At 38.5% G+C, this 57,671-nt stretch carries 48 protein-coding genes and 1 riboswitch (1 of these 49 running past the window's edge); of the genes, 33 read left to right on the top strand and 15 right to left on the bottom strand.

What is annotated here, in order from left to right:
* Positions 1 to 892, top strand: partial view of an FAD-dependent oxidoreductase gene (locus FC81_RS09150; RefSeq protein ID WP_057746047.1) — the 3' portion only. Its footprint begins 617 nt before the window's first position; the window shows 892 of its 1,509 coding nt (coding positions 618-1,509); its start codon lies beyond the left edge, outside the window; its stop codon occupies positions 890 to 892.
* A gap of 371 nt (positions 893 to 1,263) precedes the next feature.
* Positions 1,264 to 1,890, top strand: coding sequence for a pyridoxamine 5'-phosphate oxidase family protein (locus FC81_RS09145; RefSeq protein ID WP_057746044.1), 627 nt, complete (start codon positions 1,264 to 1,266; stop codon positions 1,888 to 1,890).
* Between the two features lie 429 nt (positions 1,891 to 2,319).
* Here the strand turns inward: FC81_RS09145 and celB are convergent, their stop codons facing one another.
* From celB to FC81_RS09130, 3 genes are read right to left on the bottom strand one after another with little or no spacing between them, the layout of a single operon-like run.
* Complete coding sequence (gene celB, locus FC81_RS09140) at positions 2,320 to 3,666, bottom strand: PTS cellobiose transporter subunit IIC (protein WP_057746041.1); 1,347 nt, start codon at positions 3,664 to 3,666, stop codon at positions 2,320 to 2,322.
* Between the two features lie 26 nt (positions 3,667 to 3,692).
* On the bottom strand, positions 3,693 to 4,031 hold the full coding sequence (locus FC81_RS09135; RefSeq protein WP_057746039.1) for a PTS lactose/cellobiose transporter subunit IIA: 339 nt from the start codon (positions 4,029 to 4,031) through the stop codon (positions 3,693 to 3,695).
* A gap of 27 nt (positions 4,032 to 4,058) precedes the next feature.
* A complete protein-coding gene (locus tag FC81_RS09130; RefSeq protein ID WP_057746036.1) occupies positions 4,059 to 4,382 on the bottom strand; it encodes a PTS sugar transporter subunit IIB in 324 nt (107 codons plus the stop codon).
* A gap of 242 nt (positions 4,383 to 4,624) precedes the next feature.
* On the opposite strand from FC81_RS09130, the gene FC81_RS09125 reads away from it, so the two are divergent.
* Complete coding sequence (locus FC81_RS09125; RefSeq protein ID WP_083478806.1) at positions 4,625 to 5,359, top strand: MurR/RpiR family transcriptional regulator; 735 nt, start codon at positions 4,625 to 4,627, stop codon at positions 5,357 to 5,359.
* A gap of 51 nt (positions 5,360 to 5,410) precedes the next feature.
* Here FC81_RS09125 and FC81_RS09120 read toward each other — a convergent pair whose 3' ends face one another.
* Positions 5,411 to 6,850 carry a 6-phospho-beta-glucosidase gene (locus FC81_RS09120; RefSeq protein WP_057746033.1) on the bottom strand — a complete coding sequence of 480 codons (1,440 nt, stop codon included), beginning with the start codon at positions 6,848 to 6,850 and terminating at the stop codon, positions 5,411 to 5,413.
* Positions 6,851 to 7,096: 246 nt separating this feature from the next.
* Here FC81_RS09120 and FC81_RS09115 point away from each other — a divergent pair, with 246 nt between their 5' ends.
* Positions 7,097 to 7,705, top strand: a complete 609-nt coding sequence (locus tag FC81_RS09115; protein WP_057746030.1) for a hypothetical protein — start codon at positions 7,097 to 7,099, stop codon at positions 7,703 to 7,705.
* Between the two features lie 81 nt (positions 7,706 to 7,786).
* Here FC81_RS09115 and FC81_RS09110 read toward each other — a convergent pair whose 3' ends face one another.
* On the bottom strand, positions 7,787 to 9,148 hold the full coding sequence (locus FC81_RS09110; RefSeq protein WP_057746027.1) for an MFS transporter: 1,362 nt from the start codon (positions 9,146 to 9,148) through the stop codon (positions 7,787 to 7,789).
* Positions 9,149 to 9,437: 289 nt separating this feature from the next.
* Here FC81_RS09110 and FC81_RS09105 point away from each other — a divergent pair, with 289 nt between their 5' ends.
* From FC81_RS09105 to FC81_RS09085, 5 genes are all read left to right on the top strand, one after another.
* Positions 9,438 to 12,644: a glycoside hydrolase family 70 protein gene (locus FC81_RS09105; protein ID WP_057746024.1), complete on the top strand. Its 3,207-nt coding sequence runs from the start codon at positions 9,438 to 9,440 to the stop codon at positions 12,642 to 12,644.
* A gap of 267 nt (positions 12,645 to 12,911) precedes the next feature.
* Complete coding sequence (locus tag FC81_RS09100) at positions 12,912 to 13,523, top strand: GTP pyrophosphokinase (protein WP_057746190.1); 612 nt, start codon at positions 12,912 to 12,914, stop codon at positions 13,521 to 13,523.
* 13 nt (positions 13,524 to 13,536) lie between these two features.
* Positions 13,537 to 14,241, top strand: a complete 705-nt coding sequence (locus tag FC81_RS09095; protein ID WP_057746021.1) for a response regulator transcription factor — start codon at positions 13,537 to 13,539, stop codon at positions 14,239 to 14,241.
* Complete coding sequence (locus FC81_RS09090; protein ID WP_057746018.1) at positions 14,219 to 15,466, top strand: sensor histidine kinase; 1,248 nt, start codon at positions 14,219 to 14,221, stop codon at positions 15,464 to 15,466. The genes FC81_RS09095 and FC81_RS09090 overlap by 23 nt, the downstream gene beginning before the upstream one ends.
* A 207-nt stretch (positions 15,467 to 15,673) precedes the next feature.
* A complete protein-coding gene (locus tag FC81_RS09085) occupies positions 15,674 to 16,156 on the top strand; it encodes a dihydrofolate reductase family protein (RefSeq protein ID WP_057746016.1) in 483 nt (160 codons plus the stop codon).
* Between the two features lie 133 nt (positions 16,157 to 16,289).
* Here the strand turns inward: FC81_RS09085 and FC81_RS09080 are convergent, their stop codons facing one another.
* The gene (locus FC81_RS09080; RefSeq protein WP_057746013.1) at positions 16,290 to 17,048 is read right to left on the bottom strand and encodes a YibE/F family protein; all 759 of its coding nucleotides are present in this window, start codon (positions 17,046 to 17,048) and stop codon (positions 16,290 to 16,292) included.
* Between the two features lie 2 nt (positions 17,049 to 17,050).
* Positions 17,051 to 18,175: a YibE/F family protein gene (locus FC81_RS09075; RefSeq protein ID WP_157054781.1), complete on the bottom strand. Its 1,125-nt coding sequence runs from the start codon at positions 18,173 to 18,175 to the stop codon at positions 17,051 to 17,053.
* Between the two features lie 158 nt (positions 18,176 to 18,333).
* On the opposite strand from FC81_RS09075, the gene FC81_RS09070 reads away from it, so the two are divergent.
* The gene (locus FC81_RS09070) at positions 18,334 to 20,430 is read left to right on the top strand and encodes an LTA synthase family protein (RefSeq protein ID WP_235804674.1); all 2,097 of its coding nucleotides are present in this window, start codon (positions 18,334 to 18,336) and stop codon (positions 20,428 to 20,430) included.
* A gap of 217 nt (positions 20,431 to 20,647) precedes the next feature.
* On the opposite strand, the gene FC81_RS09065 is transcribed toward FC81_RS09070, so the two are convergent.
* Positions 20,648 to 21,622, bottom strand: coding sequence for a DUF1307 domain-containing protein (locus tag FC81_RS09065; protein ID WP_057746007.1), 975 nt, complete (start codon positions 21,620 to 21,622; stop codon positions 20,648 to 20,650).
* Positions 21,623 to 21,919: 297 nt separating this feature from the next.
* Between FC81_RS09065 and FC81_RS09060 the strand changes: the two genes are divergently transcribed.
* Positions 21,920 to 24,454 carry a M1 family metallopeptidase gene (locus tag FC81_RS09060; protein ID WP_057746004.1) on the top strand — a complete coding sequence of 845 codons (2,535 nt, stop codon included), beginning with the start codon at positions 21,920 to 21,922 and terminating at the stop codon, positions 24,452 to 24,454.
* A gap of 278 nt (positions 24,455 to 24,732) precedes the next feature.
* Here FC81_RS09060 and FC81_RS09055 read toward each other — a convergent pair whose 3' ends face one another.
* Positions 24,733 to 25,941: an NAD(P)/FAD-dependent oxidoreductase gene (locus FC81_RS09055; protein WP_057746000.1), complete on the bottom strand. Its 1,209-nt coding sequence runs from the start codon at positions 25,939 to 25,941 to the stop codon at positions 24,733 to 24,735.
* 246 nt (positions 25,942 to 26,187) lie between these two features.
* Between FC81_RS09055 and FC81_RS09050 the strand changes: the two genes are divergently transcribed.
* From FC81_RS09050 to FC81_RS09030, 5 genes are all read left to right on the top strand, one after another.
* Entirely contained in the window at positions 26,188 to 28,110 is a 1,923-nt protein-coding gene (locus FC81_RS09050) for a peptidoglycan amidohydrolase family protein (protein WP_057745997.1), read from the top strand.
* A 359-nt stretch (positions 28,111 to 28,469) separates the two neighbouring features.
* Entirely contained in the window at positions 28,470 to 29,987 is a 1,518-nt protein-coding gene (gene glpK / locus FC81_RS09045) for a glycerol kinase GlpK (RefSeq protein ID WP_057745994.1), read from the top strand.
* Positions 29,988 to 30,004: 17 nt separating this feature from the next.
* A complete protein-coding gene (gene glpO / locus FC81_RS09040; protein WP_057745992.1) occupies positions 30,005 to 31,867 on the top strand; it encodes a type 1 glycerol-3-phosphate oxidase in 1,863 nt (620 codons plus the stop codon).
* A 9-nt stretch (positions 31,868 to 31,876) separates the two neighbouring features.
* Positions 31,877 to 32,593 (top strand): MIP/aquaporin family protein, encoded by a 717-nt coding sequence (locus tag FC81_RS09035; protein ID WP_057745989.1) that lies wholly within the window; start codon positions 31,877 to 31,879, stop codon positions 32,591 to 32,593.
* Between the two features lie 313 nt (positions 32,594 to 32,906).
* The gene (locus FC81_RS09030; protein ID WP_057745986.1) at positions 32,907 to 34,124 is read left to right on the top strand and encodes an acetate/propionate family kinase; all 1,218 of its coding nucleotides are present in this window, start codon (positions 32,907 to 32,909) and stop codon (positions 34,122 to 34,124) included.
* Positions 34,125 to 34,223: 99 nt separating this feature from the next.
* Here the strand turns inward: FC81_RS09030 and FC81_RS09025 are convergent, their stop codons facing one another.
* Entirely contained in the window at positions 34,224 to 35,642 is a 1,419-nt protein-coding gene (locus tag FC81_RS09025; protein WP_083478805.1) for an anion permease, read from the bottom strand.
* A gap of 15 nt (positions 35,643 to 35,657) precedes the next feature.
* Positions 35,658 to 37,277, bottom strand: coding sequence for a malolactic enzyme (locus FC81_RS09020; RefSeq protein ID WP_057745983.1), 1,620 nt, complete (start codon positions 37,275 to 37,277; stop codon positions 35,658 to 35,660).
* 136 nt (positions 37,278 to 37,413) lie between these two features.
* On the opposite strand from FC81_RS09020, the gene FC81_RS09015 reads away from it, so the two are divergent.
* The 11 genes from FC81_RS09015 to FC81_RS08965 all read left to right on the top strand — a co-directional run bounded on the left by FC81_RS09015 (position 37,414) and on the right by FC81_RS08965 (position 47,235).
* Positions 37,414 to 38,313: a LysR family transcriptional regulator gene (locus tag FC81_RS09015; protein WP_057745980.1), complete on the top strand. Its 900-nt coding sequence runs from the start codon at positions 37,414 to 37,416 to the stop codon at positions 38,311 to 38,313.
* A gap of 92 nt (positions 38,314 to 38,405) precedes the next feature.
* On the top strand, positions 38,406 to 39,299 hold the full coding sequence (locus FC81_RS09010; protein WP_057745977.1) for an ABC transporter ATP-binding protein: 894 nt from the start codon (positions 38,406 to 38,408) through the stop codon (positions 39,297 to 39,299).
* Positions 39,296 to 40,513 (top strand): ABC transporter permease, encoded by a 1,218-nt coding sequence (locus FC81_RS09005; protein ID WP_057745974.1) that lies wholly within the window; start codon positions 39,296 to 39,298, stop codon positions 40,511 to 40,513. The genes FC81_RS09010 and FC81_RS09005 overlap by 4 nt, the downstream gene beginning before the upstream one ends.
* A gap of 437 nt (positions 40,514 to 40,950) precedes the next feature.
* Positions 40,951 to 41,313, top strand: coding sequence for a GntR family transcriptional regulator (locus FC81_RS09000; protein WP_057745971.1), 363 nt, complete (start codon positions 40,951 to 40,953; stop codon positions 41,311 to 41,313).
* 2 nt (positions 41,314 to 41,315) lie between these two features.
* On the top strand, positions 41,316 to 42,185 hold the full coding sequence (locus tag FC81_RS08995; RefSeq protein ID WP_057745968.1) for an ATP-binding cassette domain-containing protein: 870 nt from the start codon (positions 41,316 to 41,318) through the stop codon (positions 42,183 to 42,185).
* Positions 42,182 to 42,964, top strand: coding sequence for a hypothetical protein (locus FC81_RS08990; protein ID WP_057745965.1), 783 nt, complete (start codon positions 42,182 to 42,184; stop codon positions 42,962 to 42,964). Before FC81_RS08995 ends, FC81_RS08990 begins: the two co-directional genes overlap by 4 nt.
* A gap of 86 nt (positions 42,965 to 43,050) precedes the next feature.
* The gene (locus tag FC81_RS08985) at positions 43,051 to 43,926 is read left to right on the top strand and encodes a hypothetical protein (RefSeq protein ID WP_057745962.1); all 876 of its coding nucleotides are present in this window, start codon (positions 43,051 to 43,053) and stop codon (positions 43,924 to 43,926) included.
* Between the two features lie 18 nt (positions 43,927 to 43,944).
* Positions 43,945 to 44,847 carry an RluA family pseudouridine synthase gene (locus tag FC81_RS08980; RefSeq protein WP_057745960.1) on the top strand — a complete coding sequence of 301 codons (903 nt, stop codon included), beginning with the start codon at positions 43,945 to 43,947 and terminating at the stop codon, positions 44,845 to 44,847.
* Between the two features lie 124 nt (positions 44,848 to 44,971).
* Positions 44,972 to 45,619 (top strand): metal-dependent transcriptional regulator, encoded by a 648-nt coding sequence (locus FC81_RS08975; RefSeq protein WP_057745957.1) that lies wholly within the window; start codon positions 44,972 to 44,974, stop codon positions 45,617 to 45,619.
* A gap of 160 nt (positions 45,620 to 45,779) precedes the next feature.
* On the top strand, positions 45,780 to 45,980 hold the full coding sequence (locus tag FC81_RS08970) for a cold-shock protein (protein WP_057738235.1): 201 nt from the start codon (positions 45,780 to 45,782) through the stop codon (positions 45,978 to 45,980).
* 70 nt (positions 45,981 to 46,050) lie between these two features.
* The gene (locus tag FC81_RS08965; RefSeq protein WP_057745955.1) at positions 46,051 to 47,235 is read left to right on the top strand and encodes an MDR family MFS transporter; all 1,185 of its coding nucleotides are present in this window, start codon (positions 46,051 to 46,053) and stop codon (positions 47,233 to 47,235) included.
* Between the two features lie 264 nt (positions 47,236 to 47,499).
* Here the strand turns inward: FC81_RS08965 and FC81_RS08960 are convergent, their stop codons facing one another.
* From FC81_RS08960 to FC81_RS08945, 4 genes are all read right to left on the bottom strand, one after another.
* Complete coding sequence (locus FC81_RS08960; protein WP_057745952.1) at positions 47,500 to 47,772, bottom strand: hypothetical protein; 273 nt, start codon at positions 47,770 to 47,772, stop codon at positions 47,500 to 47,502.
* A 223-nt stretch (positions 47,773 to 47,995) separates the two neighbouring features.
* Positions 47,996 to 49,057: an LCP family glycopolymer transferase gene (locus FC81_RS08955; protein WP_420806354.1), complete on the bottom strand. Its 1,062-nt coding sequence runs from the start codon at positions 49,055 to 49,057 to the stop codon at positions 47,996 to 47,998.
* Between the two features lie 58 nt (positions 49,058 to 49,115).
* Entirely contained in the window at positions 49,116 to 49,490 is a 375-nt protein-coding gene (locus FC81_RS08950; protein WP_057745949.1) for a DUF1634 domain-containing protein, read from the bottom strand.
* Positions 49,490 to 50,335 carry a sulfite exporter TauE/SafE family protein gene (locus tag FC81_RS08945; protein ID WP_057745946.1) on the bottom strand — a complete coding sequence of 282 codons (846 nt, stop codon included), beginning with the start codon at positions 50,333 to 50,335 and terminating at the stop codon, positions 49,490 to 49,492. Before FC81_RS08945 ends, FC81_RS08950 begins: the two co-directional genes overlap by 1 nt.
* Positions 50,336 to 50,666: 331 nt before the next feature.
* On the opposite strand from FC81_RS08945, the gene FC81_RS08940 reads away from it, so the two are divergent.
* From FC81_RS08940 to serS, 6 genes are all read left to right on the top strand, one after another.
* Entirely contained in the window at positions 50,667 to 51,182 is a 516-nt protein-coding gene (locus FC81_RS08940) for a GNAT family N-acetyltransferase (RefSeq protein WP_057745943.1), read from the top strand.
* Between the two features lie 29 nt (positions 51,183 to 51,211).
* Positions 51,212 to 51,709, top strand: coding sequence for an RrF2 family transcriptional regulator (locus FC81_RS08935; protein ID WP_057745940.1), 498 nt, complete (start codon positions 51,212 to 51,214; stop codon positions 51,707 to 51,709).
* A gap of 358 nt (positions 51,710 to 52,067) precedes the next feature.
* Entirely contained in the window at positions 52,068 to 53,750 is a 1,683-nt protein-coding gene (gene alsS, locus FC81_RS08930) for an acetolactate synthase AlsS (protein WP_057745939.1), read from the top strand.
* Between the two features lie 53 nt (positions 53,751 to 53,803).
* A riboswitch (Lysine riboswitch) is annotated at positions 53,804 to 53,978 on the top strand.
* A 136-nt stretch (positions 53,979 to 54,114) separates the two neighbouring features.
* Complete coding sequence (locus FC81_RS08925) at positions 54,115 to 55,578, top strand: amino acid permease (protein WP_057745936.1); 1,464 nt, start codon at positions 54,115 to 54,117, stop codon at positions 55,576 to 55,578.
* Positions 55,579 to 55,694: 116 nt separating this feature from the next.
* Positions 55,695 to 55,856, top strand: a complete 162-nt coding sequence (locus FC81_RS10940; protein WP_157054779.1) for a hypothetical protein — start codon at positions 55,695 to 55,697, stop codon at positions 55,854 to 55,856.
* A 12-nt stretch (positions 55,857 to 55,868) separates the two neighbouring features.
* Positions 55,869 to 57,137 carry a serine--tRNA ligase gene (serS, locus tag FC81_RS08920; protein WP_057745932.1) on the top strand — a complete coding sequence of 423 codons (1,269 nt, stop codon included), beginning with the start codon at positions 55,869 to 55,871 and terminating at the stop codon, positions 57,135 to 57,137.
* The last annotated feature ends 534 nt before the right edge of the window (positions 57,138 to 57,671 follow it).

Raw genomic sequence — 57,671 nt, 5'->3', positions numbered from 1 at the left:
TCTTGCTCTGATGCAAAAGTGGAACCCGATGGGACTTAAAACGAATGTTTATAGTGATAGTATGCGTGATGATGGGTCAGGTATTGTAGCCGGTCTAAAGGCTGGGGCTGCCAAAGATGAAGAAGCAGCTTCTATCGTTTTTAACCGTGCTGCTGTTCCGGTTGGTGCAAATGCTCGAGATATGTATGAAATTGATATGACTCCGCCGGATGATCCTGCCTATCTCTGGTTTGGTAGTTACCCATTCTTACGTGTAAACCTTGAAGGGGAACGCTTTTATAATGAAAGTTCACCATATCAGTTTGCGATGCATGCAGCTGCTCGTCAAACTGGTTATATGCAGGCAATGATCTGGAATGAAGATGTTATGGATGATGAACATTTGAAGGCTGTGCACACCTTGGGGTGTTCTCGTCTTGGATTCCCAGGCATCTGGACTGCGGAAGAAGGACGTGAACAAATTGCTGGACTGATTAAAGAAAATTTAGTTCAGAAGGCAGACAGTATTGAAGAATTAGCTGATAAGTTGAACTTACCAGTTGCAACTTTGATAAAAACAGTTAGCCGTTATAACGATCTTTGCCACAAGGGTAAGGACGAGGATTTTGGCAAAGAAGCTTATCGTATGCTCGCAATCGATCAAGGACCTTACTATGGGGCCTTCATGAGTGGCCGACTCTTAGCAACTCTCGATGGACTCAGAATTAATACTAAGATGCAGGTTTTACGTGAAAATGGTGAGGTAATTCCGGGACTATATGCAGCTGGTAACTGTTCAGGCGGTTTCTTCTGGGGAGCATATCCAGACCATGTTCCAGGATTAACGGCTAGTCATGCGCAAACATTTGGACGTTTAGCAGGTAAGTTCGCAGCAACAGCTAGTCAAGATTAATTTTAACAAAGGAATAATGTGATAACACTCTTAAAAAATTTCTCTACGATTGGATATCAAATCTAATCGTAGGGGTTTTTCTATATTAATATTGAAGAATCTAAACTTAGTAAGGGTTGCTTATAAAGAATGATTGAAGTTGTATATAATTTGGAGAGGAACGTGTACGTCTCTCTGTAGAAATGTTATTTTCAAACTAAAATTTTTAAGTTGCAACTTTAAAAATACCTGTCTGTTCAGTATTTTTTTTATGAAAAGCAATCAACTATTTGCTACAATTAATTTTGTAAATTAATTAGTAGTGAGGCAGCAAAGCTTTCTAATTTTTAGTGGCTAGTAGGATTGGGTGGATTTAAAAAGAAGGTAATAGTATGTATGTAAAAAGGTTCGTACAGCTGTTTTTAATATTTTTACTGACAATTTTTATGTCAATGCTGTTTATTTCCCTCTTTGGAATTAGGGGATATTTTATGCAGTCAGTTGTTCTAACTTTAGTGGGTTATATTATTTTGGTGATACCGTTGACCATCCTGACTATTCTTAAACAGCGTAAGAAATTTAACGTTGAAGGAACTAATGAGAATAATAGTGAGTTTAAAAATGTTTTAAGCAAACTTGATAATATCATAATTTTATCGACGCTTTCCTCAAATAATGTTATAAGTTCAAGTATTATTACTTTTAAGCAGTCTAGAGCTAAAGAGAATGTTTTTTATATTATGTCTGATAGTAAAGCAAATCGTGTTAGAAATATTGAGCAAAATGGAACGGCATCGTTAGCTACCTGGTTTGATGAAAAAAAGGGAATAAGAATTAGTTCAAATAAGATCAATGCAGAAATCGTTGAGGATGCTAAAAAGTCTGCTGAAATTGCGGCACACCCAGAGATAAAAGAATTGTCAGATGATTTAAAAAACAATACTCTTATTAGATTAACTATCAAATCAGTTTTGATCGAATCCTTTCAAACTAAGCCCTTAGTAATAACTTTTTTATAGTTAATACGGGTCTATTTAATGATAATAGTTGTTTTAGCTACCTTTTTTGTACAAAGGTCAGTAATGATAGGCCAAGTGATCATAAAAAATTGTATGGCTAAACTTTCAGACAACTCGTTGAGCTTTTTTCATCTATCGGGATGATTTATTGTAGGAATAATTAGTTAAGAATATTTTATACTCTCAAATGATGTTATTTAAATACACACTATGAGTAAATTTTGATATGTTTTATTTGAAAAAAGGGGGACGGAGCCTAGTAAAAAGCAACTGTCAACTATCAGTTGATATTTCAAAAGATGAAAATAAAGCTATTTTACCGTTAAGTCTTTTTAGATTTGAGTTAGTTTAATTACTTAAAAGAGTGGTTATCAACTATTAGTTGATAACCACTCTAATTAGAATATATGAAAATGATTGCTACAATACTTATTCCTTAGCTGCTGCTTCTTGTTCTTGTTTTAGTAAACTACGATCGTAGTATCTAATGAATGGATACCAGACTACAAAAGCAGCTGCTGCACAGATAAATGCGAGGATAGCACCTTGCCAACTAGTGGTAGCAGTGAAACCACCCAACCCAATAGGTGTTGGCCATGGCTGTTGAATAATAATTTTGTGAACAAAATTAGAACTGATCGCAAAGTAACCAATACCACCTGAAACTAGCGGTGCAAAAACAAAAGGAATGAAAAGTTTGACGTTATACACGATTGGCAAGCCAAAGATCAAAGGTTCATTGATGTTAAAAATAGCTGGAACGATCTCTGCTTTGCCGATTTCACGTAACTGAACTGACTGAGATCTAGTAACTAACCAAATAGCTACGCCTAGAGTAGCGCCTGAACCACCGAGAAGAACGAAAGCATTCAATGGATCACCAGCGAAGAAATGGTTTGCTCCTTTAACATTGGCAGCCATATTTGCCAGCACGATAGGTGTGTAGAAGGAACTAACGATCGTTGCACCATGAATGCCAAACCACCAGAGAAAATGAATCAAGAAAATAATAATTAGGAATCCCCACCAAGAGTCAGCAATGTTGCTGACGAATGAAAATGGAATATAGAGAACCTTAAAGATATCAGTTTTAACAAAGACTAGAAGGAGATTAAGTATTGCGATTACAAATGCGACACAAAAACCTGGAATCAAAGCACTAAATGAATTAGAGACACCTGCAGGCACTGAAGCAGGCATTTTAATCGACCAATTATGTTTAATAGTGAAGCGGTAGATCTGAACTGTCAGCCACCCGACAACGAGACCAGTAAAAATTCCAACTGCTCCAATACGTGTAACACCTGAGGCCGAAACAGCGTAACCGCCACCGATAATGTTAGCTTTATCCAATGTTTGGACAAACTGGACAGTACTATTTTGCCAAACTAGCTGTGGAACTGTGATAAACATGGCCATTAAAAACATCAATAAGCCGTTTAGTGGATTTAAGTTAAGGTGTTCTTCTTCTTGGTAAATCTTAGTATAGCTATAAGTGAAAGTTCCTGCAAAAATTAATGCTAAGATTCCCATTGTTGAATTATAAACTACTTGGAATAAGCCGTTAAAACGGCCTAGCGTATCTGCATACAGGCCTGAAAAACCAGGAATTGGAAAAGCTTGGGGTAAAACTTGCAAAATTAAAAAGATAGCTCCGATAATAGAAAAAGCAATAACACTGTACCCAGCTTCCATAATCGCGCGAACAAAACGCGACCCGGAAAATTTGCCGACCATATTGGTCATTTTCTCTTTGAATGTATCAGAATTATTCATCAGACTAACGCCTCTTTCCGCAAGATTTAGATTTTCTTAGTTGCAACCAACTTTTTATAAACACTAATTAACTCTTGAGCTAGATCAATAAACGTAATAGCTGTCATTAAATGATCTTGAGAATGCACGGTCAACAAGGTTAGCTGTGTATGGTGCCCATTCGCTTCTGCCGTTAACATTTTTGTTTGCATATTGTGAGCCTCAACCAATGCATGATTGGCTTCGTCAATTTTTGCTTGTGCAGCGTCAAAGTTATCACTGTGAGCAGCATGAATTGCCTCCATTGCTAATGATTTAGCATTACCAGCATTAGTAATGAGACCCATCGCCTGCATTAATTGTTGTTCTTCGTTGTTGTCAGCCATCGAACCATCCTTCCTAAACTATGTCATTTAGTCAATCAATTTCAAACCTTGTTCTAAAACTTTAGCACCGTTCATCATGCCATAAGCTTGCATATCAATGACATCGACCTTGATGGACGTATCCGCAACTTTTTTCTTAATATTATCCAGCAAGTAACGAACCTGAGGTCCTAATAAGATACTATCAACCTTTTCCTGTTTTAACTTCTCATCAACTTCGGCAGCTGGACAAGCAAAGATTTTTACATCGATATTCTTTTCACTAGCAGTATCCTGCATCCGTTTGACTAACATGCTTGTACTCATCCCAGCAGCACAGCATAACATAATGGTTTTTGTTTCTTCGCTCATAATTATCTCCTCCTAGCTAATTTTAAAATCTGTATATATAGAACGATAAAATTTTATTTCTTAGCACACATGCCTTTGTTTAACTAAGATTATTATAGCAATTATTGTAAGCGCTAACTAGAGTTACTGGCTAAACGGTTACATTTTTCGGAAAATGTAACAAATTGTAACTTTGTATTTTTTAAGTTATTATTTTATAATTTAAGCACTATGCACTTTAAGAAAGGGTTTGGATAAAATAAATGATTGATTTGAAAACCTTTACACCAACGGAAATTATAATTTATAATTATTTGATCGCACATCCTGATGAAACGATCAAATTAAGTATTCGGCAGTTAGCGGTTACGATACACGTTTCTTCGGCATCTATTATTAGGTGTATCAAGAAAATGGGGTATGATAGTTTTTATGAATTTAAGTTTGATCTGAAACAAAAGAAAGTAATAATGCGAACAAATAAATTAGCGGCAAACTATGATACAGAAATTATTGATTTAGCGCGTGAATTTTTTAATCGTTCCTTATTACAGCAATATTCTAATGAATTAGTTGCCTTTAAGAAGCTTATTACTAATACGAATAATGTCTTCTTTTTTGGTATTGGAACTTCAGGTATTTTAGCGCAATATGGTGCACGCCAATTTGCTAATTTTGGTGTTAATTCGGTTTACAATGTAGATCCATTTTACCCACTGCCGCAAGAAGTTCAGCACGACACTGATCAAATTGCTATTATGTTATCTGTTAGTGGGGAGACTGCTGAAATCGTTAATCGAGCGATTAGTTTAAAAGGAGAGAGCTTTCATATTATTAGTATTACAGATAATAATTACAGTACTTTGGCGAAGATCTCTGAGATTAATTTTTCGTATAATGTTAAACCAGAGGTTATCAAGCAGACTTTGAATATCACGACGCAAGCCCCAGTCGTCTTTGTTTTAGAGCTTTTAGCCCGTAATATTGGGCGACGGTAACATCAAAAAGACGACCTAAAGTGTTTACCACAGTTGGTCGTCTTGTAATACTTAACCTAAATTTTTACCATTTGTTGCAATAACTTTTTGATACCAATAAAAGGAATCTTTTTTTAGACGTTTATTACTCCCATTACCCTTATCATCACGATCAACGTAGATAAAACCATAACGTTTAGACATTTGGCCAGTTCCAGCTGAAACAAGGTCGATACAACCCCAAGGGGTGTAGCCGATTACTGGGACACCGTCTTTTTCGATCGCGTCTATCATTGCTTGGACATGTGCTTTCAAATAGGCGATACGGTAATCATCATGAATTTTGCCTTCAGCTGTAACTTCATCTTTAGCACCTAAACCGTTCTCAACGATCATTAGTGGTTTATGGTAATGGTCAGCTAACCAATTCAAGGAGTAGCGTAACCCTAAAGGATCGATTGGCCAGCCCCAGTCACTTGCTTGGAGATAAGGATTTTCTTGTGCTGCTTCAGGCCCGACAAAATGAAATTCAGGATTATTTTCTTGGGCAGCAACAGTTGCTGAATTGTAGTAGCTGAAACCGATGTAATCAACTGTTCCTTCTTTGAGGACGACCCGATCTTCTGCAGTAATATCCGGACGAAAACCATTAGTCTGGAAGAAAGCTTCCATGTGTCTTGGATAACACCCGAGTGCATGAACGTCAGCAAACCAATAACGACGCTGCATGGCTTTTAAAGCTTGAAAATTATCCTCTGGTTTGCACGTTGCTGGGTACAGCGGTGAAACATTCAGCATGCAGCCAATTTCAAAGTCTGGATTAATCTCATGGCCAATCTTGACTGCAAGGGCGCTAGCAACCAGCTCGTAATGGGCGGCTTGATACATCAACGCTTCACTTTTAGGGTCATCTGGTTCGAGGACTAACCCAGAGTCAGTAGCCATTAGAAATTGTTCCGTGTAAGTGGTTTGGTTATTGATCTCGTTAAAGGTCATCCAATATTTAACTTGGTTCTTGTAACGTTTAAAAACAGTGGTGGCAAAGCGGATAAAGAAGTCGATTACACGTCGGTCACGCCAACCACCATATTTCTGGACTAAATGATAAGGAATCTCAAAGTGTGCTAATGTGATAACAGGTTCGATACCGTACTTATGGCACTCTGCAAATATATCGTCGTAGAATTGCAAACCGGCTTCATTGGGATGGTCTTCATCACCTTGGGGGAAAATCCGTGCCCAAGCAATCGATGTTCGGAAACTCTTAAAGCCCATTTCCGAGAATAGCTTAATGTCTTCTTTATAGTGATGGTAAAAATCGATTGCTTCATGGTTGGGGTAGAAGCGGTCAGGCTGAACACCATCAGTAATCTGACGGGGAACACCATTTGCTCCTGCCGTCATTACATCAGCAATACTTGGCCCCTTTCCATCTGTTTGCCATGCGCCTTCTAATTGGTGAGCTGCAACTGCTCCACCCCATAAAAAATCTTTGGGTATTGAATATGTCATCTAAGTCGTCTCCTTCTTATTGGATTTTCTATAAGTATAACGTATTTTTGGATGCGCTAACATTAATGGAGACAGAATAGTTACAGTAACTACACTAAAGTAATATGTTACAATTCTGAAACAAGACCTTTCTTAGGGCAGGTTAGCTGATTTATGACACATAAGATTTGACATTTTTTAGAAATAAATTTAACCTAAAAAGAGTAATTATTATCAGAATCCAATAATTAGTAGGAGATGTCTTTTTTGAAAAAGGGTTTATTAGCAGTTACAGCAATATTATTAAGTTTCTCATTGGCAGCATGTTCCAGTTCTAATAACAAAGACTCAGCTTCTTCAAGTAGTAAAGCTAAATCTACTAGTGTAAAGAAAACTGTGGCACATAAGGCAACTAGCAAAAAGCATTCTGAGTTAAAGACCAGTTCGTCAAGTGCCTCAAGTGCCTCAAGTGCCTCAAGTGCCTCAAGTGCCTCAAGTGCCTCAAGTGCAAGTTCTTCGGTTGCTAGTACTGCTAGCAGCAGTTCGTCTTCTTCCAGTGTTTCAAGTTCATCATCATCAGCTGTTAAACCGATCGATTTTCAAGAAGCATCAAGCTTAATTCAAAAGGGCGGTTTTACAGACTTTCAAGCTGAAAATGCAGAGAGCTTTTCTGAAGGCAGCCATCAATTATCTAATGGTGGTTTTGAGATGGATACCTACCCAGGTGCAAAGGGGAAGGATATTTTTACCTTAACCCCGCAATCAGATGGAAGTGTTAAGATCACTGCAGCGTATGGTAGCGTTGAGACAGGAACATTTGTGCCATTTAATGACCAGACAACTTATGGGCCCTCATCAGCAGTTGTGCAGCGTTAAACCTAGAGACTGATTAGTAAAGGGCCAAGTCAACCTTTTGACTTGGCCCTTTATGTTGTCTTAACTAATACAGATGAGCTGTTAGTGGTTATTATCTAGTGCGATTTTTTCAAAAAAGTAGCCTGTAATTAAAGCAAATATTAATATGGCTAGGATGACTGCAAGCCAAGTAAAGTGCTGGAGGCCGTTAACGACACCGCTTTTAGCTTGTAAAAGTGCACCCACGGTTGTTCCTAATGCGCCCATAAACATTTGAAGAGTTTGAACGATCGCTGTTGCATCAGCTTTCTCAAGCTCATCTTCATCAGCAATTGCGGCGGTTTGTGCACTTGTATAAGCCATATTTCGACCGATGATGAAGATGATATATAACCCAATAATTGGTATTAAGGATAAGTGACGCGACCAGATAGCAATCCCCAGGACTACTAATGTAAAGATTGTGTTGCCCAAGTATAATGGCAGTTTAGGACCTTTAAAGTCATAGAATCTTCCAAATAAAGGTGTTAAGAATGCACCTAAGAGGGTGCCTGGCAGCAAAGAAAAGCCGGCCCAAAAACTTGAAGTATGCAAAAAAGTTTGTAAATACGTTGGAATAATCAGATTTAACCCTAGCATAATAAACATATAAAGTGCGATGGGAATCAGTAATGAAACGAATTTTACCTTGGTGAATAATCTTAGATTTAAAAAGGATTGTACAGAAGTTAGTCCTCGCCAAATAAATGCAATCAAAGTTATAAGTGCGACGGATAACCAAGTCCAATTAACCGCACCATTTTCTAGTTGATTGACCAGTAGCAAGGACGCTGTCAGACAAATTGCTAATAAAACAAAGGCTAGCAGGTCAAACGACTTATTTAATGAAGGCCGTTTTATTTCGCCAACTGTTTTCCAGCCTACTAATAATGATGTTAGTGGTGCAAGCAATAAGATAAAGAAGATTGAGCGCCAGCCTAATGTGTCAACTAGAGCTCCGCCGTACGTTGGTCCAAAGGATGGCGCTAAACTGATTACCATCGCGGCTAAACCCATCCATGTTCCAACTTTAGTGTAAGGGACGGTTGCGACAACGATATTAAAGATAAGCGGCATGGCGATTCCGGCAGCGATCCCTTCAAGGATGCGGCCTAAAAGTAAGAATGCCACATTAGGTGCTAGACCACAGATTAATGTTCCCAAGATGAAGATAAATATGCTTGCCAGCCACAGACTACGGCTGCTGTAGCGTTTAACAAGATAAGCACTTGTTGTCATCATTACTGTAACTGCCAATAAGTAAGCTGTTGTGACCCACTGAATATCATTTAAAGCGGTATGGAATTCTTCTGCTAATACTGGAAAGGTGACATTCATTGCAGTTTCTGCCATGATACCAGAAAATGATACTAACGCCACAGCCATGATGCTCAGCATGTCCTTTAATGAAACTCGTTCGTTCATACAATAACTCCCTTAATTTTTAATTTCAAAAATAAAAGCTGAACCCCCATTTCTGGTAGTTCAGCTTTTATACTCGCTAGATTGAGTTTTTCTTCCTCTTTTAAATTTAACTGATTCAAAAAAACAAGTCAATAGCTAAATAACTGCTTTCTTTATAGAAAAATTCTAACTATAAGTATATTTGTAATAAAATTCCCACAAATATTTCCATAAAAACCGAACATACGTTTGATAATTTTGAAAACCGGGCTTAAGATGAAATCAATCTTAAAGGAAAGGGAGTTTTGCTATGACTCAATTAGTATTAGAAAAACAACATAGATTAGGTAAAAAGCGGGGTGAACGAACAACTAATAAAGAGGGCTCAAAGATAAGCCCAGTTACTGAACGAAAACAGCTTGCTCAAGAGAAAAGGACTGCTCAGACAAGAAGTATTTCTCAAATTATGGGCGGAAAATACCTTAATATAAAAGAAACACGTTTTTATATCAATAGCCGTGGGAGAAAGCTTAAAGGGCTGCATAGGATCAATGGAAGATTACAATATTTTGATCAAACATCAGGGGCACAAATCAAAGGTGAGTTTCAAAAGGTTGATGGGATGACCTACTACTTTGATAAGATTTCAGGTAATGCTATTCCTTACGTTTTAACAGAAAATAATAAAACAAGAGCTTATCAAAGTGATGGCATACCGGCGGGGCCCGGCTTCTTTACTGATCAAAATGGAGATCTTTATTATTTTAAGCAGGATAATTCTTATGCGGTTGGATTACAGACGATTGATGGTGCCGTTTATTACTTTGATGATAATGGTCATTTAACGAAAGACACGTTAGAAACAGTTAACGGTAAATTATATTATTCTGATGTAGCAACGGGGCAAATGATCCAATTAATCTCACAAGTTATTCCAAGCCAAGCCAGTTCGAGTAAGGCAATTGCCGCTTTTGCGGCCCATAATACTGCGCATTCAGCTAACAAGAAGAGTTTTGAGGAAATTGATGGTTATTTAATGGCGGATTCATGGTATCGTCCTAAAGATCTGCTGGTTGATGGTCAGATCTGGGAGAAAACCCGTAAGAATGATTTTCGTCCCCTGTTAATGTCATGGTGGCCTAATAAAAACATTCAAGCAGATTATATAAATTATATGATTGAACAAGGAATGGTTGAGAGTGAACATAGATATACTGCTGCAGATAGTTCATTACTATTGAACAGTGCGGTCCAAAACATTCAGATTGTGCTTGAAAAAAATCTGACTATAACTGCATCTACTCATTGGTTACGGCAATTGATTCGTAATTTTATTAAAACCGAGGCAATTTGGAATAAGACTTCCGAAGATGTTAGTTCAGACGGATTACAATCTCTCCAAGGCGGTTTCTTGACTTATCGGAATAGTCAACTAACTCCAAACGCTAACTCAGATTACCGCATCTTAGGCTATGTTCCATCTTATATCAAGAATAATGATAATAAAGGTTCAGAATTCTTGTTGGCGAATGATATTGATAATTCTAATCCAGTTGTTCAAGCAGAAGAGCTGAACTGGCTTCATTATCTGCTGAATTTTGGCTCAATCACCGCAAATGATGTAACAGCTAACTTTGATGGTATCCGAGTTGATGCAGTTGATAATGTTGATGCTGATTTATTGAACATAGCAGCAGACTACTTTAAGAATGCTTACCATGTTGATCGAAACGATAAGACAGCTAATGCGCATTTATCAATTTTAGAAGATTGGGGTGCAGATGATCCACAATATATTTATGACCAAGGTGCTAACCAGCTGACAATGGATGATTACTTTGTTGGACAGATGAATTATTCTTTGGAAAATGCACCAGGAACAAACGATAAAATGGCACGCTTTTTAGAGTGGTATCTGATTGATCGGACTAATAACAGTACTGAAAATACGGCTATCCCGAACTATACTTTTGTCCGAGCACACGATTCTAATTCACAAGATCAGATTCAGTCAGCAGTCCAAGCAGCAACAGGCGGAAAACGCGGTGTGTTCACATGGCAACAACTACAGCAAGGGTTAGCGCTCTACTATAAAGATCAGCGTGCAACTGACAAACAGTATAATCGGTATAACATGCCCAGCACTTATGCAATGCTTTTGACTAATAAAGATACGATTCCGCGTGTTTATTATGGTGATCTGTACCTTGAGGGCGGTCAATATATGGCAGCTAAAACGATCTATTATGAGACGATTACTAATTTACTGAAAACAAGAATTAAGTATGTTGCGGGTGGACAAATAATGGCGGTTGACAGTAATGATGTTCTAACCAGTGTCCGTTTTGGAAAAGGAGCAATGACCGTAGACGATCAGGGAACAGATGAAACACGGACTGAAGGAATTGGTGTTATTGTCAGCAACGCTACTAAGCTGGAACTGGCCGATGATGAGCAAGTTGTGTTACACATGGGGGCCGCACACCGTAAGCAGGAATACCGAGCGGTAATCTTAACAACTGAAGATGGTGTGATTAACTATCCATCTGATGAAGGTGCGCCAATTGCTTATACCAATGATGAAGGTGACTTGATTTTTACCAAGCAAGAGATCGTATTGAATGGGAATAGCGAAAGAAATACAGGTATTCAAGGATTTGCTAATCCAGAGGTGACAGGATATCTAGCCGTGTGGGTTCCAGAAGGTGCAGCAGATGATCAAGATGCACGGACTACGCCTACAACAACACCTGCAACAGATAATAAGGTTTTCCATTCGAATGCAGCCTTGGATTCAAATGTTCTCTTTGAGGGATTCTCAAACTTTATTTCTTACCCAACAATGCATGATAATAATACTAATGTTGTTATCGCAAAAAATACGGGCCTTTTCAAAAAATTAGGTTTTACGAGTTTTGAACTAGCACCGCAATATCGTTCAAGCGGCGATAAGACTTTCTTAGATTCAACCATTGATAATGGCTATGCGTTTACTGATCGTTATGACTTGGGTTTTGGAACACCAACAAAATACGGAACAGTTGATGATTTACGAAATGCAATCAAGGCGTTACATGCAGTTGGTATTCAAGCAATCGCTGATTGGGTGCCTGACCAAATTTATAATTTACCTACCAAAGAACTAGTTACCGTTGACCGGACAGATGAAAGAGGTGACTTGTTAGCAGGCACTCAGTTACGCAATCGTTTATATGTTGCGAATACGATTGGCGGTGGTAAGTATCAAAAATTATATGGTGGAGCTTTCTTAGATTTATTGGAGACACAATATCCTACTTTATTTACAGAAAGACAAGCTTCTACTGACGAGCCGATCGACGCCAGCGTTAAAATTACGCGTTGGTCCGCTAAGTATTTTAATGGAACCAATATTTTAGGGCGCGGAAGTGAGTATGTTTTACGCAGTCCGTATGATAATTATTTCTACGTGGGTGAAAGTACAGCTACAACGCAGAAATTTTTACCGGCATCCCTTGTAACTGAAAAAGGTGAATAAACAAATTTTAGTGTAGTTTATAGAATAGTCGTTATAACTGGCAAGGATTCTCTTAATGAGATCGACTTGCCAGTTTTTTTGTAATTAATTGATTATTAAGTAGTTTTTGAATTAGTAATTTAGTTTTTATCTTACAAATAAATTTAATTATTTATGTTATCATGCAGAAAAATAAAAATCCTTACGACCTAAGAGCTCTGTTTAAAAATAGTAATCAGTGTGAAGACTGTTATAATAGTTAATTAATAGATTGAAGGAATGACGATGATAAAAATATATGGTGAGTTTGGTCCGTACCTCTCACAGATTAAAGATGATGTTATAAAAAAATTAGCTATTCTTAATCAGAGAGAGTGCGACAATAATAGTACTAAATTATATGAACATTTAATTGGCCGGGTTAAGGCTGAAGATAGTATGATTGAAAAATGCCAACGGAAAGGATTACCACTTTCACCACATAGTGCTCTTTATGAATGCCGGGATGCTATTGGAATTCGCATCGTTTGCAATTTCATTGATGATGTTTACCGTGCACTTACTCTTTTAAGGGCAGCCGACTGGTGTGAAATCGTTAAGGAAAAGGATTACATTACTAGGTCGAAACCAAATGGCTACCGAAGTTATCACTTGATTTTAAAAGTTACTACACCATATCCTTCCGTTCTGGCGGATACAGCTGGCACTTATTTTGTTGAAATTCAATTACGAACAATTGCAATGGATTCTTGGGCTAGTCTGGAACATGAGATGAAGTATAAACACAGTATTACAAACTCCAAGCAAATAGTTAAGGAATTAAAACGGTGTGCAGATCAGCTGGCGTCTTGTGATGTTCAAATGCAGACAATTCGGCAGTTGATTCACGAAGAGGATTGAGGAGAGATAAAAAATGCGGATCTTATTAGCTGAAGATGAAAAGGAGCTTTCTCGGGTTTTAGTTACTGCGATGCACAGTAAAGGTTATAGTGTTGACCCCGCGTATAACGGTTTGGAAGCTGTCGAAAAGGCAAGCCAAGGAGTCTACGATCTAATGATCTTTGATGTGATGATGCCCGTAATGACAGGGATTGAAGCCTTAAAGAAAATTCGGGCAGCTGGTGATCAAACATATATAATTATGCTGACGGCAATGTCTGAAATCAATGATAGGGTCACTGGACTGGATGCGGGGGCAGATGACTACATGACCAAACCTTTTTCACTAAAAGAACTCCTAGCACGTTTGCGTTCGTTAGAAAGACGCAGTGAAAACTATACTAATGATATTTTGAAATTTGGCGATATTACCCTCGATAGTAATGAACAACGACTAGAAAGTTTTAATTCAATCAGTCTTTCGGCAAAGGAAACTAAACTTTTGAACCTACTGATCTTGAATGCAGACAAGAAGATAGATAGCGATATTTTGATTGCGCACGTTTGGGAAAATGAGGACGACCTTGACCAAGATACTTTATGGATCTATATCTCTTATCTGCGTCAAAAAATCCAAGCAGTTAATGCACATGTTGAGATTCAGGGGAAGAAAGGTGGCCCGTACCAGCTTACCAATACTAGTGGGGGGGAGTCTAATGATTCAAAAGTTTCGTTATAGATTTATCGCTATTTCTACGGCTGCTTTGTTTTTGGTCCTTGTGACCGTGATAGGGAGTATTATTGGGATCTCAGTCTACCGTGCAAAACAGCAAATTAATAATGTTTTGGTGATACTCTCCCAAAATGACGGGCAGATAAACGCACAGATTAACACACAGAATGTTAAAAGAAGATTTGGGCCGGCATTTAATCGTGAAAGTCTCTATCAGTACCGTTATTTCAGCATTTCCTTTGATAAGGACGGCAATCAGACGAGCTTAGATGACACGCATATCGTCAGTGCTTCGAGAGAAACGATTATGGATCTAGGCCGGCGAGTTTACAATAGCAATAGTAAGTCAGGGACGATCAGTGCATTAAGAGCGAACTATGCGTATAAAGTGACCAATAAACCTGATAAAACAACGATCGTTTTTCTTGATCAGTCAGTGATTATGGAGAGTACTAATAATATTATGGAAATTGGGCTTTTTCTTGGCGCAGTTAGTTTGACCCTCTTTACCTTAATATTGATCGCATTCTCTAAACGGGCGATCAAACCAATTATTTTAGCTGATAAACGACAAAAAGAATTTATTACTAACGCGGGGCATGAGTTGAAAACACCTTTATCGATTATTAAAGCTAATACAGAACTGCAGGAAATGATGGATGGAGAGTCTGAATGGACGACTAGTAATGAACAACAAGTAGACCGTTTGACACATTTGATCAACAACTTGATTTCGCTAGCTCGAATGGAGGAGCAACCACAGATGGCGTTGACTACAATCAATGCTTCGGAAATATTTACCAAGGCTGCTAATAGTTTTAAAACTGTCATTGATCAGGAGAAGAAAAGCTTTCAGGTAGAAATTACACCAGGTCTAAAAATTAATGCTGAGGAAAATGGCTTTTATGAACTATGTAATATTCTGTTGGATAATGCTAGTAAATATTGTGATGATGGTGGGATAGTTACAGCCGCGTTAACCACCGATAAACACCAAAAAAGAGTCATGCTTACGATCGGAAACACATATAAGAATGGGGAAAAAACAGATTATACCAAGTTCTTTGAACGTTTTTATCGTGATGATAAATCACATAGTAGTCAGAAAAAAGGCTATGGAATTGGACTTTCAATGGCAAAGAAGTTGGTAAACTCATTCAAAGGAAGAATGAATATTCGTTACGATGACCAGCAAATTTTCTTCACCATCAGTTTTAAACCAGTTAGATAAGTGTGAAAGGCATCTTAATTGAAGTGGATTCCAGAAGTTCACTTTAATAGGATGGCTTTTTTTAACTGGCAAAAATATTTTGAATACGTATTCTTAAATTATTGTTTTTTAAAATCGATTTGAAGACCATATACCATATATGAGTAAGATTCTTCGCAAAAGGAGCTCTTCAATGATAGGCTACAGTTAAAAAGTGAGGGGATATAGATGCGAAAAATAGTTTTCTATGGGGCGATTAGTTTAGATGGTTTTCTAGCGACTGAAGATGACAGTCTGCAGTGGTTATTTGCGACAAATCTTGGTGGGGACACTAGCTATAGCCTGTTCGAGAAACAGATTAGCACAGTAGTGATGGGACGAATCACGTATCAGAAAACACGGAAGCTAATGAAACATCAGCTTCTTTACCCAGGAAAAGAAAAAATTGTTTTTTCACGAACGAAAACGGGCTCTTTTCCAGAAGGACGTTATGTTGCGGGGGATCCAGTGGCAATTGTAGATAAACTGAGAAAAGATGTAGGTAAAACAATCTGGATCGTGGGTGGCGGAGGACTGTTTAGCCGTTTATTAGCAGCAAATATGATTGATGAATTTTGGATCCAGCTTGCGCCAGTTGTGTTAGGTAAAGGGAAACGTTTATTTGAAGAGGGAGCTTTTCAAAAAAGACTGAAATTAGTTGAAGTAAGGTAAATGGGTGATTTTGCGGAATTACATCTAAAACAAGAGACTCAAAGTAAACTTGAATAGTGAGTGAACATGCTACATTAAGTTGATTTACTCGAAATAATAGGAAACTTTACGAATATGAGCACTAACAGCTCACCTAGTGTGTTGTTGATTTAGCTCGTCCAAGAATGGTTATCCAGATAACTAGTGGGATGGCGAGGATTACACCGATTATTGAAATAATAGTCATGAGAAATTCAACTACAAAGATTTTGTTGTTCAGAAATTCGCCGAAAGTGTAGTTGAGCCGAATAAACCAAATGAATAACGCTAAAAAGCCGCCAAAGAAACCAAAGAAAAGGGTATTAAAGGCTGTTGCAATAATTTGTTTTCCAAGTAGCATCCCATCTTGAGCTAACCGTGTATTTGAGATAGTAGGATTATGACGCAGTAGTTCACTTAATACAGCTGCGACAGATACCGCTGCTTCGGCGATAGCACCTAGACAACTTAGGATAGTCATTGCAATAGCGGCATCCATAAAGTTAAAACCGATCAAGAGGGACATACTCTCTAAATCAGCTGAATTCTCACTGCTGAAACCTTGGACTTGTGCCCAGTGCTCAAGCGGAATAATCAAAAGAATCAGAAGCGTTAAAATAATTACTGAGGAACAAAAGGCAGTGTTGGCGCTGTTAAGATCAGTATCCCGCAGATAAATTATTAGAACTAGGATAATGACGGCATTGATGGTCGTGACCCATAGATAAGGGAAATACCATGCGATTAAAATGACAGTTAAAAAAACAATACAGCAACAACCACCCAGGCTGATGAAAGCCTTAAGCCCGCTTACTCCGCCTGCAAGTAGCATTGTTAATAGTAAGACTACTGCTAAGATAACGATTGAATTCATCGCTATTTACCCTCCCTCTTTTGATAACAATACCAGCTAGTTAAGATCGTTGTAATTGGAATTGTCAAGGCGATTGCGATACCACTGATAATACTTTGAACGATCCCTAACGACATTACCATGGCAAATGTATAGCTGAAGTTGTTCCCATTACGCATCGTTAGAATGACCATCGGTAAAGTACCAGCAATAAAAATCAAAAATAACACATTGATGAGTGGCCCCATCACTGATTGTCCGATCTTACGTCCGGCGCGCATAAAATCCTTAAAATTTAAAGTGGGGTTCTGGTAAGAAAGAACAAACAAGCTGGCGGTAATATCAGTTGCAACATCCATGACAGCCCCCAAGGCACCGAGGATGCTACCGGCAAGATAGAGTGGGATCCGCAATTGAGTGACATAGCCCATCATTTCAAAATTAATACCATTGTAGCCAGTCTTAGTGAGAATAATAATTGAAAGCAATAGGCCTAGAAAAGTACTGCTTAGCGAAGAACAAAACAAGATCAACGCTTGCTTGGAGTAACCAAATGTCAGTAAGGCTGTGATCCCCAATAGTAAGACAGCGAGTAAACCAAAAATAACAAGAACATTAGTTGTCGTTGCATGTGTAACAACATCAATTTTGATGGCGGCAAAAAAGAAGACAGCGTTTAGGAGAACGCTGATGAGTGCCATCAAGCCATGAACTTTGACGATCAGCAGTAATAGTCCGATCGCCAAATAGGTAATTGAAAAGAGGATCGTATCACGTTTCATGCCGGTAATCATAATTGCAGATGGTTTTTTTAGACTAGGCAGATTGAGAAATAATTGCTGCCCGCGGTGATAACGTAAGTCATATGCATTGGAATAAGAAAAAGTGTTATCAAGTTTAATGAAATGTCCACGGTAGGAGCCGTTGAGTACTTTTAACTTAAGCGTTTGAGTCTGTTGATAATCCTTATTGTTAAAATTATCAGTCTGCGCGGTTCGGTGGTGATTCTGGACGGCAACAACTTGTCCAATGGGACTCTTATACAAGTGAGCATTATTAGTCGTAAAGATGTAACCACCGCTTCCTATCAAGAGGAAGAGCAATAGTTTAAACCAATTGATGTGAATAAGGTTATGACGTATTTTCAAAGGAAGACCAGCTCCAAGATAATTTTTAATAGCTATGAGAATAGTTGCTAATGAAATAAAAAGGTGCAAAGCTAATTTATTTGCTTTATGATAAATAGTAATGATTACTATTTGGTATAGATAAGAATAACACTTTAAAGAAGTAAGGAAGAGTGCTTGTGGGAAAAACTTTAGAAAAAATTAATACGAGAATGGGTTTCTATTGGATGCTAGTCCTTTTACTATGGTTGAAAACGATTCTAGCATACACCGTTGATTTTACACTTGGTGTAACTAACTTTTTTCAATGGTTTATTCTAGTACTGAATCCACTAGCGGCAATCCTTCTGCTACTAGGAATAAGTCTCTTCGTTCGAAAAACAAAACTCTATTATGGTTTATTATTTGCGGGGTATCTTAGCCTGACGGCAATTCTTTATTTAAACGCGATCTATTTTCGCGAGTTTTCTGATTTCATTACATTGAGTACAGTGATGGGATACGCTGATGTCAATAAGGGATTAGATGGCAGTTCGGCGGCATTGGTTAAGTTCCACGATCTTTTCTACTGGCTTGATGTAGTGCTCATTATGTTGGGTTTTAGTTTGCGTAAAATTAAAAGAGACACACAAAAAATTAGTTTTAAGAAAGCTTTTACGCTATTTTCAGCTAGCCTTTTACTAATGACTTTAAATTTGACGTTAGCAGAAATTGACCGGCCGCAGTTATTAACGCGAACTTTTGATAGAAGGTATATGGTTAAATACCTGGGGATCAATGTTTTTACAGTTTATGATAGTTTTAATATGGGGCAGAAAGCTGCCATGCGTGGACGTGCAACCCACAAAAATCTACATAAGATAGTTAAGTATGTTCATGGGAGACAAGTCCAACCTAATCCGCAATATTTTGGAATTGCTAAAAAAAGAAACGTTATTATTGTTCACCTAGAAAGTTTTCAGCAGTTTTTAATTGATGACCGAGTTGCAGGACAAACAGTAACTCCTTTTTTAAATAAACTTTACCATGACCAAAACACACTTTCCTTTGCTAATTTTTTTCACCAAGTAGGGCAAGGGAAGACAAGTGATGCGGAAAACATGCTAGAAACAGGGACTTTTGGTTTACCGCAAGGGTCGCTCTTTACCGAACTGGGGAACGATCAGGTCTTTCAAAGTGCACCGGCGATTTTGAGGCAGCAGCAAGGTTATACATCAGCAGTCTTCCACGGGGATGTTCCAAGTTTCTGGAATCGAACGAATGTCTATAAAAATATGGGTTTCCAATATTTTTTCTCAGCTGATTATTTCAATACTAAGGGCAGAAACTCCGTAGGTTATGGACTAAAAGATAAATTGTTATTTAGAGATTCAGTCAAATACCTGCAGTACTTACAGCAGCCATTTTATGCTAAATTCATCACGTTGACGAATCATTTCCCCTTTGAATTAGACCAACGAGACTCGACTTTTCCAACTCTGCAGACAGGTAATAAACAGGTCAATAATTATTTTAGGACGGCTAATTACCTAGATCAAGCGGTCGCAGAGTTCTTCACTTTTTTGAAAAAATCGGGTCTGTATAATAATTCCATCATTATTTTATATGGAGATCATTATGGGATCTCCAATTCAGCTAATCCTGAGCTGGCTAAAACATTTGAACAAGATCCAGAACATTTTGACTTCTTAGGTAAAAAGTCAGTTCAGAAATGGTCTAACTGGGATAATGCTCAGTTGCAGCGGGTTCCTTTTATGATACATATTCCAGGTTCTAAAAAGGGAGGTATTTTAAAGCAGTATGGTGGTGAAATAGATGTTTTACCGACGCTCCTGCATTTATTAGGCATCAAGACAACTAAATATCTCCAGTTTGGAACGGATCTACTTAGTCGGGCTCACCAGCAGACGGTAGCTTTTAGAGATGGAGATTTCGTAACGCCGACTTTTAGCAGAGTAAATGAAACTTTTTATGATAGACATGGTCAGTCATTTACACCGCAAGGAAAATGGAAGCTGGAAGCAACTGTGGCACAAAAACAGGTTCATACGCAACTGAAGATGTCGGATATACTTAACCAAGAAAATCTGTTGCGTTTCTATCATCCTGCGGGGTTTCAGAGAATCAAACCGCAGGAATATGATTATAGAAATTTATTGGAACGAGAATTACGTATTCAAAAAAGGCTGAAGACGAGCTCAACTTCACTTTTCTCTAAGCAAAAGGGCCATACTTTTTTGAATGATTACCATACAGACGCACCCGAGCTTAAATAGACACTGCATCACAATTTAGTTCGGAATAAAGGAGCTGTGCCAAAAGTTAAATTTTGGCACAGTCCCTCTTTTATTGCGTATAAACGTGTTCCATAAGTCAAAATTCTCCGTCTAACTTCGAATTACTCATAGCAAAGTACTCGCTATGTTCGTAATTTCGAGTTATTACTCAAATTTTCCCGGCTTATGTCACACTCTCTTTATTGAATAGCAGTACTTAGTAATTACTTTCGCGTTTTGAAATTAATTTATCGTTAGTAAAGTAAAAGATGTAGTCTTTTTTAGATGCCCGGTTGCGGTAAGTCAGTGTGGCATAAGAAGTGGTCCTGCTGCGAAAGGCAGTTGCACGTGTTGGTTCACCTAAAGCAGTAATGACTGCGCTATACTCAGTTCCATTTTCAAGCGAATCAAAAATTGCACTGCTGATGTTTTTACGACTAGTTCCATACCTAGTCAAAGTTTTGGTGAGGACTTGATTTCCCGAAGTGGAAACTGAAAGATATGCCAACTTGTTAGGTGATAGGTACCAGAGGTACATTCCACGTTCCATCCCACTGGTCCCTTGTGTTTTTTGCGTTCTATCCGGTCTACCAAGTTCTTTAGTTAATTCATCAACAGTCGTTGCATTAGTATCGATAGTCGACGAAGCTAGCTTGATGTTGTTGAAATCTTTAATTGAATATGGGGCTTGAGTTAGTTCCTTCTTGCTGAAATTGCGGAACTTATTGTCAGTTACCTTAACAAAGTTGTGGCGTTTTACTAAAGTCTCACTCTTTTTTAGGCTAATATTATTGCTTTCCGTGCCAGAAGTATAGCGCATCCCTGGCAGATGACGAACGTCGTCTAAATTAACTTTGCTGTAATCGATCGTTAATTTTTCTTCAGCGTAGGTTTTCTTATAAGTTATTTTCTGGCTCAAGCCTTTGATTCCTTGAAATTTTTTGGAGATTGGGTCAAGAACCTGTTGTGCACTTTCCTTATCGACGGCACCTAAGGCAGAATAGAGGATCGTATTTTTGGTTTCCTGCCGAGTAACCTTATCTTGGCGAGCGTAGTAAGTTAAACGTGTGTCAGTTCCATTATTAAAGCGCTGGTAATGTACTTGTTTTTCTGGTAAAAGACTGCAGGCCGCTAGTAAAAAAGTAAGAATAAGGACAAGGAAGGTTCCTCCCCAAAACCGATAGCGTTTCATTTTTGACTCCCCCTTTTTAGCCGAATTACGATATATGATATTAGTGCGTACTCCATAGGTCTATTTTAGCCGATTAAGTAATCTTTGAACAGTTAAGCGCTCTTAAATGAACTAACTTTATACAATAAATATATATTTTAAAAGAAATTGTATAAGGTTGTACTTAGAGTTAGAAAAGCAACCTTAAAGACTAAGAAAAATTTATTTAAACTAGTTTGTAAGCAGCCACCTAGATAGTAGCACCAACAGGCTGAAAGTCGTATAATAGCTTTATTCTAGTAAAGTAGAGGAGAAATTATGGCTGAATTGACACGTTTTTATAAAATGTTCCAACCAACGCACTACGATCTTTTTTTGGATATTAATCGTGATACCAAGAAGATTACTGGTAAAACAACGATAATGGGAACTGCTATGGAACCAACGATCGCTATCCACCAAAAAGATCTAGCGATTTTAGCTGTTCAGGTAGATGAACAAGATGTCCCGTTTGAAACCGATGCAGAAAACGACGCACTCAGAATCAGTTTGGCTCAGACAGGTGATGTCAAGCTGACAATAACCTATGCAACAAAATTAACTGACACGATGATGGGTATTTACCCTTCATATTACACGGTAGATGGTGTTAAGAAACAAATTATTGGAACGCAATTTGAAACCAATTCTGCTCGTCAAGCTTTTCCGTGTATTGATGAACCCGAAGCAAAAGCAACTTTTGCAATTGCACTCAAATTTGATGAACATCCAGGAGAAGTTACCCTAAGCAATATGCCAGAAGCTAAGGTCGAAGACGGTGTTCATTATTTTGAAACAACGCTGCGGATGTCCACTTACTTAGTGGCCTTTGCTTTTGGCGAATTGCAAAGTAAGCAGACAACAACTAAGAGTGGGGTTAAAATTGGGGTCTTCGCTACTAAAGCACATCAGGCTAAAGAACTTGACTTTGGTTTGGATATCGCCAAGCGTTCTATTGAATTTTATGAAGAATTTTATCAGACACCATATCCACTGCCACATTCTTGGCAACTCGCATTGCCGGACTTTTCAGCAGGTGCAATGGAAAACTGGGGACTAGTAACGTATCGAGAAGCTTATCTGCTGCTTGATCCTGAAAATACAGCACTCGAAATGAAACAGATCGTTGCAACAGTAATTGCACATGAATTGGCACACCAGTGGTTTGGTGATTTAGTAACCATGAAATGGTGGGATGACTTATGGTTGAATGAAAGTTTTGCTAATATGATGGAATATGTTGCAGTTGATGCACTCGAACCAGACTGGCATATCTGGGAAACTTTCCAAACATCCGAGGTTCATGCAGCTTTACAACGTGATGCAACAGACGGTGTCCAATCTGTCCATGTCGATGTGGCTAACCCAGCTGAAATCGATGCCCTTTTTGATGGTGCGATCGTTTATGCTAAGGGTTCAAGAATGTTAGTGATGGTTCGTGCTTTGATTGGTGATGATGCACTGCGTGCAGGGTTAAAAGCATACTTTGCAGCACATCAGTTTGGAAATGCAACTGGAGCAGATCTGTGGGCTGCTTTGGGTGAAGCAGCTGGGATCAATGTTGGAGCTATTATGAACTCATGGCTGGAACAACCTGGGTATCCAGTAGTGACTGCTAGCGTTGATGAGGGACAACTAGTACTTCAACAACAGCAGTTCTTTATTGGTAAGGGTCAAGAAAAGGGACGGCAATGGCAGATCCCGTTGAAGAGCAACTATGATGCTGCCCCAGCGATTTTAAGAGATCAAAAAGTTGTTTTAGGCAATTATGCCACCTTACGGAAGGATAATGGTGTTCCGTTCCGCTTGAATATGGATAATAGCTCGCACTTTATCGTTAAGTATGATAAGACTTTGCTAGCAGATCTAGTGGAAAATTCTGCCCAACTTGATGCTATTTCAAAATTGCAGCTTTTACAGGATCTACGTTTGCTTGCGGAAGGTAAACAAGTATCTTATGTTGAATTAGTACCACTGCTTTTAAAATTCGCAACGAGTAAAGCTGCAGTTGTCAACACTGCACTGTACCAAGCTGCTGGCAATTTGAAGAAATTTGTGGTTCCTGATTCTGAAGAAGAACAGAAACTACGTGCTTTCTTCGATAAGCTGAGTGCCGCTCAACTTACACGTTTGGGCTGGGAGACAAGACCAGGCGAATCAAATGATGATCAATTAACACGTCCATATGTTTTAAGTGCTTCTCTGTATGCTGAAAATGCAGCTGCAATCGTAGCAGCACATGCTTTATTTACGGCTAATAAGGACCAACTTGTGGCACTGCCAGCTGATATTCGAGTCTTTATCTTGAGTAATGAAGTAAAACAGTTTGGGAATAGGCAGTTATTTGAAAAGTTGTTAACGGCATACAGAGAGACTGCTGATGCTAGTTATAAAGCGGACCTAAGTGCGGCTCTCACAAGTACTAAGGATCAAGCTTTAATTGCAGATCTAATTGAAAAGTTCGAAGATGCTGATATAATCAAACCACAGGATCTGCGCGCGTGGTTCCGTGGACTTTTAGCTAATAAGGATGGCCAGCAAGCAACGTGGAACTGGCTTCGTGATGAATGGCACTGGCTTGAAAAAACGGTTGGCGGTGACATGGAATTCACAACGTATATTACGGTTATTGCAAGTATTTTCCGGACCCCACAAAGACTGGCAGAATTTAAGGCTTTCTTTGAACCTAAGATAGAAACACCAGGTTTAACACGTGAGATCACGATGGACATTACGGTGATTGAAAGCCGGGTTGCATTGATTGAACATGAAAAAACTGCGGTGAACAAGGCAATTGCTGCAGCTATAAAATAAACATGTCCAACTTTTCTAAGGCAGTACAAAGTCGGGAAAATTTGAGTACTAACTCAAAATTACGAACATAGTGAGTACTTTGCTATGAGTAATTCGAAGTTAGACGGAGAATTTTGACTTATGGAACACGTTTATATGGAACAAAAGAAGGAGCTGTGCCAAAAGTTAACTTTTGGCACAGCTCCTTCTTCTTTTGAACATAATTAGCCGTCAATCCACAAAGTTTAGCCTGGATTGGCGCACTTCTATGATATAGGGTTGAATTAATCGCTATCGCACTACACTTTTTGCAGCGGTACGATTTGTTGCAATACCGCTAACTGGGGTTTTTTCTTCAGTATATTACGGTAATGATCTAAGTTGATCTTGGTATTCCACAAGAGGACTCCCTGTAAATAATCATCTTTGTCAAAGTAATAGATCACACTACCATCTGAGTGCTGCATTTTTTCAGCATACATAGTTGAACTGGAACTAACATGGCCTAGAGCTTCCCAGTTGATATCGAAGACCCAGCTGTAAAAATACGGGGTATGGTCGTAAGTCTTTGGTGCACCAGCCATACTTTGTCCAGCTGTGTAGCCAGATTTGATTGCATGATTGACATGGCCGGCTTTTTGGCGACCTAGGATAGCATCTGGATAGGAGATGATGTCACCAGCAGCCCAAATATCATGAACAGATGTTTTGAGCTGCTCATCTACAATTACACCATAATTATCTACTGACAGAGGGATCTTTTCAGCAAGATCAAGATTAGCTTGAGCACCTAGACCTAGTACTAGACCATCTCCTTTAAGAATAGTCCCATTCTCCAAGAAAAGCTTAACGTGTTTGTCGGTAACTTCATATTTAACTGCCCTTGTTTCGGGATAAATTTTAACACCGGCATCAAGATAGCGTTGCTGATATGCCTTACTTAAAAAAAGAGGAAATTTTTTCTCATAAAGGCGATGATCACTGATAACAAGTGAAACGTGGACGTCATTTTGAATAAGCCCAGCAGCTATTTCATTACCAATATAGCCGTTACCGACGACGATAACATGCTTATGAGTTTGACTAAAAGAACGAATCCGTCGGTAATCGGCTTTAGAACGCAAAGCAACAACTAAATCACTAGCTGGACCAGAAAGTTTCTGAGGTGAACTTCCAGTCGCCAACAGTAATTTATCATAGCTGAACTGCTTATTATCAGCAGTAGTAACAAGATGGTCCTTGGGCTTGATCTGAGTTACCTGTGTCTGCAAGAAGAGAGTAGTATTATTTTTCTCAGCTGTTTGGAGATCTGTGTCGTCTTCCGTAAAATCAGGATCGACCCAGAGTTTTTTACTCAGGGCAGGTCGAGCATATGGGGCATCACTATCTGCAGAAATAATCCCTATCGATCCACTTGCGTCAATAGAACGAATTCCAGCTGCGGCTTGATCAGCAGCCATACCACCGCCAATAAGGAGATAGTTAAAATGTTTACTTTTTAAGGACATAAATAGTACCTTCTTCCACTTTTTAATTAATAATAAGACTTCCTTTTAGTAAGAGAGTTCCGCTTTTCATTATAAATGAGTTACTGCAAAAATTTAAAAAATCTGCCTGAAAGCCTATATCCAAAATATTTTTTTATTTTTTTAAGCTAAAACTGTTTAAAATAAATAAATTTAAGCGATAATATTAGATATGGTGAGTAAAATTTATAATTTTATGTTGAAGAAAGATGGGGGAAATTTTAAGCAATGATGTCTGGTAAAAAGCATTATAAGATGTATAAAGCTGGTAAAAGTTGGTTTTTTGCTTCAGTCATGACTTTGGCGGCCGCTGCAGGGCTGATGCTCGGTGATGCGGTAGTTTCAGCTGATACAGTTCCTGCTGAAAGCAAAGCAGTAGTTACCACTGTTAAAAATGATAGTGCCCAAAGTAGTAGTATGCGAGCTAAAACAACGGACACTAAAGCAGTAGTTAGAACAGCTGATCAAGCTACAACAGCAAGCACTACGGTCGAAGAAAACAGTCAGTCTACGACGGCAGCTTCGAATACAGCTAAGTCATCAGTGACAACAAGTGCTGTAAGTAGCTCAGATACGGTCAAAGAACAGACAAACTCAAAGACAGCAGAAACGACGACAGTCAATGAAAAAACAAATTCAAGTGTGAAAGTAGCGACAGATCAGGCATCTAATTCAAACACAACCGCTAAGATAGTTAAGGCAGCTGTTAACCAGCCGCAACAATCCACAGCTGCGCCAGCAACAGAAACTGAGAAGAATAACGTACAGCCAACTGTTAATGATAAGCCTAAAAATGTACAGCCAAAGCAACATACATATAAACAAGTCTATACAAATGGTCATTGGTATTTGACGGATACATTAACAAATAAATATCTAACTGGTTTTCAAAAGATTAAGGAGCAGAATAAGACCGTTTACTATAGTAATAATGGTCAGATGCAGTATGGACAGCAATATCTGAATAAATATTGGTATTTATTTGACTACGCTACCGGTGCAATGAAGACAGGCTTTCAATATATCAGTAATCAGCATAAAACGGTTGATTATAATGGTAGAGGTCAGATGCAGTATGGGCAGCAGCAGCTGAATAACCACTGGTACTTATTTGACAACAATACTGGCGCAATGAAAACTAATTTCCAGTATATCGGTAACCAACATAAGACGGTCCACTATGCAAACAATGGTCAGATGCAGTATGGACAGCAATACCTAAATGGTCACTGGTACTTATTCGATAATAATACCGGTGCAATGAAAACTAATTTCCAGTATATCAGTGACCAACATAAAACAGTCGATTACAATAATAATGGTCAAATGCAATATGGACAACAGCATTTGAATGGTCACTGGTATTTATTTGATGGTCATACCGGTGCAATGGAAACCGGTTTTCAGTATATTGGTAACCAACATAAGACGGTCCACTATGCTGATAATGGTCAGATGCAATATGGACAACAGCATATTAAGGGATACTGGTATCTTTTAGATGGCAATACGGGCGCGGTCCAGGTAGGCTTTTGTTATATCCCTAACCAGCATAAGGCGGTCTACTACAATAATAGCGGTCAGATGCAGTATGGTCCCAGAACAATAGATGGGGTCCACTATTATTTTAGACCTGGAACCGGTGCAGTGACCGGTGGTAAAGGAATCGTTGAGCGTGCTCTAAATTGGTTCTATGAACGTGAAAATCACATTACTTATTCAATGATGGGATCACGTAATGGTCGTGATGGGACGGCTGATTGTTCTGGTTCAGTAACGCAGGCTTTATGGAGTGCAGGTTTAGGAACGCCAGCGTCGTGGGCTAGAAGATGGGGTGGCTACAATACTGATAGCTTACATGGATATTTGCTAAGCAATGGTTTCAAACTAGTCTCCCAGGATCATCCGATAAATGTGCAGCGTGGTGATGTTATTATCTGGGGTAGGCGTGGTGCAAGTAGTGGTGGCGCAGGGCATACCGGAATTATTTCTTCACCAGGTTACATGGGTTCACCTAATACACTAGCTAAGTTTATTTCGACTTGTTATTGGACAAACGGGCAACGAAATACTGCTATTCAAGATCTTTCGTACTACAGTTACTGGCAATATGATGATAAACCATATTATTATGTTTATCGGCATGCATAAGAAAAAGTATGCTAATAAGTGCCAGTCTTTAAGGATTAAATGCTGGGGTAGTAACTACAAATAATTATATAAAACAAACACTAAGTGACCTATACCTTCGAAGTTAAAGTAAAAACTTTAGCTTTGGAGGTATTTTTTTATGATAAAGGTTTCAAAGGTTATCTTTTGACTTGGGGTCTGTTTTATTTTATTTTAGATTAAACTAAACTAAGAAAAAACTGATAATCAAGTCACAATAAGACAAATAAGTTGAATAAAAATAAATATTGTGCAAAACTTAAATTATTATGATAGCGCATACAAAAAGCGTGCGATTATTAAACAACCTAAATTATTTTAGGCTATAGGGGGAATTATTAATGACTGAGTCATATGTAATGGCGATCGATGAAGGAACAACCAGTACAAGAGCAATTATTTTTGATCATGAAGGAAAAAAAGTCGCTGATTCACAGAAAGAGTTTACACAGCTTTTTCCACATCCAGGCTGGGTGGAGCATAATGCAAATGAAATCTGGAATGCAGTCTTATCAACAGTTGCAACGGCTTTTATTGATTCTGGGATCCATCCTAATCAAATTGAGGGAATTGGTATTACTAATCAGCGTGAAACAACAGTTGTTTGGGAAAAGAAGACAGGTTTACCAATCTATAACGCAGTTGTCTGGCAGTCACGGCAAAGTAACGAACTAGCTGAAAAACTGAAGCATGATGGCAAAGCAGAAATGATTCACCAAAAAACAGGTTTAGTTGTAGATGCGTATTTTTCAGCAACTAAGGTCAGATGGATTTTAGATCAAGTTCCGGGTGCTCAGGAAAGGGCAGAAAAAGGAGAACTGCTCTTTGGGACGGTTGATACATGGCTCGTTTGGAAACTAACCGGTGGTGATGCCCATGTAACGGACTATACGAATGCCTGTCGAACGATGCTTTTTAACATCCATGACTTGGACTGGGATCAAGAGATTTTAGAATTATTGAATATCCCTCGGTTAATGCTGCCAGAAGTCAAGGGGAATTCAGAGGTCTATGGTAAAACAAAAGAATATCATTTCTACGGTAGCTCTATTCCAATCGCAGGGATGGCTGGTGATCAGCAGGCTGCCTTGTTTGGTCAGTTGGCATTGAAAAAGGGAATGGTTAAAAATACTTATGGTACCGGATCGTTTATTGTGATGAACACCGGCTCGGAGTTAACACTCTCGCAAAATGATTTATTGACAACTATCGGCTATTCGATCAACGGCAAAGTGACCTATGCGCTCGAAGGTTCAGTCTTTGTGGCTGGCTCGGCTTTGCAATGGTTACGGGATAGCATGAAGATGCTACGGACTGCACCCGATTCAGAAGAAGCAGCACTTACTTCAAAAAGTCGGGATGAAGTTTACGTTGTTCCTGCTTTTACTGGGTTGGGTGCTCCATATTGGGATAGTGAAGCACGTGGAGCAGTTTTTGGCCTAACTCGTGGAACAACTCGAGAAGACTTTATCAAAGCAACTCTACAAGCGCTATCTTACCAGACACGAGATGTTGTTGATACGATGAATAAGGACACCGGGATCAAGATTCCAGCCTTACGTGTTGACGGTGGTGCGGCTAATAATAATTATTTAATGCAATTTCAAGCTGATTTGCTAGATATTCCGATCGAAAGAGCCAAAAATCTTGAAACAACGGCGATAGGAGCAGCCTTTTTGGCAGGACTCGCAGTCGGATTTTGGAAAAATACTGATGAGCTTCAGCAAATTTTTGAAGTAGGTAGGACTTTTGAACCTAAGATGGGACAAGAAAAGCGCGAGAACCTTTATATGGGCTGGAAAAGTGCGGTCAAAGCAACACAAATGTTTAAATTTAGACCAGAAAATGAAGATGATTAGAAAGAAGGCAGAAGTAAATGACATTCTCAGGTGAAACACGTTCAAAAAACGTTAAGCGCTTGCAAAATGAAAACATTGATCTATTAGTACTTGGGGGAGGAATAACAGGTGCTGGTGTGGCGGTGCAGGCTACAGCTGCAGGTATTAAAACAGGTTTGATTGAGATGCAGGATTTTGCCGAAGGAACTAGTTCACGCTCAACTAAATTGGTACACGGTGGTTTGCGTTACCTAAAGACTTTCGACGTTGAAGTAGTTTCGGATACAGTTAAGGAAAGAGCAGTTGTGCAGGGGATAGCCCCGCATATTCCCCGTCCCTTTCCCATGCTACTACCAATTTATGATGACTCATCCTCAACTTTTAATATGTTCAGTCTAAAGGTCGCAATGGATCTCTATGATCGATTAGCTGGTGTTGAAGGAACTAAATACGCTAACTATACGATTGACAAAGATGAAGTGATCCAAAGAGAACCGGGAATCAAACAAGATAAATTACTTGGTGCAGGAGTCTATCTTGATTACGTTAATAATGATTCCAGACTTGTTATTGAAAATATCAAAGAAGCTCACGCATTAGGCGGAATTATGGTCAGTCGTGTAAAAGCCGTTGCTCCAGAGTATGACGTTGATGGAACGATTAATGGGGTAAAGGCACGGGATGAATTGACAGGTGAAGAATTCATTATTCATGCCAAACTGGTAATCAATACTACTGGTCCATGGGTCGACAAGATTTTTGCACATAATGAAGATAAGAGCAATATTCCTCGGATGCGTCCTACTAAGGGGATCCATCTTGTAGTTGACGAAGAACGTTTGGTGGTTCCACAACCCACTTACTTTGACTCAGGTATGGGTGATGGGCGAATGATCTTTGTTGTTCCACGCGAAGGGAAGACGTATTTTGGGACGACAGATACTGATTATCATGGTAATTACCGTCATCCACGGGTTGAACAAGAAGATGTAACTTATCTCTTGAAAGCAATTAACAAACATTTCCCAAATGCTGCACTTACACTAACTGATATTGAAGCCAGCTGGGCGGGGTTGCGGCCGTTGATAGCTGGTAATAGCAGTTCAGACTACAATGGTGGCGGGGCTAACACTGGTAAAGTATCTGAAGAAAGTTTTGCACATTTACTGAAAACAGTTGCTTCATTCAATAGAAATGAAGCAGCACGTGCAGATGTTGAACAGGCCATTAGTCAACTGAAAACAGCCCGAGTAGAGACTGAACTGTCAGCTTCACAAGTCTCACGTGGTTCATCGCTTGATGTTGGTGAGAATCGTCTAATTACTTTGTCAGGTGGTAAAATAACTGATTATCGAAAGATGGCAGCTGGAGCATTACGTGTAATTAAGAAAATGCTGCAAGATTATTATGGGATTGCAAGTAGTGAAATTGATTCTAAAAAACTACAAGTTTCTGGTGGACATTTTGACCCGACTAATGTTGAAGATACAATGGCATTCTATAAAACAATAACGGAAGAAAAAGGGATACCTGAAAAACGGGCACTTGAACTTGCTAATCGATATGGGTCGAATACACCACGTGTTATTTCAAATATTAATAAGGTCCGAACTGACAAAGAATCAAAACTTGATCTGGCCGAACGTCTCAGCATCTACTACGCAGTTACGGAAGAAATGACGTTAACACCTGTTGACTATCTATTGCGACGAACGAACCATATGCTCTTCCACGCTGATCAGTTAGAGGCAATAAAAGAAGCAATTATTGAAGAAATGGCTGTGATTTTACGTTGGTCGAGTACAGAAAAAAGTAAAATGCAACAACAGTTGGAACAGACACTTGCAGAAACTAGATTAGACTATCTCAAAAAAAGCAAACAAAAACAATTGATAGGGTAGGTGACAAAGATGAATAGTATTCCAATTCAAGCATTAGGAGAATTTATCGGAACCTTTGTTTTAGTACTATTGGGTGATGGTGTTGTTGCTGGTGTTAGTTTGAGTAAATCTAAGGCCAATGGTGCTGGTTGGGTGGCGATCTCATTTGGCTGGGGATTCGCTGTAACAATGGGAATCTATACCTCAGCTTTTCTAGGACCAGCACATCTTAATCCTGCAGTTACGATCGGAATGGCACTTGCGGGCAAGTTTCCCTGGTCAGGGGTTTTGCCATTCACAATCGCGCAAATTCTGGGGGCGTTTGTAGGCGCTGTCTTAGTTTGGATTCACTACGGGCCGCATTGGAAAGCAACTAAAGATGAAGCAGCAATTCTAGGGACCTTCGCGACTGGACCAGCGATTCGAAGTTATTTTGCTAATTTTATGAGTGAAGTTATTGGAACATTCGTCTTAGTCTTTTCATTATTGGCGTTTACACGAGGTCAATTCACTGCAGGATTGAATCCTGTGATTGTTGGAATTCTAATCATAGTAATCGGTCTTTCTCTTGGAGGAACTACGGGGTATGCTATCAACCCTGCCCGAGATTTAGGGCCACGCTTAGCCCACGCTATTTTACCGATTCAAAATAAAGGTGGTTCTGATTGGGCTTATAGCTGGGTTCCGATAGTTGGACCGCTTGTGGGAGGTATTTTAGGAGCTGGTTTGTTCGTGATCCTACCATAAGTTAAAAAATAAGGACTTAGAATAAGTACTCTGAAACTAACCTGTTGGAATAACCAACAGGTTAGTTTTTTAGAATGAGTATCAATGTGAATTGTTTGGCAATTACTTTATTTCGCTTAAATAAAGTTTATTATAGGTTGCTTTTATTTTTTTGGACAATAAAGGCTGTAAAACCAATCTTATGTATCAAAAAACATTTGTTTATATTTATTGCATCTATAGGGTTGACATTATAGTGAAAATGATTATTATTATATTTGTGAAGTAAATCACATTACTGATAACAATTCCAAAATTTATTGGAGGAATAACTATGGAAAAAATATTGGCTGTTAATTCAGGAAGTTCAACACTTAAGGTTCGGCTTTTTGCGATGCCATTAGAGGAAAGCCTAGTTAGTATGCTATTTGATCCAATCAATGCTGATGATTGTAACATAACTTTTAAACAAGATAATTTTCAAACAAAATTGCACTTAGACACAGGAATTGATTATACTGAAGCAATTGAATTGGCACTTAAATTATTGAAGAAATATCATGTGATTAATGATTTCGCTGAAATTAGTGGGATTGGACACCGAATCGTTGCAGGAGGTGAGAAGTTCACGAAATCAACTGTAATTACAGATAGTGTCTTGGAAGATATTGAAGATTTAGCTGAATTTGCACCACTGCATAATCCAGCTAATGCTAAGGGGATTCGGGCAACTAAGCGTCTTTTGCCTCAGGCTCGACAAGTAGCTGTTTTTGATACGGCATTTCACGCTACAATGTCTAAAAAGAATTTCTTATATGCACTGCCATATGAATATTATCGAACATTAAAAGTTCGTAAATATGGTGCACATGGGACTAGCCACCGCTACGTTGCAATGCAGGCAGCAGCTTTGATGCGACGTCCACTTGATTCTTTAAAGTTGATTACTCTGCATTTAGGTGCAGGTGCATCTGTAACTGCTATTGATAAGGGCAAAAGTGTTGATACCTCCATGGGTTTTTCACCCGTTACCGGCCTAGTAATGAGTACACGCGCAGGAGATGTTGATCCGTCAGCACTCTTTTACCTTATGCATAAGGGTGTAATTAAGGATGTTGATGAGTGTCTGACTATTCTAAATAAAAAGTCAGGTCTGCGAGGCATTTCGGAACTTAGCAACGATATGCGAACACTAGAAAAAGAAGCACCTACTGACCAGCAGGCACAGTTAGCAATTGATATATTTGTAAAACGGATCGTTGATTATATTGGTGCTTATTGGCTTGAGTTAGGCGGAGCTGATGCAATTATTTTTACTGGTGGAATCGGTGAAAAGGATGCGGTTATGCGAGAACGAATTGCCGAAAAATTAGTACCGCTGCATGTCTTGGCAGCATCTGAGGGTAGTTGGACCGCTGAAGATGAGTTAGATTTCACTGCTCAAGGTAGTAGTGCTAAATTATTGATGATCCCAACTAATGAAGAACTGATGATCGCTAGAGATGTCTTTAATTTAAGCCCGGTTCACAATAGCAAAGAACTTTCGCGTTAATGATCAAAAAATAAAGTAAAGGAGTTAAGCCAAATTTTTTAGGCTTAACTCCTTTACTTTAATAAGATATTATTTTAGGTCGAATAGTATCGTACTTTTCTAGAATACACCGATGATTTTCATCCACAACGTTCCAACACCTAGCCAGATAACTAAGTAAAAGATTCCTAAGACGGCATTTAAAGCCCACCAGTCTTTTTGAAGAACGTAGCCGGATGAAAAGAGGATTGGTGCAGGACCAGAACTGTAATGTGTTGTTGAAGCGAAAAGATTGCCGAAGAAACCGAGCATTAAAGCACCTAAAAGCGGCGGAACACCCGCTGCAACTGCAACACCTAGCAATGCAGTATACATAGCGCTGACGTGGGCAGTTGCACTTGCAAAAAGGTAGTGTGAATAGAAATAAAATAGAATTAAAATAACCAGAACGACTGGCCAGCTTAAACCATGTAAACTAGTTGAAATGGTTTTGCTTAGCCAAGGTATAAACCCTAAAGTGTTCAACTGGTTAGCCATCATAACAAGAATTGAAAACCATGTTAAAGTATTCCAGGCACCTTTTTCCTGCAGAATATCGGACCATGATAGTACACCAGTAAGCAGGAGGAGTGACAAAGCAATAAAGGCTGTTAATGTCGCATCGATCTTGAAGGTTCCGCCTGAAATCCAAAGAACGAGTGCAACAATAAAAATAACAGACATAAAACGTTCTGCCAAAGACATATGTCCCATCGCGGTTAGTTGATCATCAGCCCATTTTTTAGCATTAGGTGTTTTCTTAACTTGAGGTGGATAAAGTTTATAAATTAAGAATGGAACGACAACTAATGAGATAGCTCCAGGGATAAGTGCCGCTAAAAACCAACCCATCCATGTGATGTTAACATGAGCAGCTTTAGCTAAAGATTGTGCTAATGGATTACCAGCCATCGCAGTTAAAAACATTGCAGAAGTAATCATGTTGCCGTGAAACTCAGCAAAAGTTAGAAAAGAACCAATTTTCCTTTCAGTCTGATCTTCAGGGCTAGAGCCAAAGGAACGCGATAAGGAGTCAATGATCGGGTACATAATACCACCGGCTCTGGCAGTATTACTTGGTGTAGCGGGGGCTAAGATCAAATCAACCCCAATTAATGAATAGGCGAGCCCCAAGGTCTTCTTGCCAAATAGTCTAACGAAAATAAGTGCGATCCGGCGGCCCAACCCGGTTTTGATAAATCCTCGTGAAATGAAGAAGGCCATAGCGATCAGCCAGATACTGTCATTTCCAAAACCAGCAACCGCAGTCTCGATCTCTACTTCGCCAGTAATCACGGTAATAGTGAAGCCTAGGATAGCAACAGCTCCAATTGGCAATGGTTGTGTAATACAGCCAATGATCGTAGCGACAAAGATCGCCAGCATATGCCAAGCGGCAACTGAAACACCTAGTGGTTTAAAGGGCGTTAAGAACCAAATTAACAGTCCAATAATCAATGGGAAAAGGAATTTTTTATAATTTATTTTTGTGATACGCAATTATGTCACACTTTCTTAGTACTGCGGCGTCCATTTGGTGTCAGCAATTGCTTGGTCAACATCAGTGATTTCAGTCCGGGTCAGTTTTTGTTCAACAGCACTATTTGCAACAGCTTTAGCAACAGTGGTTGAGAAGACGTTTAATTTAGAAACAGGTGGTAGAACAGAAGCTCCTGGTTTATTCGGATCAACGATACCGCCTAGTGAGTGAGCAGCAGCTGAAATCATTTCATCGTTTAATAATGAAGCAGTTGATGCAATTACACCAAGCCCAAGTCCTGGGTAAACTAAAGCATTATTAGCTTGACCGATTTGATAAGTTATCCCATTGTATTTAACGTCTGCAACTGGGATCCCAGTTGCAACAAGAGCACGTCCTTCTGACCATTTTAAGAGATCAGCGGCCCTAGCTTCTGCTAGCTTGGTTGGATTAGAGAGCGGGAAGATGATTGGACGTTCTGTATGGGCTGCCATTTCTTTAACGACATTTTCAGTGAAAGCGCCAGGCTGAGTTGAAGTTCCAACTAAGATGGTTGGATGAATAGCTTTAACGGCCATTTCCAAGTTAGTTAATTCCGCTGCGTTAGCGAATTCACTGCGCGAACGAGCGAAAGGTTTCTGTTCAGGGGTCAGGGTTGGATCATCATCGAATAATAGCCCCTGCTTATCAACCATATAAAAATGTTTTCGGGCTTCTTTTGCCGTTAGCCCTTGTTGCAAGAATTCATCGTAAATACGTTTGGTAATACCTGCACCAGCCGTACCTGCACCGAAACAGAGATATGTTTGTTCTGTCATTTTTTGCTTGGAAATATTCATTGCGCCTAAAATCCCAGCTAGAACAATGATGCCTGTTCCTTGGATATCATCGTTAAATGTTGTGATTTGATCCTTGTACTTATTGAGTAAGTTAGCTGCATTGTCACGCCCAAAATCCTCAAAGTGAAGATATAAGTTAGGGAAGAGTTCTTCAGCTGTCTTGACAAAGTGATCCACAAAGTCATAGTACTTAGGACCTGCAACACGTTTATGGTGGTTACCGAAGTATAGCGGATCTTTTAATAGTCGTTCGTTATTTGTACCAGTATCTAAAACAACCGGCAAAACTTGACTAGGATCGATCCCAGCAGCAACTGTATAAACCATTAATTTACCAACAGCAATATCGACACCATTAGTTCCCCAATCACCGATTCCTAAGATACCTTCAGCGTCAGTAACAACGATCAAGCGAATATTACGTTTGTCGGCTGCGTTACGCAGTGAATTTTTAACCGCTTCAGGGTCGTCAATTGACAAAAAAGCAGCATTTTGCGGATCGACAAAAAGTTCACTGTAATTTTCAATCGTATCAGCAATCGTTGGATCATAAACAATTGGCATAAATTCGACAACATGTTGACTGAACATTTTAAAGAAGACAGTTCTATTCTCATTAAAGATTTCCATTAAGAATAGTCTTTTTTCAAGGTTGGAAGACTTAGTTTGAAATTGAGCGTAAACACGTTTTACTTGTTCATCCAATGTCTGAACGTATGGCGGAAGCAAGCCTTCCAAACCAAGATCTTTTCGTTCTTGCTTCGTAAAGGCGGTACCTTTATTTTTAAATGGATCATTAATAATATTTATTCCCACTAGTATTACTCCCCTTTTTTAGATTAACTCTATCGTAGACGAAGGTTATTTTTATAGTCAAAACATAGTATCATAATAAGTATTGCTTATAATGAAATTTAATTTACTGTTAGATCGGCACTTTTGGAGGGAAAAAATGAACACGAGGGATATGGAGTATTTTATAAGGCTGACTGAGGTAAAGAACTTTTCAAAGGTTGCTCAAGAATTCAAGGTGAGCCAACCAAGTGTTACTTTTGCATTGCAACGTTTAGAAAAAGAATTAGAGACTAAACTGATTATCCGTCACCGTGCACATGGGCAACTGTTAATAACTGATAGCGGGCAGCAACTATTATTGCATGCACGGCAAATGCTGAAACACTATCAACTAACCAAGATAGAAATAACTAATATTAAACAAAAGAAATTAGTGCTAGGATTACCGCCGATTATTGAAAATAATTATTTTCCACTAATTGCCCGGAGATTAAAAGCTGAGAATCTCTTGGATAGAATAAAAACGATGGAGTATGGTTCGATGCGCACACTTGATGCTCTACGGAAGGGGGAAATTGATCTAGCTTTACTAGGATCAATCGGTTCGTTAAGCGATGAAGAAATTGTTACAGAGGAGTTTGATCGCCAGCCTTTTAGTATTTTTGTTTCGCGCAATCATCGTCTAGCCAATAAAAAGAGTGTCTATTTTGCGGATTTAAAAAAAGAGGACTTTGTATTGTTTAAGGACGGTTTTGTACATAATCAAGCGATTAATGCTTTAGCACGCAGAAATCATTTTAGACCGCACGTGGTTTTTCGTTCGAATGGAACCCATAGCTTAATGAATTTGATTGCTGATGAAGTTGGAATCGGGTTTTTAACTTCTGTTATTACCCCGATGCGAGATGATATTGTCAAGGTTGATCTATTAGATAAAGACACCCCACATTTTGTAACGAGTATTGCATATCGGCAAGCTTATTTTTTTAATAGTTTACAAAGTGAAATCTTAAATAATGTCAGACGAACTCTTTTCAAGAATATTAATAATAAATAACGTTAAATTATATATGCTATAATTAAAAAAACAAAAAGCAGCTGGTTGTTAGCACAAAACTAATTACTACTGCGTTATCAAGGAGGAAATAAATGCTTGAAGTAAGCAACCTTTATAAGAACTTTTCGGATAAACGTGTTTTGAAAGGAATTGACTTTACAGTCACAAGTGGGCAGATTACAGGTTTAGTTGGTAAGAATGGATCAGGTAAAACGACTATTTTTCATAGTATCCTAAACTTTGTTGGCTTTGAAGGTCAAATTACCTTTAATGGCAAAAAAGTAACGGAACAAGATTATCCGCAAATAGGTTATCTGCCTGAAGAGCGCAGTCTAATGCCTAAACTGACTGTTTTTGAACAAGTTCGTTTTTTGTCGAACCTTAAAGGAATTTCAACCAAGGAAGTGCAACGACGTTTGGATGTGTGGTTGAAGAAATTACAGGTTAAGGGTAAGCCAGATGATAAGATCAAGAGCTTATCTAAAGGAAACCAACAGAAGATTCAATTAATCTGTACATTATTACATGAACCGCAGTTGATTATTTTGGATGAACCATTTAGCGGGTTGGACCCACTGAATACAGACCTTTTAAAGAATATTATTTTAGATGAGAAAAAAAGAGGAGCAACAATTATTTTTTCAGATCATGATATGACGAATGTTGAAGAAATATGCGATGATCTGATTATGATCAATGATGGAAAAGTTGTTTTAAATGGTAATATTCAAACTGTTAGGAACAGCTTTGGATTAACGCGGCTTTTTGTCAAGTCAAGCTGGACAGAGTCTCAATTAGCGGAATTGGCACATGTTACTAAGGTTACATCAACTAAGACTGGCGGTTATCGGTTGGAAATTGATGATGAAAATTATGGGGCAGAGCTTTTTAAAACTATTACTAAAGGTGAGTATGTCCAAACCTTTGATCAGCAGCCGCCAACATTGAACGAAATATTTAAGCTGAAAGCAGGTGAGGGTAAATGAGCCAAGTTGGAATAGTACTTAAAGAAACCTATCGGCGGCAAGTTAAGGCTTGGAGTTTTCTGATACTGGTTGTTTCACCTTTTATCTTCATTTTAATTTCCTTTGGAGTGGGTTACCTGGCGTCTTCAGTGGGACAGGATAATGATAAAGTCGCAATCGTTACAAACGATGCCGCTTTACGTCATGAATTACAGCAAGATAAGGACACGGTTACAACGAAGTATGCTTCAAGCCGGCAAGCTACAAAGGCTGTAAAGGATGAGAAGATCAAAGGTTATCTAAAAATCGAACAGAAGAATGAACGGCTTACAGCAGCCTATCATGGCGTGAAGCACTTAACACAAGATGAAAAAAAGGTGTTTTTACAGGTCCTGTCTAAAAAACAACAGGTACTTAATATTCAAAAAGCTAAGTTGACGGAAGAACAAGTTGGTTTATTAGCTGTTCAACCACAGCTGGAACAAAAAGTTAAGGTTAGCAAGGAAGATCAAGAAGCGGTCAAGACAATTTCATTTATGTTGTTAATCTTTGTAATGTATTTTATCTTGATAACTTACACATCGGCTACTGCACAAGAGATTGCTTCCGAAAAGGGAACAAAAATTATGGAAATTATCTTTTCAAGTATGCCTGCGCAAAAGTATTTTTATGGCAAAATCGGCGGAATGTTCTGTGTTATAGCGACACAAATTTTGATATATATATTCGGCGGGGGACTAATCTATAGTCTTGCTCCACGGCTTGAGGTCTCTAGAGAGATTTTTAATAACAATAAGGAATTAGTTGATAAGGTAATTGCCAATTTGGGTTCTTTAAGTTTAGTTTACGTTATTCTGGGGGTTATTTTATTTACAGTGTTGGCGGCGCTTTGTGGAGCATTGGTCGTTCGGCCAGAAGATGCAACTAAGGCGACTCAACCTGCACTGTATATTGTAATGATCGGTTTTTTTGGTGCATTAGCGTTCGGACAAGACCCGACTAATATCGTCGTGAAGATCTTATCGTTCATCCCATTTCTTTCGTCGTTTTTTATGCCTATCAGAATAATCGATGGCAGTGCGGGGATAAGCCAAGTTGTTATTTCACTGCTTATCTTAGTAATTAGCACATTTGGGTTAACGGCTTATGTTGGCAAAATTTATTCAGGCTTGATTTTACAAACTGATGATATTGGTTTATTCAAGAGTTTCAAGCGCGGAATTAGAATTAAGTAGTTGTGAAGAAGGAACTAGATACATTTAAATAGTAGGACCTATGAAGTGCACGGGGACTGTATCAAAAGTATTTTTGATGTAGTTCCTTATTTATTTTGTGTAAAAATACTGCATAAATAAAATTATTGAATGGGATTCTTTAGTGCAGTCCCATAGACTAGTAGGAGTTGACACTTTAAATAACTAGTGATATGGTTAACTGCATAAGTAACTAACCAATCAAGGCGAATGGCCTTTAATAGGGCTAGAAAATGGTTGGACAGATTAATATTTTGAAAATAAATGTTAATGAATTGTGCTGCATTAAGAAATATTTAGGAATAACTGCTGTTTGTGTGTATTACCTAGTGTAACGCAGGAAGGACGAGCGGATGTCATAAGACAATGAAACTTGAGTACGGATTCGGACTTGTAAACGTAGTGAAGAGGTGAAAAGGATGCGTTTTAACTTTAATAGTTCAGAGCCAATTTATTTGCAAGTAGCCCAACAGGTTCAAGAAGCTATCTTTACTAAGACATACTTAGAGGGTGAACAAATACCATCGACAACAGAGATTTCGCGTGATTTTCATATTAATCCAGCAACCGTTTTAAAAGGAATGAATTTACTTGTTGCAGATGGTTTGGTTGAAAAGAAGCGAGGGATCGGGATGTTTGTAGCTGAGGGAGCACAGAGTAAAGTTGTGGAAAAAAGAAGAGAATTATTTTATCAGGATGAAGTGGTCAAACTGATTAGTGAGGCTCAGAAACTACAGATCTCACAAACAGAATTAATGGAATTAATTAAGAGGGGGTTCTAGGGATGGAAGGAATTGTTGTTAAAGGGATCCAAAAGAATTTCGGCAAAAAGACGGTTTTACAGGATGTTGATTTACAAATTAAACCCGGAAAGATATATGGCCTTTTAGGGCGAAATGGAGCGGGAAAGAGCACCCTGCTGAGTATTATTGCTAACCGTATTTTTCCTAATATGGGAACGATAACACTTGATGGACAAACGGTTTTTGAAAATGACAAGGCTCTGGGACAGATGTATCTGATGAGTGAGCGTAATCTTTACTCTAAGAGTAGCAAACTAAAACATTTATTAGGGACCACTGAACTTTTGTATGGTAATTTTGATTACGAGTATGCATATCAATTAGCCGAAAAGTTTTCACTTGATTTGAATCAGAAATTTGGCAAACTTTCAACTGGGTACCGCAGTATTTTCAAACTGATTGTTTCGCTGTGCGTACCAGCAAAGTATATTTTATTGGATGAACCGGTTTTAGGTTTGGATGCGAATCATCGCGAGTTGTTTTACCGCGAAATGGTGGATAATTATGTTAAAACAGGAAAAACCTTTGTGATCTCAACTCATCTTATTGAAGAGATTACCAATAGTTTAGAGCATATCTTTATAATAAAGAACGGACAAATAATTATTGATGGTGATGTGGAGGATGTCTTGAACAAAGCTTATCTTGTTTCTGGACCAGCTAAAGAAGTTGCCCAATATACTGCAGGATTGAATGTTATCGGGCAGGAAAAGCTAGGCAATATTCAAGGTGACTATGTTTTTGGAAAGTTGGATAGCGAGCGTGTACTGCCAGACACCGTCACAGTGGAAAAGCCGAATTTACAAAAACTATTTATTAACTTAACTAACACGAAGGAGGAAAACAAGTGATAACAGCAAAAGAGAAAAGCGTGGTCTTTTACTTATTTAAACGCGTATTTCGCCAACTATTGTTTGTCTTTATGTGGTTCTTGATTGGAGGAGTTATTTTTCCAATGACGTTATCCCTCATAACTGGCAGTAACTATAATTTATTGCAAGCAATCAGGAGCCTTGAACTTGGACCGACTTTTTATCTTGTTATCGGCTGCCTAGCGCTGCTGAGTTATGATGATTTTAAACTGCTGATTCAAAATGGTGTTTCGCGGTATACCTACTGGAAGGCCAAAGTAATTACCTTTATTGGAATCAGCGTACTTAGTCAGACAATTGCAATTATATACTTCTTTTTGATGAGATTAATTTTAAATGGTAATCGTTGGGAAGATTATTCTCTGTTTATGCAAGTTTATGGGGGGTTCTTTAAAAATACGACGATAGCATATTTAGTAAGCTTTATTTTTGCAATTTTATCGGCCGGTGTTTTTTCTTTAAGTTGTATTCTGGTCGGCAGTATTTTTAGCTTATTTACTAAAAGACAACGGAGACTTATAATTTTAGCACTAATAACGCTATTTATTGTCGGGATAGCAACCATTTCCAACACATATCAGCACATTGCTTTTAACGCAGAACCATGGTTTGTTAATACTCTAAACTTCTTAGTAGGGTATGATAAAGGTGGGACGTTAAACCCAACAATGCCTTTTATTGACATGGTACTCTTGGGAATAATCGTCTGTTTTGGCAGTTTACAGGTTATTAAACGTTTCAAAATTAGAAATGAATAGTTTCTTAAGCTTCGACCGAATCTACTTGTCTTAGATAAACAGTAGTTTATACTGATAAGATAAAGTAAATATAAGGAAGTGAAGCAATGAATAAGAACGGGGAGCAAATAAACAGACGTGGACGTAACCTTGTTAAGATCCCTAGTTATGCCATAAGCCGCTGGTTGGTCGCTGCATTGGGGATAACGCTTTTCTGTGCAGTCGGGGCGTACACACTGCAAAAGACCCTTTTAAATTCAGAGTTCGTCGTTCCACAAATCACTAAAGCAGAATATGTTGATGAGGCCGCAACGACCGCTAACAATGTTGTGGCCGATTTGGCGTCTACTAATGGTATTCCAACGACTTTAACCGGTAATCTGGTTACCGCGGAACAAATCAAACAAGATGTAACAGAAGTCGTGACAAATCTTTATGCAGGCAAAACAGACGTAATCAATAATCACAAAATCAAGCAGCAAATTAGTCAGAATATAGCTTTGAAAGCTCAAAATGCGGGGATCTCAACGAGTAATGAAGAATTTACCGCGGTGCAAGCAGCTTTATTAGGGAGTGTTGACAATTATCTTAACCAAACGCTTCAGGCTGAGTATTTGGATAAAGCAGCGACAACAATAAGTAGTGTCGCCAAAACGATCAACGCTATTTTTTGGCTTAATGTGGTGCTGACATTGTTTTTCACGTTTATCTTACTTTTACATGATCGCTCCCTCTTACGCTGGGCCCATTATTGGGGGTTAGCGGCGCTGTGGAGCGGTCTATTGATGGCGCTAGTGGTTTTTGGGATCAATAATAGTGGTATTTTCGTGCAAATAGCGGAGCGTGCGGATCAAGCAAGCGGTTTGGTTGAGAAATTGCTTGAAACCAGTGCAGTGAAGTTTCAGAATGCTGGTTTATTATTAGCCGCAGGCGGTTTGGTTGGAATTATAATTGGGTTATTTAGAAAAAAGGGTAGAGTTTAAGCTGAAAGCGAGTATTTTATGCAATATACATGGAAAAATAATAAAAAAGAAATGACGATCAAACGTTTTTTAGTCGAATGCGGTGTCAGTCATCGTCTCTTACGACAGATAAAACAGGGTGAAGGAACGGTCGTACTGGATGAACAGCAAGTACCTTTAGCAACGCCGATTGCTAAGGGTGAGGAAATAATGCTGCGTTTACCACCAGAAAATCATCCAGAAGTTCCAGCAGCAACTGGTGAACTTACTATTTTATTAGAAAATAGTAATTGGCTGGTAGTGGCTAAGCCGGCTGGGATGACTAGCGTTCCGGGTCCAAGTAATCGAACGACAACACTAGTTAATTATGTAAAAGGATACTTGCTTAATAACCAAGAAGAAGATTTAGTTCCGCATATAATTACGCGACTAGATCGGTTTACAAGCGGAGCGGTTTTAATTGCTAAGAATAGGTTGGCACAGGGATTGGTCAACAAACAGGTTGAAGGAAAAATGCTCGAAAAACAGTATTTAGCGGTAATCAAGGGACAACTACCGCGAAGACACGGTGTAATTGAGCAGCCTATTGGTCGTGAAGATCAGCAGATCAAAAGAAAAGTAATGGCTAAAGGCCAGTATGCTAAAACGGAATATTGGGTTCTTTCTGCAAATGATGAAGCATCTTTACTTAAACTTAAACTGCATACAGGAAGGACACATCAAATCAGGGTTCATTTAGCTTATGTGGGTCATCCCTTAGTGGGAGATGAGCTTTATGGTGGTGAAAAACAGGCACTGATAGCAAGACAAGCTTTACACGCGTATACGATTGGATATACAGATCCCTTTACCAGAAGAGTTCAAAAAGTAACTGCCCCTTTACCGTTGGAGATGCAAAAGTTGTGTAATAAATTCACTTTAGATTTAACTTCAATAGAATAGCTAATTATCTTTTTGTAGTTATCAAGTGTTTAAATCAACAGCTAAGCGGATTTTCTGGTATAATTATCGTTGGTATTTTCATTTTTTAAGTTACTGTCAATGCAAATTAAGTGAGGTGAAAAGCATGACACCAATGAAGGAAGATTACTTAAAAATTATTTTTGAATTAGGTGGAACACGGATAAAGGTCTCAAATAAGCAGATTTCGTTGAGTCTAAATGTTGCTGCTGGTTCGGTTACAGAAATGGTTGGTAAACTAGTTAAAGATGGGTTAGCAGAACATACTCCTTATGCCGGAATATCACTAACCCCTGAGGGAATTAAGATCGCAGAAAACCTAGTTAGGCGTCATCGATTGTGGGAAAGCTTCCTTGTTTCTAAATTAAATTATAAGCTGCAAGATGTGCATACAGATGCTGAGGTTTTAGAGCACGCTACAAGTGAACGTTTGATGAACCACTTAGATGATTTTTTGGGGCATCCGACACACTGCCCTCATGGTGGAGTTATTCCGAATAAAGATGGTGAATATATGGAAGACAGCCATCAGGTCTTAGCAGATGCTGCAGATGGACAGAGCGTAGTCGTGGATCGCTTTATTGATAATCATGACCTGCTCACCTACTTAGATGATATTGAATTAAATATTGGTGACCAACTGACTGTTGTAAGCCATGCCCCTTTTGAAGGGCCGGTAAAGATTTTAATTGAAAGAACAGGACAAGAAACAAATGTTAGTTTTAAGGCGGCACATTATATTTTTGTAAAATAATTATCTTTTTGACTATCTTTTTTGACAATGCCATGATATACTATGTTTGTATTTTTGTATGGGTTACCGTGGTTAGATTGTTTCAAATAACTTTCCCCATTTGTGCCGATCAAGAATTACAACTAATTTAGTGCCATTAGGCACAAGGAGGATTTTATTTATGGAACAAGGTACAGTAAAATGGTTTAATGCAGACAAAGGTTTTGGTTTTATTACTCGCGAAGATGGTAGCGATGTATTCGTACATTTCTCAGCTATCCAAGGTGACGGGTTCAAAACTTTAGACGAAGGCCAACATGTAACTTTCGACGTTGAAGAAAGCGACCGTGGCCCACAAGCTGTTAACGTTGTTAAAGACTAATTAATTTTTAAAACAGTTTAACCGGAGTAAGACAGCTGTCTTGCTCCGGTTTTTTATTTTAGGAGAATTTATGAAGACAAGGGAAATTCACTTAAGCTGGCTCTTGATAGGAAGCTTAATTGCGAGTACTGGAACAAGTTTTGTTTGGCCGCTAACAACGGTATATATGCATGATTATTTACATCAAAGCTTGACAACAGCAGGGATCGTTCTGGCGCTTGAATCACTAGTCATGATTGGTGGTAGTTATTTCGGTGGCTATATCTATGATCATTTGAACAGCCATCGGTGGTTGTTGGCTGCAATTGGGTTGGTGATGCTATCAATGTTCACGTTGATTTTCTTTAATGGCTGGCCAGCATACCCGATCCTACTGATTATTAATGGTTTTGGTGGAGCAATTACGAATACAATTATTAATTCACTAGCTACTTCTATTAAGAAGTATGATTCCCGTTACGTTTTTAACATGTTGTACTTTACTGCTAATATTGGTGTTGTCTTAGGAACGATGCTAGTAGGTTTTGTTATTGCAATTAATATTCGTTATATTTTTGCAATAACTTTCGTTTTGTTTTTCTTATTTTTTATAATTGCTAAGAAGTTTTATCGTAATCCTGAAAAGAATAAACAAAAGCAATCTAGGAAGGAAAAAGCCAATACAGCTTTGAAAACAACGACGCGTAACATCATTATCATAGCATTGATTTTATTAACTTACTTAGCTATCCAAATTGGCTATTCCCAGTGGCAAAGTAACTTAGCTGTATATATGCAAACATTGGGTATTGCAATCAGTAAATATAGTTTACTATGGACACTGAATGGGTTGCTGATTGTTTTAGGGCAACCGGTAATAAACTTTATTGATGAACATTTTAAAGTTAATGAATATGTTAAAATATACGTAGGTTTTCTCCTGTTTGCTACCGCGTTTATGTCATTGATCTTTGCTAAAGATTACCCACATTTTATTTTGTCAATGATTATTGTAACAGTTGGTGAAGTAATTACTTTTCCAACCATCTCATCATTGGTTAATCGCTTAAGCAGTCCAGATGAAAAGGGCAGGTTTCAAGGCTTCGTCAGTATTGCAGCTTCGTTAGGTCATGCAGTTGGTCCGTTGTTTGGCGGTCTGATTATTGAATTCGGATCATATGAAGTCCTTTTTGTATGTATGGTTATCTTAGTTGTTATTAGTGGTAGCGCGAGCTTATTACTGACTGGGTTGCGGGGGAGAAAACAAGCAAAATGATTTATAAAAAGAACCAGTTTAATATAAATTGGATAGGGATATAAATTAAACTTTTAGGATATGGTCTGTGACCTAAAACTAAAGGTTTTTTTGTTAGGAATCTGTTTTAAATTCTGCTAGGCAAGTGAAGATAATAGTAACTATTAGCTAATTTATTTTATATATGCAGTTAACGAGTCACTTGATCTTCCTGTAAGAGGACCAACGAAAAAAATTCTGCTATTAGCAGCTTTCAGCAGCTAATGGCAGAACCAAATTAATTAATTAGATTTTTTCTTCGGTTAGTTGTGTAATGGTATAATTTTCAGCTGGAACATGGTGTTTCTGCATTGTGGTAAGAAAACACTGGCTGAAGATGTCTAGTTCAGGGACGATGGATTCAATCCGCCAACGTTTAGGTTTGACAGAGATAATATTGCCTAAATTTTTTAGTTCAGGGAAATCATTGATTTGTGGAACTAAAATACTGTTGTCAAAATTCACTTCATAAGTATGAGGCATCGACTTAGCCCAAGCAAGATAACTATCTTCATTCATTAATAAACTCCTCCTTGATGTAAACGCTTACTATCTAAGAAAAAATATACTATTTAAAGTGAATAGTGTCAATAGATTTTAAAAAATAGTTTTCATAAGTTAGAGCAGCATAAAAAATAAAAAAGAGTCCAATCAAAAGTCAAATCTTGATTGGACCCTGTGCTTATCTCAGATAGAGTTATTCTCTAGGTAGGATTTTTGAAAGTGAGTTAAACACTCTTATTTAGTTTTGCGTATCCAAGGTGCTGCTGCCATCGGAATTTAGAAGCGTATTGCCTGTTTCAGCTTGTGGAATATTTAGTGAAGAACGCAGTAGGTCGGTTACGCGCTGCTTCTCATCTTCAGGAACAGTTTCAAAGGAGACCCCATTGATCATTTGGGGAGCGCCTTGAGCGTGGTCCGAGTTCATATGATGAGTTGCTTTACGATACTTAAGGGCAAGCAACATAATATCATTGAAAGAGAGATCAGTTTTTAATTGTTTTGAGACTTCTTTGAAAAACTTAGTGCTCAGCAAGTTTTTGAGATTACTACCATTAGCCGCAACCTGAGTAAGAACTTGTCGCTGGCGTAATTGTCGGCCATAGTCTCCTAATGGATCAGAATGGCGCATACGAACATATGCTAAAGCTTGTGGCCCTGACATATGGACCACTTTATCTTTTGTAAAGGAATAACCACCATAAGAAAAGGTCAGAGTAGGTTTTATATCGACTCCGTTAACCGCATTAACCATATTTTCTAAACCACCCATATTGATTGTTGCGTAAAAATCTACAGGAACATTAAGATATTTCTGAACGGTCTTAACGGCTGCGGCCGAGCCACCATAATCATAGGCTGAGTTTAACTTGCTGGGGTAGCGGCTTGCGTAATTGGAAACAGCTACTTTAGCATCACGTGGAAGACTAACTAAGGTCATTTTCTCTTTATCGGGATTTAAGGTCAATAAAATAAGCGTATCTGTTCGCCCTTTAAAGTTTCGTCCAAGAGCACCGGTATCAGTCCCCATTAAAAGAATCGAAATTGGTTCCCCATTTTTTAAGAGTGAAGTAGTATCCCTTTTTTTATTTACATTATTTGGACTATAGATCATAGTAGTTGCTTGGCGTGCATTTCGGTAGATACGTGATAGGTAAAATATGCTGCAGCCAAGACAACTGACTAGTCCTAATAAAATCCAGAAAAAGATAATCTTATACCGTCTTTTTTTAGATCGAGTGGAGGGGGTTGTTTTCGTCTTCTCTAAGCGCCGTTTTGGAGGCCGTTCCCCATTTTTAACCACTACAACCATCTCCCTTATGAACTTTTCACTATAAGTACTTCTAGTTTAACAAATTAATTTAATGATGACCAATTAAGAAACTAATAATAAGGATAATCAGCACAGTAAGTGTAATGTAAACATAAAGCGCATCTTTTTCTTTGTAAAAAGCATAGACCGAGATCACGACACGCAAAAAGGGTGTTAAGATTAAGAAAAAAATACCTGTCATCATGAATGCGAAGGCTTTAAATGCGGCTAAACCAGCTATAATTTCAGCTATTGTAGTTGGAAAAGTCGTGCCAGGGTAACCTGTATTGGAGGTTATCAGTAGAAGTAGTAAGCCAACGACCATGAAGCAAGTAGCTAAGAAGACGCCACCACGCATAATCTTACCGATAATAATCTCAATTTGCTGCATCTCTGCCGCAGTTTCTTTATCTTCGTTGTTCATTATGAGATAACCCCCGTTCCTTTAAGGATCATCTGTAATCCTAAATAAAGTAAAACAGGAATAAAAGCACCGCGAATTATTTTAGCGGGGAGAAGTTGCATGATGCGGCTGCCAAAAGCTGCTCCAACGAGAATCCCCAAGGCTAGAGGAACAGCAATATCAGGACGGATCGAACCGTTAAAAAAGTAAATGGTCGCACTCGCCGTTGCTGTAACCCCCATCATTAGATTGCTTGTGGCGCTTGATGGTTTCAACGGCATCTTCATTGCATTATCTAAAGCCATCACTTTAAAGGCGCCTGAACCGATACCTAACATTCCACTAGCTAAACCTGCTCCAAACATAATTGATAGCCCAGTTGGAATATTAGTTACCTGATAATCAATTTGTTTTTTTAAGTTTTTATCATAATAGGAACTGTTGAGTTTAAACTTGACGGCTAAACTATTTGTTTTAGTTTCATGGAATATCTCAGCTCCAGTCCGTAGTTTACGAAACATGTTCCAGCTTGAAAAAACAAGTAAAGCACCAAAAAAAACATAAAGAAAACTCGAACTAACGACACCGGTTAGGAATGCACCGGCAATAGCCCCAACTGTTGTTGCAATTTCCAAGAACATCGCGACACGTAAATTGAGAACATCGTCTTTTAAGAATGCAATCGTAGCCCCGGAGCTTGTCGCGATCACGGCGATAATGCTAGCCCCGATCGCGTACTTGATATCAAGTCCAAATGCTAGAGTAACAATAGGTGTGATGATAATTCCACCGCCAAGGCCCAAAATGGCTCCCATCGTCCCTGCAAAAAGCCCAATAAGCAGAAAAATTAAAATATCATTAAGCATAAAGATCCTCCTTAAATCTGTCCACATAATATTTGATATTGTCCTTACATAAAAAGATAAATAGCGCTAAAAGCCAGCTAAACTGATGGTATCGCTGAGATAAATAATCGTTTTATTGTCATAATGGCTATAAGGACAAATGCTATTATGAGCTAAATTGAGTCCAATGACAAACTAGTAGGATATTGTTTAGAAAAAATGCTAAAATATAGGAGTAAACTTTTAGAAAAGTGGATAGGTTAGATGTGTTTCCAAGAAGTGTAAAACCCTTTTTACAAGTGGAACATGAAGCGCTTGTTTTTGTAAAAGATACACGAAAAGATGTGAACTTATGCTCATAACAAAAAGATTAAAGATCAGACGGATAGAAAAAAGTGATCTTCTTGATTTATATGAATATGCTTCACAAAAAGATGTAGCACAAGAGGCGCAATTTACTCTGTGTAAAACACTGGTGGAGGCACGCTCTTTCTATCAAACTTTGGATAATGAAAATACATGGGTCATAGAATATAGTAGTGAGAGTAAGGTAATTGGTAACCTGTGTCTATATAACCAGACAGGTGAAGATAGTGAACCTTTGTTTGCTAAAAGAATTATTGGTTATGCACTTAATGCGGATTATTGGGGACAAGGAATTATGACTGAAGCATTGACAGGCTTAATTAAGTGGGCGCGGGAAAATGGAATAACCGAGATAATAGGCTGGGTCTCAGAAGAAAATAGGGGCTCACAAAGAGTTCTTGAAAAAAACGGTTTTCAACTGGTAGCCAAATGTAAACCTAATTCGTTTATTAGGCGGACCGCTGTGAAAGTAATCTATCAATATTGTAAGTCTTTCGAATGATTATATAAGTTTAAAGGTGAGGTTTTAAGATGCAGTTAACAAAAGGTTTTGAACAGGCAGCATGTATTATTGCTCTGCTGGCGACACAAGAACGAAAAGTTCCGCTTTCTTCGCAAATGATCCATCAACGAATAAACGGTTCACAGACTTATTTGCAGAAACTACTGCGTAGGTTGGTAGTGGCAGGCTTGATAACATCTGTTTCAGGTAATAGCGGTGGCTTTTCCTTAGCTAAAGATCCTCAGCAAATTACTTTACTACAAATTGTCGATGCAACTGAAGGTAAGATCCAGTCTTATCCGGATTTAGGTTTTATTGACCTTGTTTTCAAGGACTTTCAGCCTATTTCGCAAGAAGCAAAGCAAGTTATGAATGATATTTTTCATCAAGCTGATGCACGCTGGTGTCAGTTTTTGAATGAGCAAACGGTTTATCAGGTTATTTCTAAAACGTTAGGAAAAAAAGAGATCCCACTGGTGGACTGGAATAACCCTGATGTAACAAAAAGTGATATTCTTCCCAAATGAGAGTGAATTATAAAAAGAATGTTATTTTTAAATAGCGTTTATTAATTCACAAGATAAGGTTGAAGGTGAAAAAAACTTTACACTGTGGTTTGAATGCTACCGTTCAAACTGCGGTAGTAAAGTTTTTTAGGCAAAAGGATGTAACAGCTTACTTTGATGCGATTTCACAAGTATGTAGCAGCTAGAAGAGTTGATATGACAATTATCTACTTAGAAATTTTATTAATAAAATCACAAGTGCAAAAGATACTAGCATTTGTTTAAAGGCAATGCTATGATGAATTTTGAAATGGCTTTAAAAAGCCTATAGCTACTATATTTTTGGAGATAGATTGTTTATTAAAAGGGAGTCAGCAAGATGAAAGATGATAAAGAATATTATGGAGCCGATGCGATTGTCGACAGTTTAATTAATCATGAGGTCAAATATGTATTTGGCATTCCTGGGGCTAAGATTGACCGTGTCTTTGAAAAATTGGAGAATCCGAGTTCACCAGAAGCACCTAAACTTGTTTTAACCCGGCATGAGCAAAATGCTGCTTTTATGGCTGCTGGAATTGGACGGATCACCGGTAAACCTGGGGTAGTTCTGACTACCTCTGGCCCTGGTGCTAGCAATTTAGCGACAGGATTAGTCACAGCAACAGCTGAGGGTGACCCGGTGTTAGCTATTTCAGGTCAGGTTCAAAGAACGGATTTGTTGCGGTTGACTCACCAAAGTATGGATAATTCAGCCTTGTTTGCAGCTATTACTAAATATAGCGCTGAAGTACAAGACCCTGAAAACATCTCCGAAGTAATCGCCAATGCGTACCAAGAGGCGGAAGCTGGTAAACAAGGTGCAGGTTTTGTCTCGGTTCCGCAAGATGTTACTGATTCTCAGGTTGAGACACAGGTAATAAAGCCTTTAGTTGCACCCAAATTAGGACCGGCTAGCCCAATTGAATCAACATTATTAGCACAACGGATCAAGTCTGCTAAGTTACCTGTTTTACTTCTGGGGATGCGTGCTTCTTCACCTGAAACAACTCAGGCTATTAGAAATCTAATTGCAGAAACACATCTACCTGTTGTTGAGACTTTCCAAGGTGCAGGGATTATTCCGCATGAAATGGAAGAGGACTTCTTCGGTCGTGTCGGCTTATTCCGTAACCAACCAGGAGATCAGTTATTGAAGAAAAGTGATTTAGTCGTTGCGATTGGTTACGATCCAATTGAGTATGAGCCACGTAACTGGAATGCAGATGGAAAAGCTAACATCGTCGTTATTGATACGATGCGTGCTGAAATTGATAAGAACTTCCAACCTGAACGTGAATTAGTCGGCGATATTGCACAAACATTGGATTTCTTACTGCCATATATGAAAGGCTATCAAGTTCCGACTGCAGCAAGAAAATATTTAACTGAGCTGCATATCAAGTTTGAAGAACGTGACGAAGCACCAGCAATCAAGCAAGGCCAGATCTTGAACCATCCTTTGAGTATCATTCGTGAACTTCAAAAGAGAGTTACAGATGATATGACTGTTACAGTAGATGTTGGTAGCTTTTATATCTGGATGGCACGTCATTTTAGAAGCTACAACCCACGTCACTTGTTATTTAGCAATGGGATGCAAACACTTGGTGTAGCCTTACCTTGGGCGATTGCAGCTGCATTAGTTCGGCCAGAAACACAAATCGTATCCGTTTCCGGTGATGGCGGCTTCTTGTTCTCAAGCCAAGATTTGGAAACAGCAGTTCGTTTAGGGTTGAATATCGTGCATATTATTTGGAATGACGGTAACTATGATATGGTCAAGTTCCAAGAAGAGTTGAAATATGGACGTTCAGCCGGAGTGAAGTTTGGACCAGTCGATTTTGTGAAGTATGCCGAAAGTTTTGGTGCTACTGGTTTAAGAGTGACTCAAGCAAAAGAATTGGGAGCAGTTTTGGATCAGGCTTTTGCGACTAAGGGACCAGTAGTGGTCGATGTTCCAGTCGACTATAGTTTTAATCAAGAACTTGGTAAGCAAATACTGGAAGATCAGATACATTAAGAGCACCTACACGGATAGTGTTGTTTTTGAAGCTATAAAAGTGTACAATATTGTTGTCGAAAAGAGGTCGCAGATAATATTAGTAATTATCCGGAGATATTAAAGTATTACTGATGGATAATGAAAGGAGCATCTGCCGAAGCTAATGTTGCTTTAACGGCATTAAGCTGGGGTTCAGCCTAATAAGCTGAAAACTGTCGCAAGTAATTGCGGAGCGCTATCGAGTATGACTTTGATTTTTAGTTTATTAAGCTGATTATTACAAAAAGCCTTGTCGATATAGTTAAATCGACAAGGCTTTTTTAGTACAGTAGTTAAAGCATGCACTTTAGAGGCCTTTAAAATCAGGGAGGTAAAAAAGAAAATGGAAGTTAATAAGCAACCACAGCGACAATCGCATATTAGGCGGGCATTAAAGACACGACATTTGTCAATGATTGCGTTAGGTGGAAGTATCGGAACTGGTTTATTTGTCGCAAGTGGTTCAGCAATCAGTACTGCTGGGCCCGGTGGCGGGTTAGTTGCCTATATTGGAATTGGTCTGATGGTCTATTTCCTGATGACTAGTTTGGGTGAGATGGCAACTTACTTACCAGTGACAGGCTCATTTGCAACGTACTCAAAACGATTTGTTGATCCTGCATTGGGGTTTGCAATGGGCTGGAACTACTGGTTTAACTGGGCAATAACATTAGCTGTCGATATTACTACAGTTGCACTTGTAATGAAATTCTGGTTGCCAAATGTTCCTAGCTGGATTTTTAGCTTAGCCGCGTTGGCACTTATCTTTTGTATCAATGCTTTTTCAGTTCTTTCATTTGGAGAGACGGAGTATTGGCTTGCATTAATAAAAGTAGTTACGGTTATTATTTTTCTGATAATAGGTGTTTTAACGATTTTTGGAATTATGGGTGGGCACGCTGTTGGGATGGAAAACCTTTTTTATAAGAAAGCACCATTTGTTGGTGGGGTGCCGGCGGTGCTAAGTGTTTTTATTGTTGCTGGTTTTTCATTTCAAGGAACGGAACTGATCGGGATAACTGCTGGTGAATCTAAAACACCGGAGAAGAGTATTCCTAAGGCGATCAAACAGGTTTTTTGGCGGATCTTACTATTTTATATTTTGTCAATCTTCATTATTGCTTGCCTTATACCTTATACGAGTCCGAATCTATTAGGTTCAAGCACAAGCGATATTACTATTAGTCCGTTTACACTTGTTTTTCGAAGAGCGGGTCTTGCATCGGCTGCAAGTGTGATGAACGCAGTTATTTTAACTTCTGTTTTATCGTCAGCTAATTCAGGAATGTACGCTTCGACTAGAATGTTGTATTCCTTGGCTCGTGCGGGCGATGCTCCACGCATTTTTGGTTTATTAAATATCCGCGGGATCCCTTTTCCAGCGCTATTAGGGACAACTGCAGTAGGATTATTTACCTTTTTGGCTAGCGTTTATGGAACAAGAATTTATACCTTTTTAGTTAGTGCCAGTGGGTTAACGGGATTCATTGCATGGCTAGGAATTGCAATTTCACATTACCGTTTTCGAAGGGCCTTTAAGAAACAAGGCAAGTCTTTAGAAGAACTGCGTTACCATGCAAAACTTTTTCCGTTAGGACCGTTACTTTCCCTAGTCTTGTGTATCCTGGTTATTGTAGGTCAAGATTTAAAATCTTTTGCTAATTGGGATTGGCAAGCAATCAGTGTTAGTTATATGAGCGTACCGCTTTTTTTGATTCTTTTTTTCTATTACAAAATTAAATACCATACCAGACTAATACCACTAGAAGAAATTGATCTGGAACCGATAGATGTAAAGAAGAAATGATATCTCTAGGGCTTGAATTTTTGTGTATTTGATATTATGATATGGGCATAGATATAGGGAAAACATCTGAGTTCGCCATAAGTAGACACGCAGAAACATGATGGTTGCTGAAAATCATGACGTCGAAAATCCAGCGTTCGTTTGAATGGGCAGGTAATGCTGCACGGGAGACCGTTATTATTTTGAGTGCGATATTGATTATCGAACTTGGGTGGTACCGCGAATTGAGTCTTTTCGTCCCAACATGGGATGAGAGGGCTTTTTTTATTTATAACTAAGGAGGAGATAGGATGTTAGATATTAAAATGATTCGCCAGAACGTCATGGAAGTGAAGAAACGTTTAGCAACGCGTGGGGTGAAGGCTGAGAAGATCGATGAATTACTCACACTGGATCAGAGAAGACGAGAGCTAGTCGTTGACAGTGAAACCTTACGTCAGAAGAAAAATGAAGTTTCTGAAGCGATAGCTAATGCAAAGCGAAATAAACAAGATGCTAGTCAGCAGATTGCTGCTATGAAGGAAGTCGGCGGCAAAATCAAAGAGCTGGAAGAAGAATTAAAAACAGTTGGTGCAAATGTTAGCGATATTGCTGCACGCTTGCCTAACCTTCCTAATCCAAGTATTCCAGTCGGACCAGATGAAGATTCCAATGTTGAAATTAAAGTTATCGGAAAGCCGCGCCAATTTGGCTTTAAACCTAAACCTCACTGGGAAATTGGAGAAAAGCTTGGTATTTTAGATTTTGAACGCGGAGCAAAGGTCTCTGGGAGCCGCTTTTTGTTTTATAAAGGTTTGGGTGCAAAACTTGAACGTGCCGTCTATAATTTTATGTTGGATGAGCATGAAAAAGAAGGTTACACAGAGATACTGCCACCTTATTTAGTTAATGGTGCATCCATGTTCGGTACAGGACAATTCCCTAAATTTAAAGAAGATGTTTTTCAGGTACAGGGACAAGATCTAACTTTGATCCCTACTGCTGAAGTACCTTTAACGAACTATTATCGTGATGAAGTTATTCCTGAGGAAGAATTACCTGTTTACTTTACAGCACTATCACCTGCATTCAGATCTGAAGCAGGAAGTGCGGGGCGAGATACACGTGGCTTAATTAGATTGCACCAGTTCAATAAAGTTGAGATGGTCAAGTACTGTAAACCAGAAGACTCATATGATGAACTAGAGAAAATGACTAAGAATGCGGGAAGCATTTTAGAAAAACTAGGCCTTCCATATCATATAATTACTTTATCGACAGGTGATATGGGTTTCTCTGCTGCGATGACACATGATCTTGAAGTCTGGATTCCAGCGCAAGATACTTACCGTGAGATTTCAAGTTGTTCAAATTGCGAAGGATTTCAGGCTCGGCGTGCGCATATTCAATACCGGGATGATAATGGCAAGTTACAGTTTGTTCATACTTTAAATGGTTCAGGACTTGCGGTTGGAAGAACAATTGCGGCAATTTTAGAAAATTATCAAAATGAAGATGGGACAGTAACTATTCCAGAGGCTCTACGGTCTTATATGCATGGAGTAGAAGTAATTAAATAAAAGAATAAGTATTGAACAAGAGACTTAGGAAGAATTCTTTTTTCCTAAGCTTTTTTATTTAAAGCTCAGTTATAAAAAACTGAACGTTTAATTGCTTTGGTTAATTAAAGTACGCTTTTTATAGGAAAGAATGAAAACTAAATTACCATTCAAAAGATTTTATTCTACTAAAAATGAATAATAATTAAAAAGAGCGTTAAGCTGTGGTACCAGAAATTATTTAGAATAGGCAAAAAAAGAAAAAAGATGTTGACGGAAAGCTGATTAGTTGGTATTATATTCAATGTCGTCAGGACAGCTTAATTATGACAAAGAAGTCCAATGAGGATTATTATTTTTGCTATTGAGAGAGCGACTAATGACAATCTATACATTATCTGGTTATTTATTCATACATATGATAAATGAGCGGTAGTGATAAAAAAACAACTTGACTTTTAGTTGAATAGCATTTATAATATTTAACTGTTGTTGTTTTATGTAGACCTTTGAAAACTGAACAAAGTTTCGACAAATCAAATGTGTAGGGTCTCC

It is taken from the genome of Liquorilactobacillus capillatus DSM 19910, from assembly GCF_001434915.1.
GTDB classification, from domain to species: domain Bacteria; phylum Bacillota; class Bacilli; order Lactobacillales; family Lactobacillaceae; genus Liquorilactobacillus; species Liquorilactobacillus capillatus.
The sequence above is the reverse complement of the archived record's forward strand: the minus strand, read 5'-3'. Positions and strand labels throughout refer to the sequence as shown.

Coding starts and splice junctions, on each gene's coding strand:
- FC81_RS08980 (WP_057745960.1), top strand. CDS start 43,945: ATGCAATATACATGGAAAAATAATAAAAAAGAAATGACGATCAAACGT.
- FC81_RS09000 (WP_057745971.1), top strand. CDS start 40,951: ATGCGTTTTAACTTTAATAGTTCAGAGCCAATTTATTTGCAAGTAGCC.
- FC81_RS09090 (WP_057746018.1), top strand. CDS start 14,219: ATGATTCAAAAGTTTCGTTATAGATTTATCGCTATTTCTACGGCTGCT.
- glpO (WP_057745992.1), top strand. CDS start 30,005: ATGACATTCTCAGGTGAAACACGTTCAAAAAACGTTAAGCGCTTGCAA.
- FC81_RS08940 (WP_057745943.1), top strand. CDS start 50,667: ATGCTCATAACAAAAAGATTAAAGATCAGACGGATAGAAAAAAGTGAT.
- FC81_RS09110 (WP_057746027.1), bottom strand. CDS start 9,148: ATGAACGAACGAGTTTCATTAAAGGACATGCTGAGCATCATGGCTGTG.
- FC81_RS09035 (WP_057745989.1), top strand. CDS start 31,877: ATGAATAGTATTCCAATTCAAGCATTAGGAGAATTTATCGGAACCTTT.
- FC81_RS08925 (WP_057745936.1), top strand. CDS start 54,115: ATGGAAGTTAATAAGCAACCACAGCGACAATCGCATATTAGGCGGGCA.
- FC81_RS10940 (WP_157054779.1), top strand. CDS start 55,695: ATGACGTCGAAAATCCAGCGTTCGTTTGAATGGGCAGGTAATGCTGCA.
- FC81_RS09050 (WP_057745997.1), top strand. CDS start 26,188: ATGATGTCTGGTAAAAAGCATTATAAGATGTATAAAGCTGGTAAAAGT.
- FC81_RS08935 (WP_057745940.1), top strand. CDS start 51,212: ATGCAGTTAACAAAAGGTTTTGAACAGGCAGCATGTATTATTGCTCTG.
- FC81_RS08975 (WP_057745957.1), top strand. CDS start 44,972: ATGACACCAATGAAGGAAGATTACTTAAAAATTATTTTTGAATTAGGT.
- FC81_RS09130 (WP_057746036.1), bottom strand. CDS start 4,382: ATGAGCGAAGAAACAAAAACCATTATGTTATGCTGTGCTGCTGGGATG.
- FC81_RS09030 (WP_057745986.1), top strand. CDS start 32,907: ATGGAAAAAATATTGGCTGTTAATTCAGGAAGTTCAACACTTAAGGTT.
- FC81_RS08945 (WP_057745946.1), bottom strand. CDS start 50,335: ATGCTTAATGATATTTTAATTTTTCTGCTTATTGGGCTTTTTGCAGGG.
- FC81_RS09055 (WP_057746000.1), bottom strand. CDS start 25,941: ATGTCCTTAAAAAGTAAACATTTTAACTATCTCCTTATTGGCGGTGGT.
- FC81_RS08970 (WP_057738235.1), top strand. CDS start 45,780: ATGGAACAAGGTACAGTAAAATGGTTTAATGCAGACAAAGGTTTTGGT.
- FC81_RS08985 (WP_057745962.1), top strand. CDS start 43,051: ATGAATAAGAACGGGGAGCAAATAAACAGACGTGGACGTAACCTTGTT.
- glpK (WP_057745994.1), top strand. CDS start 28,470: ATGACTGAGTCATATGTAATGGCGATCGATGAAGGAACAACCAGTACA.
- FC81_RS08965 (WP_057745955.1), top strand. CDS start 46,051: ATGAAGACAAGGGAAATTCACTTAAGCTGGCTCTTGATAGGAAGCTTA.
- FC81_RS09095 (WP_057746021.1), top strand. CDS start 13,537: ATGCGGATCTTATTAGCTGAAGATGAAAAGGAGCTTTCTCGGGTTTTA.
- FC81_RS09135 (WP_057746039.1), bottom strand. CDS start 4,031: ATGGCTGACAACAACGAAGAACAACAATTAATGCAGGCGATGGGTCTC.
- FC81_RS09015 (WP_057745980.1), top strand. CDS start 37,414: ATGAACACGAGGGATATGGAGTATTTTATAAGGCTGACTGAGGTAAAG.
- FC81_RS09125 (WP_083478806.1), top strand. CDS start 4,625: ATGATTGATTTGAAAACCTTTACACCAACGGAAATTATAATTTATAAT.
- alsS (WP_057745939.1), top strand. CDS start 52,068: ATGAAAGATGATAAAGAATATTATGGAGCCGATGCGATTGTCGACAGT.
- FC81_RS08950 (WP_057745949.1), bottom strand. CDS start 49,490: ATGAACAACGAAGATAAAGAAACTGCGGCAGAGATGCAGCAAATTGAG.
- FC81_RS09005 (WP_057745974.1), top strand. CDS start 39,296: ATGAGCCAAGTTGGAATAGTACTTAAAGAAACCTATCGGCGGCAAGTT.
- FC81_RS09010 (WP_057745977.1), top strand. CDS start 38,406: ATGCTTGAAGTAAGCAACCTTTATAAGAACTTTTCGGATAAACGTGTT.
- serS (WP_057745932.1), top strand. CDS start 55,869: ATGTTAGATATTAAAATGATTCGCCAGAACGTCATGGAAGTGAAGAAA.
- FC81_RS09065 (WP_057746007.1), bottom strand. CDS start 21,622: ATGAAACGCTATCGGTTTTGGGGAGGAACCTTCCTTGTCCTTATTCTT.
- FC81_RS09080 (WP_057746013.1), bottom strand. CDS start 17,048: ATGAATTCAATCGTTATCTTAGCAGTAGTCTTACTATTAACAATGCTA.
- FC81_RS09060 (WP_057746004.1), top strand. CDS start 21,920: ATGGCTGAATTGACACGTTTTTATAAAATGTTCCAACCAACGCACTAC.
- FC81_RS09105 (WP_057746024.1), top strand. CDS start 9,438: ATGACTCAATTAGTATTAGAAAAACAACATAGATTAGGTAAAAAGCGG.
- FC81_RS08995 (WP_057745968.1), top strand. CDS start 41,316: ATGGAAGGAATTGTTGTTAAAGGGATCCAAAAGAATTTCGGCAAAAAG.
- FC81_RS08960 (WP_057745952.1), bottom strand. CDS start 47,772: ATGAATGAAGATAGTTATCTTGCTTGGGCTAAGTCGATGCCTCATACT.
- FC81_RS09085 (WP_057746016.1), top strand. CDS start 15,674: ATGCGAAAAATAGTTTTCTATGGGGCGATTAGTTTAGATGGTTTTCTA.
- FC81_RS09120 (WP_057746033.1), bottom strand. CDS start 6,850: ATGACATATTCAATACCCAAAGATTTTTTATGGGGTGGAGCAGTTGCA.
- FC81_RS09145 (WP_057746044.1), top strand. CDS start 1,264: ATGTATGTAAAAAGGTTCGTACAGCTGTTTTTAATATTTTTACTGACA.
- celB (WP_057746041.1), bottom strand. CDS start 3,666: ATGAATAATTCTGATACATTCAAAGAGAAAATGACCAATATGGTCGGC.